Raw genomic sequence first — 57671 nt, forward strand, 5'->3', positions numbered from 1 at the left:
CACAAATCCAAAATACTCTCCAGTTCTACCAGCAGGTATCAAATTACTGAACAAAGAACGCGCTGTTGATTGACTTACGCCCTGCACTACGCCAACCAGCCCAGCGAGCAGATAAAAATGAATGGCTGACGTCATGAAATACCCTAAGATAACGATGCATATGTAAATGGACAAGCTTACCATCAACACCTGCTTCGCGCCCCAACGCTGTGCCCATGCCCCCAGCAACAATGTGCAAGGAAACCCGATAAACTGGGTCAGTAACAAAGCCAGCATCAGATCTGCTGTTCCGATCCCAATGCTTGTTCCATAGATCGTTGCCATCAAGATAATCGTGTTAATGCCGTCATTGAAAAACCAGAAAGCAACCAGCATGCGCATCAACTGGGGAAAGCGCCGTATCTGGCGAAAAGTTCGGCCAAGTCTGCGTACACCCACTCCTGCATACCCTTTCCATGACTTGGGCATATCCGGTGCAGCAGGTCGACGCGGGGCATGGCGGAATAAAGGAATGGAAAATACCAACCACCACAACGCTACGGAAATAAAAGCAAGTCTTGTTCCCGCAAGTGTACTCGCCATCCCAAACCACTCAGGCTGCTGAATCATTAGCATATTGATCGCAAGAAGCAATCCTCCACCAATATAACCATAAGCATAGCCTTTGGAGGAGATCATATCTCTTCGATCGGCTGACACCAGATCAGGCAGCATTGCATCATAGAATGTATTTCCACCTGCAAACCCGATTGTCGAAATGACCAGCAGTGCAGAAGCGAGCAGCCAGTCTCCCTCCCCAATGAAACTGAATCCGAGTGTTGCAACGATGCCAATGATAGAGAATACTCGCAGAAAATCACCTTTGCGCCCCGCTAAATCCGCTAATGTCCCCAGCAAAGGAGTTAGCAGCGCTACACATAACATACCGATGGAATGGGTGTATGCCAGATAAGATGCTGCGGTATCTGCATCGAGTGTAGCTGCAGCCACGGAAGCGTAGAAGACGGGGAGAACGGCAGCAAGTACCGTCGTCGCATAGGCCGAGTTGGCCCAATCATACATAATCCATGCCTTAACTGCCCTTTTATCCAAATGATATCCTTCCTTTGCACACATCCCTCTGAGGGATGTCAAGTAAACACCTGTCCCTATTGTAAAGGAAGTTCGTCACACTTGTTCATCGTTTCTGTAAAAAAGTTCCGGACGATCTGTACAATTTTAGATGATCCCGGAAGGCAAACTCGCGTAATTGTATCATTTTATCTACTCACGCATCACATATCGTCCCCGCCCGTGAATATACTTAATTACCGACAGGCCAAACTGTGCCGCGTAATCTCAATGGGGGGTGCCTACATGTCAAATTCAAACCAGCCTTACTCGTTCGTCGTATCCCGGGAAGATTGGTCGCTTCACCGCAAAGGGTACCAGGACCAGCAACGCCATCAGCAAAAGGTTAAAGATGTCATCAAGCAGAATCTGCCTGATTTGATTACTGAAGAAAACATCATTATGTCCGATGGACAACAAATCATCAAGGTACCAATCCGCAGCCTGGATGAGTACCGTTTTGTGTATAACTACCAAAAGCAAAAACATGTGGGGCAGGGAGACGGTGACAGTCAGGTCGGGGATGTCATCGGTCGTGATCCCGCTTCGAAGAAACCAGGCAAAGGTGAAAAGGCCGGAGATCAACCCGGGCATGACATTGTTGAAGCCGAGGTGAGCATCGAGGAATTGGAAGATATGCTTTTTGCGGAACTGGAGCTTCCGGATCTGAAGCAAAAAGACAAGGATCAGATTGAGACACATACAGTGGTATTCAACGATATTCGCAAAAAAGGCATGCAGTCCAATATTGACAAGAAACGCACTATATTGGAGAACTTGCGTCGCAACGCCACTACCGGCAATCCGGGTATTCACCATATCAGTCCGGATGATCTGCGTTACAAGACGTGGGAAGACAAAATTATTCCACAGTCCAATGCAGTCATTATCGCCATGATGGACACTTCCGGGTCCATGGGCTCCTTTGAGAAATATTGCGCTCGGAGCTTTTTTTTCTGGATGACCCGCTTCCTCCGCCGTCAGTATGAGAAGGTCGAGATTGTTTTTCTCGCCCATCATACCGAAGCCAAGGAAGTTACCGAGGAAGAATTCTTCACACGCGGCGAAAGTGGAGGTACCATCTGCTCCTCTGTATATATGAAGGCACTGGAAATTATTGATAGCCGTTATCCACCTTCCAGCTACAATATCTACCCTTTCCACTTCTCGGACGGAGATAACCTGACCTCGGATAATGAGCGGTGTGTCAAACTGATTGGTGAGCTGATGAAGCGCAGCAACATGTTTGGATATGGCGAGGTGAACCAGTACAACCGCAGCAGCACACTCATGTCCGCCTATCGTCATATCAAGATCGACCAGTTCATGTATTATGTGATCAAAGAAAAAGGCGAAGTGTACAAAGCTTTGCGCAGCTTTTTCCAGAAACGGGAAGGAGGCAGCGTAAGATGACAGATGAAATTCGCGACCTTGAATACGCCATTGCCGAGATTATGGAGATTGCCGATGGATTCGGCCTGGATTATTATCCGATGCGTTATGAAATATGCCCTGCCGATATCATCTATACCTTTGGAGCGTATGGTATGCCGACCCGGTTCAGTCACTGGAGCTTCGGGAAAACTTTTCATAAAATGAAGATGCAATATGATTTTGGACTCAGTAAAATTTATGAGCTCGTAATCAATTCCAACCCTTGTTACGCCTTCCTGCTGGATGGCAACTCGCTGATCCAGAACAAGCTGATCGTCGCACACGTGCTGGCTCACTGCGATTTCTTCAAAAACAACGCCCGCTTCTCCAAGTCGAATCGTAATATGGTGGAGAGCATGGCAGCGACGGCTGATCGGATCAGCAACTATGAGATGGAATATGGTACAGAGGCCGTTGAAGCGTTCATTGACGCCGTTATAGCGATTCAGGAACATGTCGATCCACAGTTGATCAAACCCCGCCATTTGGACAAACAACGTTATATGGAGATGAAAATGCGGGAGCAGCGTGGGGAGAAAACGCCAAGGCCGGAAGGTCGCTATGATGACTTGTGGTCCCTTGATGATACCCAGATCGAGGAAACACCTGCGGAAGGAATACAAGTGCATCACTTCCCGCCAGAACCGGAAAAGGATGTCATGTGGTTTATCCAGGAATTTTCTGAAGTGTTGACGGATTGGCAGCGGGATATTATGAGTATGATGCGTGAGGAAATGCTCTATTTCTGGCCGCAGATGGAAACGAAAATTATGAATGAAGGCTGGGCCTCCTACTGGCATCAACGTATTATACGGGAGCTCGACCTGAACAGTGAGGATACGATTGAATTTGCCAAACTAAACTCTTCCGTCGTGCAGCCATCCAAGCAAAGTCTGAATCCCTACTATTTAGGGCTGAAAATATTCGAGGATATTGAACGTCGCTGGGATAACCCGTCCAGGGAAGAACGAGAACGTTTTGGACGCCAACCTGGGCAAGGTCGTACCAAAATGTTTGAGGTACGTGAATTCGATTCCGATACTTCATTTATCCGCAATTACATGACCAAGCAATTAACCGAAGACCTCGACCTCTATGTATTCGAGAAAAAAGGCCCGGACTGGAAAATTACCGACAAGTCCTGGCAAAACATACGGGATCAGCTTGTATTTTCACGCATCAACGGTGGTTCTCCGTACCTCGTCGTTCAGGATGCCGATTACCTGCGCACAGGAGAACTCGTGCTCAAGCATCAATATGAAGGCATTGAGCTGGATCTGAAATATATGGAACGGACCCTTCCTTATCTGTACCGTCTCTGGGGGCGTACCGTCCATGTAGAAACGCGCGTAGAAGATAAACCGATCTGGTTCACATATGACGGCAAGAAGCATCACCGCAAGTTTTTATCATAAGAATACAAAAAGCGGCAAGTCCCTGGCATATGGCGGGGACTTGCCGCTTGGCAATTAAGTGAACTTAGAGAATCGTTGGAGCTCCATGCAGCCGCAGCGGCACAAAAAAGTCATGCTCCACTTCGCTTGCCGGCAATGGACGGCTGAAATAATATCCCTGAATTTCGCGGCAATCATTTTGCATCAGAATATCCAGCTGTCCTTTCGTCTCGATCCCTTCCGCGATCACTTCCATCTTCAGATTCTGAGCCATCGATATGATCGTGGCTACAATCGCCTGATCACTTCGGCTCTCCGTAATATCCGTCACGAAGGAACGGTCAATCTTCAGTTTATGAATTGGAAAATGCTTCAAATAACTCAGCGAGCTATATCCTGTTCCGAAATCATCCAGGCTGATTTTGACTCCAAGCGCTGTAAGTTCATTCAGAATACCTGTGGATACGGATGCATCCATCATCATACTCTCTGTAATTTCCAATTCAAGATAACGGGCATCAAGGCCAGTCTCCGTGAGTGCATTTTTGACCTGCTCCACCAGGTTGGATTGATGAAACTGCTGACTAGACAAGTTAACAGATACCGGAATGAGCGGCCCGCCACTCGTATGCCAAAGTTTCATCTGTCTGCACGCTTCGCGCAGTGTCCAGTTCCCGATCTCATAGATCAAGCCTGTCTCTTCTGCCAGTGGAATGAACACATTCGGAGACAGAATACCCTTGTCTGGATGATTCCAGCGAATCAAAGCCTCTACGCCAATCATACGGCTGTCTTCTGTACGTATCTGAGGTTGATAATACAGGACCAGCTCGTCCCGTTCCAGTGCTTTGCGCAAATACCCTTCCAGTTCAATTCGTTCATATAGCTCCGAATCCAGCTGGGCCGTGTAAAATTGAAAACCGTTCTTGCCGTTTTTCTTGACCTCATACATGGCAGAGTCTGCATGCTTCAACAACGCATCCGCTCCTTTTCCATGATACGGATACATTGCGATTCCAATGCTGGCTGTAACATAAAAGTCGTTTTCCTTTAACCGATAAGGAAGCTGAATCGCTCGAACAATCCGTTCTGCCAGTTCAGCCACCCGTTCCTCATTCCCCTGCTCATTCGTAACAACCAGTGTGAATTCATCGCCCCCCATACGAGCAAGCATGACATTATCCGTCGCGTTCGGGTCTGAATCCTGGATTGCACTCATAATTCTGCCGCTCACTTCCCGAAGAAACACATCTCCAATGGAATGTCCCAGAGAGTCATTAATCATTTTGAAACGATCGATATCCATCACCATAACCGCAAATGAACTTCCTGTTGCCCCAGAAGTCGTGATCGTGCTCTCCAGCACATCATCCAGCTTGCGACGATTGGGAAGTCCGGTCAGCGGATCATGCAGAGCCTGATGGCGGATGCTTTCCTGAGCCTGTTTCTCCTCAGTGATATCTTTGATCAGAATGTGGCTTCCCTGGTGTTTACCATCAATCAGTACAGGCACTACAGCGATACTTAGATCAATCAGGTTTCCATGAACGTTTTTCATATTTCCCATGAAATGCTGCTGCTCACGGCTATCATCATCCCACACCACATGCTGCATCTCACTTGTCCAATGAATGTCAACATGCTTTGAAATCTCATCAATAGAATGATGTATGATCTCTCTTTCCTGGTATCCTGTAATACGTGTGACTGCAGCATTAATCCCCTTGATAGCCCCTTGTTTATCCACCGAAATAATGGCATCTGAATGGTTTTCGTACAGGGCTTGATACCACTGTTCATTTTCATGAATCCGTCGATCCTTCTGAGATAGACGCTGATTAATAAAGATACCGAACAAGGTCAACCCCAAGGCAATAAAAGTACCCGCAGCGATCAGATATGCGAGAAGCGAAGGTTCAATCTGCATCCCTGAACCAGCCATTGCATCATGTATATGATGAAACTGTGCAGCTGACATCCCTGTATAATGCATGCCCGAGATGCCCAGCCCCATAATGAGTCCGCTACCCATCTTGTACACCCATGTATAACGTGACTGATGCTGCCGGAAGAAAAACATGAGCCACAAGGCAGCAAATGAAGCTAAAGCTGCAATAAGAATGGATAATAACACTATGCCTGGTTCATATGTGATGGTAACCGACATGGCAGCCATTCCAACATAATGCATGCTGCTAATGCCTGCGGTCATGAGCACTCCTGCGATCAGGAGCTTGCTTATTTCACCTGACTGCTGACCTGCAATATTTAAAGCTACACCAGATGCAATAATTGCAAGCAGAACGGATAGAAAGACCTCACCTGTGGAATACGACACATGCATAGGAAGAACAAAAGCTAGCATGCCCACAAAATGCATGGACCAGATTCCCAAACCCATTGAGACTGCGCCGCAGGTAAGCCAGATATTTCGGGACATGCCTTTAGCCAGACTTACCCGGCCCGCAAGGTCAAGCGCTGCATAAGAAGCCAACGCTGCAATAATGTAAGATAAAATAACCAGTTCTAAGTTGTACGTTCCATGTAGGTGATCCACTCACTTTGTCCTTTCAACCGGGAAATGCCTTGTATGTATGCAAAATGTAAAAAAAAGCGAGTGCGCTGTCTGGATGACAGGCACTCCCTCCACATCATTTGTCTGGAGACCACCGACTTGTTTATAAAGCCAAAGTCATACATCTCTAACCCGTTAATATTGATGTATATAGTCTAAACGTCCCAGACGTGAAAATCAACACTTTTTTCCAGATAAAACGAATGTTTAAATCCCCCAAATTCCCATTCACCACGCGCCTTGCAGGCGTTTATCCCTCCGTGCCATCCTTTCCTCGCCACCTTATTCACCTTGGACCAGTTTTGCCTTCTTGCGAACTTCTTCGGTCATCGTCTGTTCATAGTCCTTCACATCAAGCTTGTTGAATTCCTTCACATATGCATCCCAGACTTTGTTAAAGTCAGACGGACTGGAGAAGACTAGTTTGGGTACATATTTCTTTTGCAGATCTGTACGTTTCTGTCCATAGATATGGGCTGGGGAACCTTGATCAAAAGCAATGCTCCAAGCTGGGTACCATGGACGTTCATCTGGCGCAGCGAACAATTGGGAGAACGTCTCCACGCCATACTTCTCCAGAATGAGCTTATCTCCATCCGTATAGGAGAATTGGGCAACTTCGGGTTGTCGTTCTACACCGACAGAATTACCGTCAGGCAGAGTCGATCCATTACCGTAACGCGGCCAGCTGTACTCAAAATATTTGAATCCGAACGATTCACGGAACTCATCTGAATCTGTTTTCTGGATCATTTCCGCAGAGCGCGTAAACCGCCCCTTTTCATCCACTTCGTAGGTCTCTCCTTCGATCCCCCAGTTGGACAGAATTTGATTCTCATCCGTTAATAGGTTATCGAAGAATTGGATGATACGGACCGGATCTTCTGCGCTTACGGTAATGCCAATCCCCCGGTTATTAACAAAGCTCGGCGGATCAGTATACTGATCCTTAGTGTTTGCGTCGAACACAATCGGCAGTGCCATATAACGCAAATCGTCATTACCGGCTTCCTTCAGATTGTTCATTTCCTGCCCTACCTGCCAGGCATAATCAAAGAATCCAAGCACTTTCCCACTGGTCACTTTCGCAAGATACTGGTCATAGTTATCGACAAAGGAGGACTTATCAAACAGCCCTAATGAATTCATTTCATTCAGCTTCTGCATCCAGCGTTTGGTCTCTTCGGTAAGCCCATAGTCCTTGGCTTCCTGTGTCTGCATATCCACCATAATGGCTCCATCATTCGGATAACCTGCAAGATGCATGGCTGGGTTAGTGATCGTAAAAAATTTATCATCATACGTCAATGACAGGAATCCAGTCAATCCTTCATCTTTGTGTTTGACAGCGTATTGTTTAATTAGATCCATGTATTCATCCAGTGTGGTGATCTTAGGATATCCAGCCTCCTTCAATACACGCCGCTGTATCCAGAAGGCACCTTGATCCACATTCGGATTAGGCAGATAGTCTCCAACCACTGCGCTCATGGGCAGAAAATAAATGTTGCCATCTTCCTCTTTCATCAGGTTGTAGTACGACTCATACACCCGTTTAATGTTTGGTCCATACTGATCAATCAGATCGTTGAGAGGAATAAATGCACCCGCATCCACGATTTTGTCAATAGCCCCATCCGGGACCATCACATCGGGGTACTTGTTACTTGCAATCATTGTTCCGATTTTGGTATTAATATCACCAACCAAGTATTCAATTTTGAAATTAACCCCAGTTTGTTCCTCCAGCTTTTTGCCAATTTTAGTTTCGTTTGTATTGATGTCCTTGCCGGAACCCGCTTTAAAATAGGTGAATGTCACCTTCTCTGTGCTTTCTTTACCGTCTCGCACTACTCCGGCTTCCGGTTCAATCTCGCTTCTTCCCCAGGAACAAGCCGTCATCATGGTTAAAGCTAATATTGCCGGCAGCCAGCGCTTCAGCATATGGTTAACCAATATGAACGCCCCCTCTTTCTCCCCCCACTGATGTAAGCACTCTCATTATAAGGTTGATGACAAACTTTGTTTACCCGATAAACTATATATTATTGCCTTAGAATCTTTAATACTTTAACGTATTTGGTTAATCTTCGAGGGGTAAACCAATTTCGACACGTGTGCCAGTCCTAGGAGCGCTATCGATCTGAATATGGAACCGACTATCGTAGATCAGCTTCAGACGATAGATGACATTCTGTACACCTACGCGATCACCCATTGAATCTTCCGTTTCCACGTAAGAAAGTAACTGTTTTCTTTTGTCCTCTGTCATACCTGCCCCGGAATCCTCCACCACACAGATTAGTTCTGTACCTGTTCGCCGAATACAAAGCCGAATCTCCCCACCTTCCTTCAGTGGTTCGATCCCATGAATGCTGGCATTTTCAACAAAAGGCAACAATGTCATCTTGGGAATGGAACAATCCGCAGCCTCTGGGTCCAGATCAATCATATAATTCAACTTGTGACCGAAACGATATTTCTGGATTTCAAGAAAGCAGGTCACATATTCCAATTCTTCCTGTATGCTAACTTTATCCCGATTCCAGGTTAGGGCATTCCGAAAAATTTTAGCCATATGATAAATAATTCGTGCCGTCTCATCCTCATCTTTCATGAGGCTGCGCATGCGGATGGTCTCCAGCGCGTTGAATAAAAAGTGTGGATTAATCTGGCTCTGCAATGCGTTTAATTGGGCATGCCGCCGCTGTAACTCCAAATTTTTATGTTGAATGTCTGCCACGTAGACGTCGTTAATTAGACGATGGATCGTCATCGTCATGCGATTGAATTCGGCTGTTAGCTGCCCAATCTCGTCCGACGATTCCGGCTGTCTGATCGGTTCAAATCGCTGATGCTTCACTTTTTCCATGTGTTTCAATATTCGTGCCAGCCTCACGTGGATTGTGCGTGTCATCCAGATAATGATCCAGGTCGGCAGAATCAGATTGATACAGGCCAGCACAACGACGAGGTGACTGGGTTTGCCCAGTTCCTTGTAAATCTCGGATTCATCGAACACTCCGTTGATTTTCCATCCCTCCATTTCACCGGACAATGGGAAGGCCATTTCGAACTCTTTCTTACTTTGATGATCCATAACATCGCCATAATTCACGAGTTGACTAGTCCATGGGATACCAGAATCCGTAGAGTAGTCAATTTGTCCAGCCGGATTAATCAGATACAGGTTGCCCTGTACGTTAAGGTTGGTGAAAATCTGGCGAATCGTCGACGGCTTCAGATCCAATCGTACGAACTTTTCCTTCCATCCAGGAAGAGCTTGATAATAATTGAGTTTGCGTAAAATGCTGAACGTCTGCCGATTCCCTTCAGGACCGGATCTCATCAGAATGGGTGCGGAGTGTTCACTGTTTGCCAGCAGCCTGTATGGCTCGGACTGTCGAACCTCTTCAGTCAGAAACTCAACTCCCCCGGAAGGCAGTACACTTTCGTTATCCACATATATCGTCAAGCCTTGGAGGGAGCGGTAACCGGAGTAATAGGTATTCAGGATTTTGCGAAGATAGGAATCGTAGGCTTCGATATACTGAACCGGATGTGTGTAATTTACATCCAGCATGTCATTTAATATACTGTCCGTATAAAAGCTTGAGGAAAAATCGGCCGCATTGCGAATCTCACCCATAAATTGACTTCGAATCTGTTCCATTCCTTTGGAGAGGTCTGCCATTCGCTGGGATTTTACGTTCGCTATGGTCACCTGATAGAAAATAACATTAGTCAGGATAACAGGTACGAGTACAAAGAAAAGATACAAAATCAGCATTTTATCCCGTAGGCGGATATTATTAAAAAAGTTGAGCTTCACGATGTCATCTCCCTACCCTTCATCCAGGATGCGATTTCGATATTCCGTAGGGGAACATGATTCCTTTTTCTCAAATTGAGTCGCGAAATAGTCACTGCTTCCGAACCCAACCCTCTCGGCAATTTCATATACTCGCATATCCGTCTGACGCAGCAGCTTCTTGGCTTCCTCCATCCGAAGCTGAAGCAGGAAGTCGTTGAAATACACACCATACACCTTGCGGAAGCGTTGACCCAAATAGACCGGGTTCATGTAAAATTCGGAGGCAATACTTCTCAAACTAATATTGCTGCTGTAGTTGGCCTCAATATATTGTTTGATTTTCGTCATGGCTCCCCTGTGATTGTATTGACGCTGTTCCGCCAGTTTACGTGCTGAATCCAGCATAAAAACCGTCAACAACTGTCTGGCTTCAGCCAACGTTCCCCGATCTGCTTGCCATGCCAAAATTGGCTTGAACGAAGGTATCTCTTTCACATTCGCTTCAGCCGATTTTAGAATCGATAGAACCGCTGAGATCAATTGGTGAACTGCTGACGTCACGGCAACAGGAGCGTAATTGACCGTTCTCATACCGTTGAACCATTCACCCACTGCATTCTCCAACGCCTCAACCCGTTGTTCCTCCATAAGTGTCAGGAGTTCCTGCTCCTTTTCATGAATCGGTATGCACCCACTGTACAGGTTCATGCTGCATGTCATCATACAGGACGATCCCGCTCTTCTCTGAAATAAATTTATAGGAAATAGCCTTCAGTGCGGTCTGATAGGCATGTCCAATGAGTAAAGGTTCATAACAAACCTTCCCGATATATATGCTTACAGAGTCATGACCCATTTCGGCGAAGCAGGATTGCATTTGCCTAGCAACCTCATGAAGATTCTTTAAATAGGGGCGTAGATGTTCCGCAGTTAACAGAACTCCGATACGTTCGCCATGCTCTTTTACATGAAGATACGAGCGATTTGCATACATCTTTCCAAGAACAGACTGCACAATCCGGCCAAAATTCTCTCCGTTCCTGGCTCCCGGCTCCTCTTCTTGAGCATTATCCGAAACTCGGAAATGTGGCGTATTATTCTCAAACAGCAGATATGCCAGTGGGTCGCCAGCACGCGTACCCGTCAGTTCAGTCCATTGTTCAAGCGTTCCCGATTCCGATTCGCCATAGATAAACTGATCAAGTAATCTGACGTATTCCTGCTCACGTCTGTTTTGTTCAGCATGTTTGTGACGATTCAACTCCTCCGCCAGCTTGCGTAAAGTCCCTTCCAGTTCAATTTCATCAATTGGCTTCAAAATATAATCCTGTACCCCGTACCTTACGGCCTGCTGGGCATAAGCAAAATCATTATATCCACTCACGATGATAAAATAGGGCTGTTTGCGCATGGTTAGAACCTGCTCATCTCTCTCAACCGTACGCCGAATCAATTCCAGTCCATCCGTCTCCGGCATACGTATATCCGTAATGACAACGTCCGGCTGCAGCTCTTCAATCCGGGTACAAGCCTCATCCCCATCATTCGCCTCTCCAGCCACCTCGAACCCGCATGCTTCCCAGCGGATCAGTTTTCGAAGTCCTTTGCGAGCATATACTTCATCATCAACCAGCAGTACCCGATGCATGACCATCACCCTTCCCATTGAATGACAATTGCGGTTTCCCTATATCCATCAGTAAAAGTAAGCGATTACATGAAATTTTGTATTATTCTGCCTTTTATTGTTAGGGTCTGTGTGGCAAAAAGTCAACAGCTTTTCCTGCCAGCTTTGCTCAGCAACTTCTGCTCCCCGTATTTCTTAAAATGAAATGACATACCAAAAAAGCACAGCCCATAGGCTGTGCTGGCTTGAAGACCTTTACGCTTGCGCAGGTGCAGTCGTTTGACGTATCACCAGATTGGATGGCTCCGTAATGACTGGTGGAGTATAGGCAGGATTTTCAATCATGGCGATCAGATATTCAATCGATTTGATCCCAATGGAATGAATATTTTGATTAATCGTGGTCAACCCCGGTTTGAACACTTCCGCATAGTATGTGTTATCAAATCCGACAACAGATACATCCTCCGGCACCCGTAAACCATGCTTCTCAATTTCGTGGATCGCACCAAAAGCAGACATATCTGAAGCACAGACAATCCCTGTAGGCTGGTCCTTCAATGCAAGCAATCGGCGAGCTGCCTTACTGCCGCCATCGAAAGAATAGTCACAGACCTCCAGGTACACCGTTGAATATGGAATGCCGCAGACACGTAAGCCTTCCCGATACCCATCCAGTCGAAGATTCGCTACAGCAGGCCCAAGTGTACCTGAAATATAAGCAATTTTCTGGTGACCCAGTTCATGCAAATGCTTCACACTCATGGCAATGGCATTTGCATTATCCGTAGTTATGTATCCTGCCCGCTTGCCAAACAAGTCGGTATCAATGAACATCGTCGGAATCTCCGCAGTAACCAATTCCTGAAGACTCTTGTTGTCTCTTCCTTCCCCGAATACAACGACGCCATCCACATTTCGGCTGCGGCAATGTTTAATAAACGAGTATGCTGGATCATCAAAACGTGTAGATAGTCGAACAAGATCGTATCCACTGTTTTCCAGCGCTGTTTTGATTCCTTCAAGCAGCTCCGATACAAACGGATTGGTAAAAGGAACCGTCAACAATACACCTACCGTCCAAGAACGGCGTTTTACAAGTCCACGTGCAACCACATTCGGTTGATATTTCAATAGTTCGATGGCTATATTGACTTTTTTGCGAGTTTTGTCACTTACATCGGGATAATCGTTCAGCACTTTGGAAACGGTTGCAACAGATACGCCCGCCTCTTTGGCCACATCATGGATAGAAGCCACCTGATCACCTCAACCTCTTTCAAATCCCCTGTCTCCGGCTGCATTCACTATAACATCGGCAGGTTTGTCTACCCATTATAGCTTAAAACAGCCAGAAACGGTATCACAGCTTCCAGCCAGTATTACCGCCTATTCCTGATGATCCAATTTCCTGAGATCAAGTGCCAGTTTCTCCATAGTGGTAGCAAAAACCGCAAGCTCTTCTGAACGGGATGCCTGACGCCTTGCTCCCGAAGCAGTGTGCTCCGATTCCTGTTGAACACTGCCAAGCTTCTTCATGATCTGTGCCAAGTTCGACTGAATTTTTCCTTGAGCTTCTCGGGAACTAGCCGCAAGCTTGCGAACCTCACTGGCAACCACCTCAAATCCCCGGCCAAATTCTCCTGCATGTGCAGCTTCAATGGCGGCATTCAAGCCCACGAGATGACTCTGATCCGAGATTTCACGAATGATCTCACCCATTTTGCCAATCTGATGAATTTCCTTAGTGAGCTCTTCCAACAATCCATTTGCCTGATCCTGAGAGGCAGCCGTTTCTCTGGCCACATCAGAGATCGCCTGAGCATTTTCATTCAATTCACTTATCATGCCCGTCAACTGCTGGGTAATCTGCGTGATTGCCAGCAACGTATGCTGCTGATCTTCAGCGAGTTGATTTAATTTTTCCTTTTCCTTCTTCTCGTAAGCCTCCAATACAAGCTGTGAATCGAGATTGAACATTTTACTAAGAGCCTGGATGACCAGATGCCAGTGTTCAGGGATGACTTGCTGGAATATGCTTGTTGCAATATCAAGGTAAACCATATATGTGCCCAGATAATAATCTTCGGATAAACCAATGCGGGAATGGACCAGTCCGATTGCAATGCGCTGTTCAATGTATGCATCATCAACTACACCATCGGTCATGGATAACCAGTATAGCTTTTGTGTTTCCTTCAAACGGTCAATGGACGAGAACCGGGCAATCAGATCGACCAAATTCGGATAATTGCCTACATGATTGTAGAAGTGATCCACCACTTCGTCCACGACTTTCTCAAAAGCAGGTCGATGATCCGCAAGCAATTGCAAATCTCCGGCGGTCAACCCAATATAATCAAGTTGTTGTTGTCTTGCTATAGTAATACTCATAACTAGTTCTGTCAGCTCCTTAATAACCACAAAAAATATTAAATTGTAAATATCTGTTTACCGATTATAGACTAAATGACCTAATTTTACATATACCATTAGAACTAATTTGTCATGGAATTGACCTTCTCTGTCATTTTACTAGTCATAATTGTACAAATACCTATATAAAAAGACCCCTGACCCTGCTGTGAAGGAGCCTCACAGCAGGCGTCAGGAGCCTGATCCGGAATGGTTCGTTGCAGATTAGCGATTCAACAGACTACCCACATAACGGAGTAGTTCATTCGCACTGGCTGCGGTATATCCATGTTCTTCAATCAACCGTTTAATCACTTCATTCATTCGTTTCAGTTGAGTGGCATCTGGTGTCTTGGTTGAAGTTGTGATCTTCACAATATCCTTCAAGTCAGTGAACAGTTTCTTTTCAATCGCTTCACGCAAACGATCATGGCTGCTGTATTCGAATTTCCGTTCCTTGCGGGAATAAGCCGAGATGCGAATCAATATCTCTTCCCTGAAAGCTTTTTTGGCATTTTCGGAAATACCGATCTGCTCCTCAATTGAACGCATCAAGCGCTCATCCGGGTCCATCTCCTCATCCGTAAGTGGATCACGAATTTTGGACCAGTTGCAGAATGCCTCGATATTATCGAGGTAATTTTCGAACAGCGTTCTGGCCGACTCTTCGAACGAGTAGACAAATGCTTTCTGCACTTCCTTCTTCGCCAGCTCATCATACTCTTTCCGAGCCAGGGCAATAAAGTTCAGATAACGCTCGCGTTCCTCTTTTGAAATCGAAGCATGCTGATCCAGACCATCCTTGATCGCCCGGAGAATATCCAACGCGTTAATGCACTGAAGGTTTTGCTTAATCAAAGCACTGGATATCCGGTTGATGACATAACGTGGATCAATGCCCGACATGCCCTCATCCAAATATTCATTTTGCATCTCACGTAGATCGGCTTCTTTGTACCCTTCGACTTCTTCACCGTCATACATCCGCATTTTTTTGACCAGATCCATGCCTTGTTTCTTCGTTTCTTTCAAGCGGGTAAGTATGGAGAAAATGGCTGCGGTCCGCAGGGCATGCGGTGCAATATGGACATGCTTCATATCACTTTGCTGAATGAGCTTGCCGTAAATCTTCTCTTCCTCGGAGACCTTCAGGTTGTAAGGAATTGGCATGACGATCATCCGGGATTGCAAGGCTTCATTCTTTTTGTTGGAGATAAATGATTTGTACTCGGATTCATTCGTATGCGCCACAATCATTTCATCCGCACTGATCAAGGCAAATCGGCCTGCTTTAAAATTACCTTCCTGCGTCAGCGATAACAGGTTCCACAGAAACTTCTCATCACATTTCAGCATCTCCTGAAATTCCATCAATCCACGGTTGGCCTTGTTCAATTCACCGTCAAAACGATAGGCGCGCGGATCAGACTCAGAGCCGAATTCGGTGATGGTTGAGAAGTCGATACTTCCTGTCAGATCGGCAATATCCTGGGATTTGGGATCGGATGGACTGAATGTTCCGATTCCCACCCGGCTATCCTCGGAAATGATGACCCGTTCTACCCGCACCTTACTGATATCACCGCCATATTCCGTCCGAAGACGCATCTGGCAGGATGGGCAGAGATTGCCCTCAATGCGGACACCGATCTCCTTTTCCACTTCGGGACGAAGCTCCAGCGGAATCAGATGCAGAGGCTCCTCATGCATTGGGCATCCTTCAATGGCGTATACAGCACCCTTCTCTGTGCGGGAGAATTGTTCAAGGCCACGTTTCAGCAGCGTTACCAGTGTTGACTTACCTCCGCTGACTGGGCCCATCAGCAGCAGAATACGTTTACGAACATCCAGACGACGTGCTGCCGAGTGGAAATATTCTTCCACCAGCTTTTCAATGGAACGATCCAGCCCAAAAATCTCCTGTTCAAAAAACTTGTACCGTTTGTGCCCCCCAACTTCTTCCACGCCAAACGATTCAATCATCTGGTACACTCGTGCGTGAGCCGTCATTGCCGGAGTCGGGTCCTCTCTCAGCAGTGCAATATAATCTTCAAATGTCCCGTTCCATGATAAACGGTCACTCTCTGCCCGATGTTCCGCAACGCGTTCAAAAATATTCATGCTTGGTACCTCCCATGGCTCCTTTAGTGTGATTGTCAACCATTCCGAATGGTATGAAGAAATCAATAGAATTACGGCTTGTGCTTGAATACCAATCTTGCGGTCCGGATTAGTCCCGCCACCCTCTGTCCAAACATCATGTATTGTTGTGAAAAGTGTATTACATACCTATGCGGCAAATCGGATAAGTTGACCTCTTTTTTTCAATCCGCGGGTCTTAATTTGAGGCTTTCACTGTTCTATCAGACATCTTGTGCACTCAGAAAAAAAAGAACGGATATGATATAATGAAGGTTCTAAATTCAGAAAACGGGACAATAGATGGCCAGAGACGAGCCACTTCAGGGAAGGAGCAGAAACGATGGCAGTAAAGTACGAAACCGAGTTATATTCACCTGTAAAGGCTTTTTTCGAACGACGCGGCTACGACGTGAAGGCTGAAGTCAAACATTGTGACCTGGTTGGGGTCAAATCGGATCAGAATGAACCACTCATTGTGGAGATGAAAAAAACATTTAATCTGTCTCTGCTGCTACAGGGAATGCAGCGCCTGAAGCTCAGCCCCTTCGTGTATCTGGCTGTTGAGCAGAATCGTAGCAAGCGTGGTGCCGTGAACCAGCGTTGGGGCGAATTGACAGCACTATGCAGACAACTTGGGCTGGGGCTTATCACCGTTACGTTCTACAAAACCAAATCACCTCTGATTGATGTGCTGTGCGAACCTGCTGTCCAATCTCTTATGCCTGATAGCGGCACCGTTGTCCGTAAAGGCGGTATCCGGCGGCAGCGACTGCTGAAGGAATTCGACGAGCGCAGTGGTGACTACAACACGGGAGGAAGCACACGCAGGCAGCTGGTCACCGCTTACAGGGAAAAAGCATTACGTGTAGCTTCCGCCCTTCGCGCTCAGGGAGAGGCCTCCCCCGCCTCGATCAGCAAACAGACAAGTGTGGGTTCCGCTGCGGCCATTTTGCAAAAAAACTATTATGGCTGGTTCGAGCGGCTATCCCGTGGACGATATGTGCTGACGGTTAAGGGTGTGCAGGCACTGACCGAGCATGCTCACATGCTTGAGGATAATGATATGATTGAACGGAGTATAAATGAACTAGAAATGGATTTTTCCTTGAATCAACATGAAGACAGTGAGCTGGAACATATTGCGGAAGTAGCGGAGCCCTACCTGATCCATGGAAGGGATGACTGAGGCAACAGGCAGTGTAGCTCCATGCAAAATGAAGATGCAGAAAAGCCCATCATCTCCAACGGAGATAATGGGCTTTTTCGTGTTTCTATATATAAGCTATTAGAAGCTTGCTGCCACTTCGGAAGCCAATTTCAGACCTGCTGCTACAATCTCTTGGGAACGGTCAGGTGAAGCATTGTGGCCTTCAACGATAACCAGTTCAGGGTTTTGAATACCCCAGAAGTTCAGTACATTGGTTACATATTTAACGGACATTTCAGCGGATGCCATTGGCTCAACGGAGTAAACTCCGCCACGCGCGTTTAACAATGCCACTTTTTTGTCGCCTACCAGACCTACAGGGCCTTCAGCAGTGTATTTGAACATTTTGCCAGCTTGGCTCAGGTAGGAAATGTAGTTTACCAGTGGTGCTGGAACAGTGAAGTTCCACAGTGGGAATGCAAATACTACTTTGTCTGCTGCCAAGAATTGATCTTGCAATTGTGCTGCCAGTGCAGCTGCTTTTTGCTCTTGAGCAGTTGCTTCGATACCATTAGCGGCTTTGTAACCACCTGTAATTACAGTGTTGCCGTAGTAAGGAATATCTGTATTGTAGAGATCCAGTTCGGTAACTGTGTCACCTGGGTGGGATTCTTTGTATGCGCTCAAAAATGCATCGTACAATTGTACGCTGACTGCTTGATCTGCAGGACGGTCGTTTGCTTTGACAAATAAAATGTTAGACATGTTCGTTCCCCCGTTAGTTAAAATATATGAGTGCTTCTCCTGAACTTGCAATGAATGCAGCTTATATAAAGAAAACAACAACTCATTAATACATATTATATATAAAAATGTTAGTGGATGCAATAACGTAATTACTTTGGGGGTAACTTATTTGCTTCCAAATCCAATGCCTGGAACTTCTGCTGTCAGAGGTTCCAGGCATGAATTTGACCCTACATTCTTTCTTTTCTATATCCGGATTAGCTCCGGGCTGTAAACTCTGTTATGGACTCACTGATCAGATTCATGCCAAGCAGCAACTCATCCCGGCCGGGATGGCTGAAGTTCAATCGGATGTACCGATGATCCTGTTCACCCGTGGAGCAGAGAGAACCGGGAAGAAAAGATACTCCTTTTAACAACGCTGCCTTGAGCAGAGCTCCGCTGTCCAATCCATCTGGCAACTGTACCCACAGATACATCCCCCCTTCAGGAATACTGTACTGGCTCCCTTTCCATCCCGGACGCTTCAATAATTCGAGCATAAGCTTGAGCCTAGTCTTATACTCCCGGTTCAGCATGGAGAGATGATCACTCCACTTAAAAGGAGAATGGGCGAGCAGTTGATACAATAACCGCTGATTCATGGGACTGGACTGTCCGTCTGCTATCCGTTTCACGGAGGCCATAGCCTGGATCAAGGCCGGATGCCCGGCAGCCCAACCTGTACGCAGGGCAGGTGCTACAGTTTTGCTAAACGAACCAATGTAGAGAACATGTCCACCCTGATCCGCTGTATCCAGCGCAAAGAGGGAAGGATACTTCCGGTAGAAGTCTCCCGGCTCCAATCCATCGAAATGAAGTTCGCCATAGGAATCATCCTCCACGAGCAGCACACCGTAGCGTGAGCACAAATCAAGCACAGCCTCACGCCGTTCCATACTCCACAGCACGCCGGTTGGATTGGAAAAACTGGGTGCAGCAAAAAGCAGCTTCGGTCTCACCTGCTGCATGTGATGCTCCAAAAGGTCAGGCAAAATGCCATCCCCATCGCCTGTGACGGGCACGATTTTGGCACCTTGCATCTCCAAAACCTCGAGACAGCCTGGAGAAGTGGGATGCTCGACCAACACGGAATCTCCAGGCTCAAGCAGCAAACGCATCACAAGATCGATCGCCTGCTGGGTACCTGTGGTTAATAGAATCTGCTCCGGGACTGTCCGTATGCCCTTGCGAGCATTCCAATCGTTGTCCAGCCATTCTCTCAACGGTCTATACCCTGCCGGTTCACCATACTGCAATGCGGAGGGTCCGGAACTAAATACAGACACCGCTGCTTCTTCCAGCAATTTGAATGGAAACAGCTCCTCCGCAGGCAGTTCTTCTGCCAGAGAAATGAAATAATCCCGACCAGACATCTCACGTATGTCCCTCAGCGGTGATGTCAAAAGCCTGTTTGTACGGGAGGCGAAGAAATATTTCATCGGTCCGTTCCCCTTTCATCCCTAATCCGAACTGTGCTCGCAGTCCGTAGCCCCTACAACCTATTCTTGTTGGACACTGAATATGACCAGACCCGACACTTGACGAGCATTCGTACATAGGGATTCATGGAGCGATGCTCGTCAGGATACGGTTTTGGTCTGCCTCGCATATAAAGCGTAACGTTCAATCGCCTGTGCCCTGCTGCTTACATCCAGCTTGACGTATATTTTACGCAGGTAATTATCAATCGAACGTCTGCTAACGTTAATCTCACTGGCTATTTTATCATAGGTTACGCCCTGAACAATTCTTTCCATGATAAAAGTTTCGGTTTCTGTTAATTCAACAATAAGTTCTTCTGAAGGAGATTCGACGGGTTGGGCCCATTCCGAACTGGCTAACCAGGATAATGGGATGGATACACATCCCTCACGCAGCCCGGATATCAGATGAATCAGCTGGCTAGGGGAAGCCTGTTTGGACAGCATGCCACTTGCACCTAGACTGATCAGATGACGAAATAATTTTACATTGTCCTCGTCCGTTAGAATAATGATGTGACTATGAGCCGACAGATTTTTCATTTGGGATATATACTGATCCGCCTGGCCCTCAGGAAGCCGATAATCCATCAAAATCAGATCGGGCTGGTGAATGTTCACCAGTTCAAGACCTTCGGACCCAGTCGAAGTCATCCCCCGCACCAACAGATCCTGCTGTTCTTCCAAAATCAATTTCGTACCCAGCATGCTGGTGGGGTGGATATCTACGATGACCACCTGCCATACTTTTTTCATTGTTGTTCCCCCTGTTATGTATTGTACAGATTCCTTTTCCACCATCAGCCATGATGATGCCTCTATCCTTGCGACAGTCCGTGTATAGAAGAAGTAAAAGTCGGATAATGTCGAAAAATAGAAAAACACTTGATACAGCTGTAAGAACAGCTCTATTTCTACTGTATTTTGCTGTCGTCACAACAGGACTTTTGTCTTCCCAAGTGAAGAAAGATCAAAATATAGTATAAATTTCCTGCATTTCTATCTAAAAAAGTCGAAAAACTTGCCCAAAGTTCCTACTTATTGCATCTATAAGAAATTGTATCCTAGGACTTCCTTCCGATGCAATCTCTTTTTATCCTATTACTCAAAGAATTTCATTTTTGCGTAATCAATAGTGGCGTGATAGAATGAGGACTGGAAAATTTTTTGTACCTATAAATAACCAGGAGTGATGATATGAAACCTTCTGTCCAACCCTCTGACATCCATCACACCCGGAGCGCCAAAGGTAAGGCCGGATCTTCAGTCAAGCTGTTTCTGGTCATGTGGATTGTTCTCATTGCACTTGGAGTACTCGGAACCTACTATTATAGTAACCACCTCCAGCAACAGATGATTAATCAGCTTCAGACCCATAATCAACAGCAGATTGCAGCGCTCAAAGCCGACTACGAAAAGCAGCTAACAACGATATCCAAGGAAGTAGCGGACCTGCAGGGCCAGGTGCAGTCCTTTAATGAATTACTGACTTTCACCAAGGATAATGCAAACGATAAAACCGACAACAGCAACAAATTGTATACTCAGCTGAGCGAAGTCAAAAAACAACTGGAGACACTCCAGAAAAAGATGGACCTGCTCAAATGATTACACCCGTAAAAAAGGTTAATCGTTTATTTATGCTTGCACTTGCTCCTTTTGTTGGATTGATATTATGCATGCTGCTGATTCGTCCTCCGCTTGACCCCGGAGATTTCATTCATTCCGGTCTGGCTGAAGAGAATGTTACACCCCGGACCCAGGCAATTAGCCAGGAGCTTGCAGGGGCAAAAGAAGCTGCTGTTCAGACTTCTTCTTCTATTAAAAGAACTACACAGCTGTACAATCAGACAACGAGTACGATGTCGACGCTTGTACAGAAGGCTACGGTTCAAGCCGCTCGCCCGGAAACGATCTATAATCAACGGATCTCATCCAAGCTGGGCGTTCCGTTTGAACGGATAAACAGTGATCGACTTACGATTGAACTCTACAGGGTCAATCCAGGGCCCTATAAGGGCTATGCGATGAAAATCAAGCTAAAAGATCCCACGGCCATGAAGATGGCTCTGGACAGCGAGCCAGGCCGATCTGAGACAACCATGCAGGCGGTCAAGCGCAGCGGTGCCATTGCCGGAATTAATGCCGGCGGGTTTGCCGACAGTGGCGGTAAACGGTATCCGTTGAGTACAACAGTTATGGATGGCAAGTATGTGAATGGTTTTCAGGCCAGCTTTAAGGATCTGTTTTTTGTAGGTCTTGATGATGCCGGTAAGCTGGTAGGCGGTAAATTTTTCGACAAAAGTTCCCTGGATCGCCTACAACCACAATTTGGTGCCACATTTGTACCCGTGCTCTTGCAGAATGGACAAAAAACGGTCATTCCCGCCAAATGGAAAGTGTCACCCAAGCGGGCACCACGCACCGTGATCGGCAACTATAAGGACGATCAATTGTTGATTATCGTTGTTGACGGGTATAACGAAGGGGGAAGCTCAGGAGCCACCTTGGAAGAACTGCAAGGACGTTTGTACAAGCTTGGCGTTGTGGACGCCTATAATCTGGATGGCGGTGGATCGTCCTCACTCATCGTGAACAACCGGGTTGTGAATAACCCCTCGGACGGGAGCCTCCGACCGGTACCTACTCACTTTTTATTTTACAAATGATGGAGTGAAGCATTCCTTTTCTTCCTATAATGGTTATAATAGAAGTAAAGATTGTGCAGGAGGTGCTATGGTATGTCATTTTCACTGACATTTTGGATTATTGCAATTGTATTGGCTCTCTTCCTTACAGGCATTCTCACTTCATCCTACAACAATGACAAAACCAAGGGCCTTTAAGGGCCAAGCCTCTCCTGGTGAGAGGTTTTTTCATTTTATAATGGGTCAAATAAAGAAGCTAAACAAGAGACAAGGCTTAAAAGAATGCTCCAATTCTTCTAAGCCTTGTCTCTTGCTGTACAGTCGTCGTTTGACACAACATGCATGGAATGAAGAGGGGGCAGCGTCGTCAATAGCTAACCGCCTTTTCACTTTGGGCTTGTGCAAGATATTCTGACTGAACCTTGCTGTTTACCGACCCGCCCTCCACCAGTGTCACGTAGATGCGTTCATGATCGACAGGCTCTCCGGCAATAATCTTGATTAATTGTTCGGCTGCCAGTGCGCCCCATTTTCGTTTGGAATAATCAATTGTGACCAGTCTTGGCTGCACATATTTGCTAAGTTCAATATTATCGAATCCAATAATATCAATCTCCTGACCAATGTTTAACTCGCTATCAGCAAGCCGGTCACACATCCCAATCGCCATCTCGTCATTGAGACAAAACACCCCAACTGGTTGAGTATATTCCTGAATAATACGTTCCGCTGCCCGTTCTCCGCCACTCTTCTCGAAATCTCCGGTGATCTCAATCCATTCCACATTCGCTTCCCGCTCCGATACTTGACTTACAGCCTTCAACCGCTGAGCCGAGTCAAATGAACCTTCCGGACCAGTCACGACATAGATCTTCGTGTGTCCCTGTTCAATCAAATGCTCCATCGCAAGGGTTGCTCCTGCCTTGTTATCCAGCAGTACCTGATTAATATTGGGATGATCCAGTTCCCGGTCAAGAACGACAATCTTGTGTCCTCTGTCTGCATATTGCATTAGTTCCTTGCTCGCAAATGTATGATCCAGAATGACAGCACCATCAATCATTCGCTCCGGAAGCATTCGATGAGATTGTTTCCCGCTGCACACAATCAGGTCGTACCCTTGCGCGTTACATACAGATTTCATACCACTAAGCAAGTCTCCATATACATCCCCGCTAAAATCCGTCAGAAATACACCCAGAATTTTGGATTCTCTCTTCTTCAATGTTCTGGCAGCAGCATTGGGAACATAGTTCAGCTCTTTGGCGATAGCCAAAATTTTGGAACGGGTCTCATCTGTCACTTTGTTGCTACCATTCAGAGCATATGACACGGTAGAGATCGAAACTCCCGCCTGTTTGGCGATATCCTTGATACTGACCACATTCTTCGCTCCCCTGTTATGTTCATCAGGCCCTTCGAAATCGAAGGACCTGACATCTAAAATATTTATACTTGATAAAATGGACTAACGTTTACACGATTAACTGTAAATCTCAATCACGTTATTCTCGCTCAGGCTCTGTTCAAGCTCCTTACGTGAAATACGCAGTCCACCAAGACGATAAGGTTGTTGCAGCCTAGTCGCATCCAGTTCCTTGCCATTCAGCACAATACGTTGTACGCCCTCTCCGCTGAGATGATAGACGAAGGTTACTTTTTTGCCCGCAAATTGGAAATCAAAATGCAAGCCATCCAAGCTGATAGGTAACACAGGGTCCAGAACCAGATCTTCTTCCTCCTGACGAATACCCAGGGCGTTCGAAATGAGCTGATTCATGTAGATTCCCGGTCCACTGGAGTAGATTCTCCAACCGCCCTTCACCTGCACATCTCCGGTGCGAAGCTTATCGAACTGCTCCTGCGCTGCATAACGGTTGTTGAATTTCCCGTCAGAACTGCTGAAGTAGGCATTACTTTGACGCAAATCTGCGTTAGGAACAGCTTCCTGAATACCCACTGGATTGATAATGCCAAGGCCGTTCCAGACTTCATCCGGGTTACCCAGCTTCGCCATGGCTTCAATATAGCGGATGTGAGCATGAACATATTGCAAGCCCACTTCACGTCCAAAGTTGGATGCCTGCTCTGCTCGTTTGAAATGAGTGCTGACGCCGCCATCATATTGTGCTGGACGATTCATCAATCTGACACCATCCGGGCAGTACAGCTTTTCCTTGATCAGTTCATAATGGGATTGCGCTTGCTCAGGCTCCAGCAGCTCGGCAATCATGCTGCGTGTCATCGGCAGCAAACGGTACTGAATACCTGTCTCGCTGTCATCCGGATGCAGCATGCGTTTTGCTTGTGCCGGATCTTCCATATATACAAAGCCTGGAATCACATCGGTATCCAGCATATACTTGCTGAAGTCTCTTTTCACACCCGCTGCCATGTCACTTAACTCGGAAGAAAGCTCCGGTTTCACAGGCGCAAGCGCTCTGGATAGCTGCTTCAACGTTTGATAGGTGAGCGCCACAGTCCAGCTGCTGACCATATATTGCTTCAATTGAGCATTGGCAGGCTGTAATGTATCGTCCCAGTCCCCGTCACCATATGAAGAGAGGAATGTATCATGCAGGAAATGGCTGCGAATATACTCCAGCTCTTTCTGGGCATGCTCCAGCACGCTGGCTGTCTGATCAGTAAAATCAAAACCATGTTTTACGGTATAAGGTACTTCCTCATTCAGAATCGAATAATCCTTGGTAGCAATCAGATAATCACTTAGTACTTTAAGAGGCCAAACAATAATGTCACCATGGCTTTCTTCCTGCTGAACTTTGAAATAACGATCGAACATAAACCATTGCGGCCAGTTGCCGTCATCCTCATACTGATGCGAATATACAGTCTTCAGAATGTCGCGAACCTGCTCATACTTTTGTGTAGCCATAAAGTATTCGACCGGACCCTGGCAGACGTCCCGTGTTCCCCAAGCTGCACCGCCATATTGCTCCAGTCCGTGAGGAACAGAGTAATGCACCAACATATTGTGGGTGTACCACCATGCAAGAGCATTCACTTTGAACAACTCGTCTGCTCCTTGCTTCTGAGGTTGGGACAAATGGAATCCATTCATCACTTCTGCATAGAAGGTACGATAAGCTGACACTTCCTCTTCGAAGGTGCGCGTCGAGGATGCAGTCTGTCCTCCTTCCAACAGACCTTGAATGGTCAATGTCCATTCAGCACTGCTGTCCAGCCGTAAAGTCGACAGTGAGTCGTCGCCTGCGTTTACTCCACTTGCCAGCTCAGTCTCATCGCCAACCTTCACTCCTGCTCCGCTTACCCGCATGCGGTACTCCAGATTAGGATATACTTCGGCACTGAGGGAGCTGCGATCTGCCTTGAAGCTCAGTTCACCATTCTGCTCGGAAACATGAACAGGAAGTTCATATTCATTCACATTCATCGTAATCTGATTGGTGATTAGGTATCGATAAGCTATTCCTTTTTCCGACTTCACATGAAGATGTACTTCAGGAGTATCCAAAGTTGTATAATTTGTGATGATCAGCGTATCCTCAGCTGTTTTGTAATACCAGCGAACATAGTTGGAGCCCATTTCAAACAAGGAAGGCATCGTAAGTAGGTGGAAGATTCCCTCCATCTCAACGTAGATCCGCTGACCGGATGTTTTCGGTATGTTGAGTGCACTACGTGCGTTGCTCATCATTTTATTGAAGTTCGTATTTCCCACAACCACATGGGAATTGAAAATACCATACATATAGGAAGACGTAGTGATTACGTTCTGACCCAGCTTCACATTGTTGCCACTCATCAGAATGTGTCCATGTGGACGTTCCACACGCATTTCCTTTTCCTTCAGCACAATATGCTCATACGTATCTGTAAAGAACGCCAGCAATTCGCCATCCGCGCGCTCTTCCTGATGTCTCTTCGAAGCCGGGAAGCGGGAATTCACTTCTTCTTCAGTCATCGATAAAGTAGGCAAGGGTTCACCCATTACCGGATGGAGAGATACTTTTGGGAATACGTTGGTTACTGCCTGTACCGTGCTTGTATTCTCTTGACGCTTCGCTTCATACTCGTCCCAAGCCTGTTGTACAACATCCTGGTATTCAAGTTCCTTCACCGCTTCAGGATGGTTGGCCTGAAAGAGTCCATAGAACACAAAGCGAGCTTCGCCACTCAACACCACTTTTTCGGACTGCAAGGCTGTGTATGCAAATTCATACTGATACACTTCATTTGCAAGTGCTGGCTTGCTCAGACTTTCAGGGACATTCGTTTCCTTGTAACTCAAGCCAAAGAACTGGAATCCATCTGTGGAGTAACCTGCTGCACGGGTTAATGAACCCTGTTGAAGATAAGGAAAAGCCCCGCCTTGTGGCTGATTCTGCCGTGAAGCTACGATATATCCCAGCTTCGCATCCTCAAATACAGCATGGTCAATGTATTGCGACAAGTAAGCCTCATTGCTGCGTACCGCACCTGAATCCGCATTACCGACATCCTGGCCATAGACCACGTCGACCTCTTCTCCATTACCGTTTACAGTTACATCCCAGAACCATACACCTTGGGTTGTTGGAGCAAATACAACCTGATAGCCTACGCCCTCAGCGGTACCTGTCCATACCATACGACTACCGTCGGTGCTCACCTGGCTGTCGGAGTGAATGCCAAGCATTGGCACAAAACGAATGCCGGAATCACTGTGAAAACGCAAGTACAGATTGTTCATGGAGCCGTCCACTGGACTAGCCATCCACTGATTAATCATCGTTGTTCCACTTACAGCCTTGAACAAATCACCGCTTTCCCAGAACGTAAAGCACAGATCGCCGGATTGTACGCTGATTTGAGATTTATTCATGGTCTTCATATATCTATTCATATCCTCCTTCATTTATCGATATGAGGTGTATCCCATTACACCAACTTGAACGTACTCTCCAATGTATCGCGGCTATTCGGCCCTACGAAAATGTGGAATGTTCCTTTATCACTGCGATGACTCAAATCGGAATGATGATAACGAAGCTGTTCTTCGTTTAATGTAAATGTAACCGTACCACTTTCACCCGGTGCGAGTGACAGCTTAACATACCCTTTCAGCTCACGCATTGGACGCACAACTTCACCAGTGACATCACGTACGTACAACTGAACCGTCTCCACACCAGCACGCTCGCCAGCATTGGTTACACGCACTTGGATCGTCAGAGGTTGATCAGCAGTCATTTCATTGCTCGAAACTTCCAGGTCACCATACTCAAACGAGGTGTATGACAAGCCGTAGCCAAACGGAAGCAGCGGATCATTCGGACTATCAATATATTTGGAAACATAACGCTCTTCCGTTTTTTGCGGATTAAGTGGACGTCCTGTATTAAAATGATTGTAATATACCGGTATCTGACCTACAGATTGCGGGAAGGACATCGTCAGACGCGCAGATGGATTCACCACACCCGTCAATACATCGGCAATGGCCGCTCCACCCTCACTGCCCGGGAACCACGCTTCAAGCACAGCATCGGATTCTTCAAATACACCATGTAAGTCCAGAGGGCGACCGTTGAAAATAACGCTGGCGATTGGTTTACCCGTTGCTTTGAGCTGTTTAACCAATTCCAGTTGAGCTGCCGGCAAACGAATATCCGTACGTGATCCACCTTCACCACTCATTTCGGAATCTTCACCAAGTGCAAGCACGATCAGATCAGCTTTGCTTGCTACTTCAAGCGCTTCAGCAATCTGTTCAGCGGTGATCGTGTGAACGTTGCTGCCTTGAGCCATATGAACTTTTCCTGAAGTAAGACGTTCCTGCAAAGCAGTTCCGAGTTTAACGGCATCCTCTTTGACACCTTCACAGGACCACCATCCGAGAATGTCTTCACTTTGAGCAAAAGGTCCAATTAACGCTACATTGGCTTCTGGCTTCAGCGGAAGAACGTCATTATCATTTTTCAACAATACAGCGGATTTGGTTGCAAGCTCATACGATACCTGACGATGTTCTTTTGAGAAGACAATCTCGCGCTCACGCTCCGGATCAGCTGCACGCAGTGGATTATCGAACAATCCCAGCTTTTCTTTCAGTTGCAGAATACGCAGCACCGCTTCATCAATGAGCGTCTCTTCTACTTCTCCGTTCTTGATCAACTCTGGCAGATGATGGACATAACAAGGTGTCATCATCTCGATGTCAACTCCTGCACGAATGGCGCGGTACGCGGCTTCACGATCATCTTCAGCTGCGCCATGAGCAATCATCTCGCGAATGGAAGCCCAATCGGAGATCAATACACCATCAAAGCCCCACTCGTCACGCAAAATGTCACGCATGAGCTTCTCATTTCCACTCGCTGGAATACCCTCTACGGTATTGAATGAAGCCATAACCATTTCTACGCCTGCATCCAGTGCTGCCTTGTAAGCCGGTAAATAGTACTCACGCAAGTTGCGTTCAGACATGTCGACCGTGTTGTAATCACGACCACCTTCTGCTGCCCCATATGCTGCAAAGTGTTTTACACAAGCCGCCAGACGATCCGGCTCATCCTTCAAATTGTCGCCCTGATATCCACGTACAAATGCCGCAGAGAACAGACTGTTCAAATAAGGATCTTCGCCTGTTGTCTCCATTACACGACCCCAGCGCGGATCACGAACGAGATCGACCATCGGTGCAAAAGTAACATGGAGGCCAGATACGGCGGATTCACGTGCTGCAATCTCAGCACTTTTCTCTGCCAATTCAGTGTCCCATGAACAGCCAATGGCTAGTGGGATGGGGAAAATAGTTTTAAAACCATGCACAACGTCCGCCATGAACAAGAGTGGAATGCCGAGACGGCTTTTTTTCAGGTAAGCTTGCTGTACATCAATAATGGCCTGTGCACCGGACAATCCCAGAATGGAGCCACTGGCATCCACGGACTGCTCCGTGATTCCCATCTCTTCCATTGGACCTGTGATCTGACCTTCAACACTGGTTCCTTCATAAAAGTTAGCGGTCAGCTGAAGCAGCTGGGCCGTTTTTTCTTCCAAGGTCATTTGTTTTACAAGGTCTAGCAACTGCTCGTTATTCATAGACATTTTCCTCCACTACATGTTGTTGAAATAAAGAACCCGGCTGCGTTCGGGGAGAGACCGCGCACCGGGTTCGATTGGATGGGACAGACAGAACACACCTGTCATATCCCATCTTGCTAATTACTGAATGATTACTTGAATTCTTTGTTCAGTTCATCCAGGTAAGGTTGAACCAGGGACATTTTGCTGTTTACCCATTCTTTCCAGTTCGCTTCCAGATCTCCATTTTTGAGGATCAAGTTGGCATATTCATTCTGGTAGTCGAATGAAGCCTGACTTTTAGCTTTGGAATCGTACAGGTTGACATCCCAGTCGTATGTTGCGAGTGATTGACCTTCTGTACCGAGTTTTGCTTTTTCCTCGAACAGTTTCACAGCTCTATCACGATAATCCTTTTTAATTGCAGGGTTTACAACACTGAAGTCGTCACCCAAAAGATACAGACCTTCGAAACGTGCTGGGTATTTGTCTTCCAGAACAGTTCCTTCTGGCAGCAAGCTAACCAGTTCTTTGTTTTCATCATATTTCCAATCTGTTCCTTCGAAGCCCATGTTGATGAGCAGTTGTCCTTCTTTGGTAGTCGAGTAGTCGATCAGATCCATGATCCGTTCGAATTTCTCGTCACTGATGTCTGGATTGAAGATCAATGCAGACCAGAAGTTAGCTTGCTCCATGTTACGGTATTTTCCGTCGTCGCCAACTACGATTGCTGTGTGTACCAGTTCATCACTATCTACACCCAGATTCTTTCTCATATCGGAATCCAGACCTTGTCTGTACGAAGCCAGGCCGCCCAGACTTGTTACTGCAGCTGTACCTGTTACTTTGAAGTTGTTTTGACCCTCATTGTTTTTCCATGTGTAGAACTCAGGATTGAGCAAACCATCTTTGTAAGCTTTTTGCATCAATTTAAGTCCTGTCAGAGTTTCAGGATCTGCTGGTCCCCAGTGGAACTGACCATCTTCACCTTTGTAGAACGGCGTGTCGGTCATGGCATGCACACTGTTCGGCATAATGATATTCGTCATAGCATCTGCCGCATTGTAGGACAGAGGTACAAGTTTGTTGCCCACTTTGCCTGGATCTTTTTCTTTCACAAGCTCAGCGTATTCATTCAATTCAGTTGTTGTATATGCATCTTTCAGTTCGAAACCAACCGCTTCAGCCCAGTCTTTACGAAGCGCAATGACACCAATTTGGTTCGTCAATGGGTCAGCAGGTTTGTTCTCGAAATAGATTGGTCTTGGCAGGACGTATGTTCCACCCGTCAGTTCTTCCAGCTTGTCTCCAAGACCGGTCAACTTGTAGGCTGCTGCCACGTTAGGCCAGCGTTCTTTCCAGTCATCCGGGAATTTGTAGAACAGGCCTTGATCAATACTGTTCATGGCATCGCCATGCACATAGTTCCATACTGCTACATCAGGCAAATCGCCAGAGTTGATCCACAGACGAAGCTTCTCGCCCCATGAATCCCAATCGATATAGTTGTAATCCCATGTTACATTGAACTTGTCTGTCCAGAACTTGTGGAAGTCATTATCCAAGTTCCCGTTTTTAATTTCTGTCAGGTTAGCTACAGAGATGGTCAGGTTATCTTTGTAATTTCCCTCTGCATCTTTTTCGTTACCACCTGAAGCTCCTTGGCTGGAACAAGCGGTCACCATCAGCATAACTACACTAAGCGTGATGGCAAAGAGAGCTCTTACTGACAACTTTTTGTTCGTTTTCATGTTTTACCCCCATGTTTTTTAGTAGAATTTTAATGCAAAATCCTATACGTATAATCAGGTCTTGATAGCCCCTGTTAATACCCCTTTGGCAAAGTGTTTTTGCAGCATTGGGAAGAAACACATAATTGGTACCATGGTGACAAATACTGCCGCCATCTTCATACCCATTGAGAAATTGCTTGCTTGGGCAGCATCCACACTGGATGCATTGGATGCGTTCGTCTGGGATGTGACGATAATGTTTCTGAGAACATTCTGGAGCGGCAACTGATCCGCTTTTCGCAGGAATATCATCGCATCGTACCAACTGTTCCAGTATGCCACACCGTAGAACAACGTGATTGTAGCCATAATTGGTGTAGCCAGCGGAAGAACAACTGAGAACAGAATTCTCCACTCTCCTGCTCCATCCAATCTCGCCGATTCCATCAGCGACTCGGGCAAGGTATAGAAGTAGTTCATCATCAGAATCATGTTGAACGCACTGAAGCTTCCTGCCAGGATAACGGACCATAGCGTACCTGTAAGGTGAAGTGATTTCATGATCAGGTACAGCGGTACAATACCACCATTAAAGATCATGGTGAACAGTACTAGGAAAAAGAGAAATTTCTTGAACGGAAATTTGTTGCGACTAAGGCCATATGCCATGCTTGTTGTCAGGAACAAGCTGAGTGGCAAACCAATGACTAGCAAAATAATTGTATTTTTGTACCCCGACAGAATCGTTCCGTCAGCGAACAACGCCTTATAGGAATCCAATGTCCATTCTTTAGGGAACATTAAAAATGGATTGTCAGCATATTCTTTTTGTGTTGCGAACGAGATCATGATGACATTCCAGAACGGAATCAGAATCATCAGAGCAAGCACAAGTAAAATGGCGAAAATAATGTAATCGAGAAATGTCATTTTTTCTGTGCCAATTCTCGGCTTTTTGTTAGCTTTCTTACTCATTTCATTTTTCCTCCTCTCTTATCGGAACAAACCGTCTCCGCCAAGCCACTTGGCAAATCTGTCTGCGAGAAGCAGCAAGACCATATTCACGAGGGAACGGAACAAGCTGACCGCTGTCGAGAATGAGAAGTCCGTTGAGGACTGGAACGTAATCCGATAGATATATACATCCAATACTTCTGATACATTTTTAGTTGCGGCATTTGCCAAGTTGAAGATCTGGTCGAAACCGGAAGACATCAATCCACCAACCGACAGGATGAACATGACGGTGATTGTAGGAAGAATGTTTGGCAATGTGATGCGGAACATCTGTTGCATACGGGATGCTCCGTCAATCTGTGCTGATTCATACTGATCCTGATCGATACCGGAAATGGCAGCCAGGAAGATAATCGCACCCCATCCACTTGATTTCCAAATGTCCGTCAACAGCAGCATCGGTACAAAGTTGGACTCGGAACCGAGGAAGTTAATGGTTGGCAATCCAAGCAAACCAAGTGCGCTGTTTACCAGTCCGTCATAAGCCAGGACGTTGATGACTACCCCGGATACGATGATCCATGAAAGGAAGTGAGGGAACGTAAGAACCGTCTGGAACCACTTCTTCCCTCTACGCATCCGCAACTCATTCAGCAACAGGGCAAGAATAATCGGGAACGGGAACTGAATAATCAGTTTTAGAATGTTGATGTACAGCGTCCGCCATACCGCGTCAATAAAGGTTGGATCCCGGAAAACGTATTTGAAATTCTCAAATCCGCTCCATGGGCTTCCCCAGATCCCCAGGTTTGCCTTGTAGTCTTTAAACGCAAGAGACAGGCCACCCATTGGCATGTAGGCAAACAGGATCAGCCAGACGAGCCCTGGAATAAGCAGGGTGTACGTCATTCTGTGCTTCCAGATTTCACTCCAGAGCGAATTGCCTTTCAAGTTTCCCTTCAGCTTTTTGCTAGGTCCTTCGGCTGCAGGTTTCAAATTGCATCTCCTCACTCTACTTTGGTCTTGTCGTTATACAGAAAATCAAACATTGTTCTCAGGTGTTGCTCCCAGAATCTCCATTCATGGGTACCCGGTGTCTCCACATACTGAAACTCAAAATCCGTTTCCTGCATGTATTCCGCGAATTTGCGATTCATATCCACAAACGGATCAATATCACCACAACAACTCAGAATATCCGGTAAATCTCCACCTTGCTTCAACAGCTTGGCAGACAGTGCGTACAGGTCCTGATCAGGTTTTACCTGTAACCGTTCTCCAAAAACCGCTTTCATTTCCTTGATCATGCCTGATGGCATTTCTGGATCGTGAAGCCGGGTCTGAATATCAGTTACACCTGATAAGGACACCGCCTTGCGGTACCTCTCGGGATATGTCAGTGCACATTTCAATGCACCGTACCCACCCATGGATAGACCGGCGACGAAAGTCTTTGCCGGGTCTGTATTGAGATTGAGCTGACGCCTGCAGAATTCAGGCAGCTCCTGAGTGATGTAATGGAAGTAATTCAGGCCGTATTCCATATCGGTGTAATAGCTTCGGTTCGCTTCCGGCATAATGATGGTACAGCCATATTGTTGCGCGTACATTTCAATTGTAGTCAAACGTTGCCATGTACTTGCATTATCGCCTGCCCCATGCAGCAAATATAGCGTACCGCCTGAAGTGTCTCCGGAGTCACTGGACACTACATGTATGCTTGTATTCATGCATAACGTAGGCGATCCGGTTTCGATCGTTATATGCGCCATATGTAACCCCTTTCATCGCCGGCTGCTGTCTGTATACTTCTGTTTCTCTGCCTTTTTGTTGCAACTTCCAGTGATTCCCCCGTATTTCGCTCGGTTATCGAAACGATTTTCTCGAATCGTTTCAAAACATAGCCAACGTTGATTTACTTGGACTTGAATACAACACATTTTACGTGGAAGCGATTTCTTCGAATCGTTTCGAATAAATCATAATCCCGAAGTACAAACCCTGTCAATAACCTTTTTACAAATTTCGCGCTTTTTTCTTAAAAAACTGATTTTTCGTGATAAAATTTGCGTCAAAAGGCACTTTTAATATAAAACTTTTTCCTTTAAGTAACCGTTTGCACCTATTCATTGACATTGAACCTCGTTTGTAATAACATAAGTTCTAATTTTTGATCCAGATTGCGGAAACGTTTCACCAACAGCAAAATTTCTTTTATTTATCTTCTTTTTTAGAAAGGATGTTAAGATGCTGAGTATTATTAATTCTTTTGTTCAACATATTGATGAGCAGCAGTTAAACGTTCATTCTGTTCGGGTATTGCAGAAAGGGGTTACAATCGGAGCGTGGGATCGCACTAGCGATATGCGCCGCTTACAACACTCTGTCAGCAAATCGTTCACCTGTATGGCGATTGGACTGGCTTTGGATGAGGGCACACTTACACTTGAATCCAAACTTGGGGACTACTTCACATCACCAACACCCGCTTCCCATTTAACAGCCTTCCCTCCTGCGGAACTCACCCTGTACGATTTGCTGCGAATGTCATCGGGGCATGACGTACCTGTGTTATGGGCAGAAGAGCGAGCCACCCTGCCTGAGAAAGATTGGGCGAAATATTACATGTCCCTTCCTTTGGATAGAATTCCTGGTGAAACGTTTACATACAGCAGTGCAGATACGTTTATGATCTCCGCCATGTTTCAGGCTGCCAGCGGTCAAACCGTTAAGGACTATCTGATTCCCCGGCTATTCGAGCCATTGGGCATTACGAATGTAGAGTGGGAGACTTCTCCCTTGGGCATTACATTGGGCTGTGCGGGCCTGCAGCTCACCAACGAGGAATTAGGTAGATTCGGTCAACTGTTGCTTCAGGGGGGCCACTGGAATGGCAAGCAGCTCATTCCTGCGGAATGGATCCGATTAGCGACAACACAACAGATTCCCACACCAGGAGACGGCGACTGGGGACAAGGTTATGGATATCAATTCTGGAGATGTTCCCATAACGCTTACCGTGCCGATGGCGCCAATGGGCAACTATGCGTTATCCTACCGGAGCTGGAGTCCGTCGTTGCCATCAATAGTGATGAACAAAATATGCAAGCCATTCTTGACAATGTATGGTCGGATATACTGCCTATTCTGGAGGGGAACATTTGATTATACGGCCAGCCACTCATGCAGATTATGCGGAGTTGAGAAACATTTATCTGGAGTCGCGACGTGCCCGATTCCACTGGGCTAAGCCGGAAGAACTGTCTCTGCAGGATTTTGATACAGATACCGTGGGTGAGCATATCCTCGTGGCTGAAAATGAAGATGGACAGCTTCTCGGCTTCGCTTCGCTGTACCTTCCCGAGAACTTTATCCACCTTCTGTTTATTCATCCCGGTTTTAACGGCGGGGGTACAGGTTCACGCTTACTTGATGCGTCAATTTCACTCATGCAGCAGCCTGTTCGATTGAAATGTGTATCTGATAATCATAAAGCAATTGGCTTTTACGAACGACAGGGTTGGAAAAAAGTCATTGAAGAAGGTACACCCGGGGAGAAATATTGGGTGATGGAGTACAACACTAATAGCTGACTCCATTCGTTTAATCCCGGTAAACTAGAAGTGGACATGGTTTTTCCACACAAAAAAAGTATCATGACCTTTAGAGGTCATGATACTTTTTATTTTACCCGTGCTGTGGAAGCTGGGTCATTTCATCTAAACATTGTGCGCATATGTAACGCTCTTTGAACTCATTGACTTCTTCCATCGATCCACAAAAAATACATTTTGGACGGTATCTCTCTAGAATGATATGGTCCCCTTGTACTAAGATCTCTACAGGATCTCCCTCATTCATTTGATACCTTTTACGCAAAGATTTAGGCAATACGATCCTACCCAATTGGTCAACTTTGCGAACGACTCCAGCTGGCTTCATAGCTACGGCACACCTCTCCTATCTTACTCTAAATTTCTAGGTACATTTGTACTATGTTTATTAATTCGCCAAGATTTTGTCGAATCCTGCTGGAAATAAACATTTTTTGTCCTTTTTTTTGAAAAATGTTTTTTTAGCGAATTCTAACCGTCACTTATAAGCGAATTAGACTAATCAAGACCCGGGAAATTAAGTTGACGCAATGCCTCATACACAATGATGGCTGCTGAGTTTGACAAGTTTAATGATCTGACATCACCTGACATTGGCATTTTCATACAAGTATCTGGATTAGCAGCAATTAATTCTGGAGGAAGACCTTTTGTCTCCTTACCGAATACCAGAAAATCTCCATCTTGAAACTTAAAATCGCTATAACGGTTTTTCGCCTTCGTGGTTGCGTAGAAAAAACGCCCTTCTGGATACTGTTCCCGAACCTCAGCAAACGAATCATGATATTCAATATGAACGGCATGCCAGTAATCCAGACCTGCGCGTTTCAGCGTGGCATCATCCGTACGGAATCCGAGTGGACGCACGAGATGCAAATGTGTGCCGGTAGCCGCACATGTACGAGAAATATTGCCTGTATTTGCCGGAATCTCCGGTTCAACCAGAACGATATGTAAAGCCATATGTGTTCAATCTCCTTTTCATTTCATGTAAACGACAATTCTCTAATCTTAAAGAAAAGCCCTCCACACGTCAATGTGGAAGGCTCTGGTAAAGCACAAGTGTGAATACTTGAATTCACAACTCGCTGCCAGATTATTTATCCATTTGTCTTCTGGAAGTGGCTCATGAAGTCCGTAAGTGCTTTAACACTTTCATATGGAGCCGCATTGTAAATGGAAGCACGCAGGCCACCGACACTCCGATGCCCTTTCAGACCAACAAAACCTTCTTGCTCTGAAGCCTTGATAAACTGTTTCTCCAACTCCTCGTTAGCCAGGCGGAAGGTCACATTCATCAGGGAACGATCTGCCGGATCTACGCAACCGCGGTAGAAGTCTCCGGAGGAATCAATCGCATTATAGAGCAAATCTGCTTTCTTCATGTTCTTCTGTTCAATTCCAGCCAATCCACCTTGTTCCTCGATCCATTTCAGAACCTCATTCACCATGTATACGGAGAAGGACGGTGGTGTATTATAGAGAGAATTGTTATCCACATGTGTACTATAACGAAGCATTGTCGGAATCGTTTTAGGAGATTCACTAACCAGTTCTTCGCGAGCAATAACAACCGTAATCCCTGATGGACCCAAGTTCTTCTGTGCACCTGCATAGATCATGCCGAATTGATTAAGATCAAACGGTTTGCAGAAGATGTCACTCGACATGTCGGCAATAAGTGGAACTGAACCGGTATTCGGGAATGACTTGAATTGTGTTCCCTCAATTGTTTCGTTAGACGTCAAATGAACATAAGCTGTGCGATCCGGCAAGCTAAGATTCGACACATCCGGCAAATTCATATATTTATCCGCTTCGGAAGATGCAGCGATCTGCGTCTCCCCAATCAGTTTCGCCTCAGACAGTGCCTTCTTGGCCCAGCTTCCTGTCATGACGTAACTGGCTGTCTGCCCTTCCCCGAGCAGGTTCATCGGCAGCATGGCGAACTGAGTGCTGGCTCCGCCCTGCAGGAAAAGGACTTTGTATCCTTTAGGATTGCCTAGCAGAGACAACAAACGCTCCTGAGCTTCATTATGTACAGATTCATACACCGCTCCACGGTGAGACATCTCCATAATCGACATTCCTGTATTCCGAAAATCAACAAATTCTGCCTGAGCACGCTCCAGAACCTCAAGTGGCAACGCCGCAGGTCCTGCATTAAAATTATACGCTCTCTTTGTCACAAAATCCCCCGCCCTTTCCATCCGTAGCTGACATATGAAGTAAATATTATCGCTATGATATCAGTATTCCCTATCAGCTTCAAGGGCAATAAGCACCGAAGCTGCGAATCAGGGTTATCAAATTCCTTTATCACCCTGCAAAGTTAATGCACTACATTGTTTAATTCAAGGAAAAGCCTCCGAGAGCGAGTCCCGGAGGCTTTACATTGGGAACAGTTTCTGTTCCGACTGGATTAGCAGTCGAAGTAGAGGCTGTACTCATGCGGATGAATGCGAATTGCTACTGCTTTCGCTTCGTCACGTTTGAGGTTGATATAGTTTTCGATGAATTCTTTCGTGAAGACGCCGCCTTCAGTCAAGAATTCGTTGTCCGCTGCCAGAGCGTCAAGCGCTTCTTCCAGGGAAGCCGGCACACTGCGGATATTTTCTTTGTCTGCATCAGACAAATCATAGATGTTTTTGTCGAGTGGACCATATCCAAGCTCAGTTGGGTTGATTTTACGTTTGATACCATCCAGACCCGCCATCAGCATTGCAGCGAATGCCAGGTAAGGGTTAGCTGTGGAGTCCGGTGTACGGAACTCGATACGGCAACCTTTTGGTGTCACAGCTGCAACCGGAATACGTACTGCTGCCGAACGGTTACCTTTGGAGTAAACCAGGTTAACCGGTGCTTCATAACCAGGTACGAGACGTTTGAATGAGTTCGTACTAGGGTTAGTCAAAGCAATCAAAGCTGGAGCGTGGTACAAAATTCCTCCGATGTAGTGCAGAGCCATTTCGCTCAGGTTTGCATATCCCGCTTTGTCATAGAACAATGGGGAATCACCATCGAAGATGGATTGGTGAACGTGCATTCCGCTACCATTGTCACCAAACAGTGGTTTTGGCATGAATGTTGCTACTTTACCATATTGACGTGCAGTGTTATGCACGATGTATTTGTATACAAGCAGGTTATCTGCTGTTTTCTTCAACGTATCAAAACGGAAGTTGATTTCGGCTTGACCAGCTGTCGCCACTTCGTGGTGGTGACGTTCGATCGACAGGCCTGCTTCTTCCAAAATGCGACACATTTCACTACGAATATCTTGTTGTGTATCCACTGGAGCTACAGGAACATATCCGCCTTTAGTGCGAACTTTGAAGCCCAGGTTACCGCCATCTTCCTTACGGTTGGTGTTCCAAGAAGCTTCTTCGGAATCTACGAAATAGGAAGAGCTGTTCGTGCCGCTCTCATAACGTACATCGTCGAAGATGAAGAACTCGGATTCAGGTGCGAAGAATGCTGCTGTACCTACTCCGCTTTCTTTCAGGAATTCTTCCGCTTTGACTGCGATACCGCGTGGGTCACGCTCATAACGCTCGCCATCCGGAGTGAAGATATCACACATAACATTCAATGTAGGGTGTGCTGTGAACGGATCGACAAAAGTCGCTTCAGGATCTGGAATCATAACCATATCGGACTCTTCAATTCCGCGGAAACCTTGAATAGAAGAACCATCAAAGGCTACCCCATTTACAAAAGTGTCTGCGTCAACTGCCGAAGCTGGTAACGAGATGTGGTGCGCACGACCGGATAAATCTACAAAACGAAAATCTACCCACTCGATGTTGTTCTCTTGAATTGATTTCAATACGTTTTCAACCGACATGTATTCGTCCTCCCAAATATTCCGAACATTAAACAACCCCGCTAAGAAAATGTCCATATTCGAATTTTTTTCTGTCGTCATTATAAAATCTCAAATGTGACATCGTCAATACTTATGTAAGGTATTTTTTGCGACTATGTAAGCTATGCTCACATTTTATAAACCTATTTATTTCACTTAACAACGTATATACACTATATTTAACTGGTTTAATGCGGTAAAGCAGGGCTATATTTAGCCTAAATTATGGAAATAACATTACATCATAAATGTTTCTTATCACCTATGATTAATAAATGCGTTCAAAGCTCAAATAACACAAAAACCGGACATTTTGTCCTAGCCCCATTCTCATTGAACGGAGCCAGGGCAGATGCCCGGGTGAACTATATTACCTATACTATTAAGATCAGTTATACGCCAACTCGTGCCGGAAAGAACTCCGCCGGTTGTTTGGCTGTGTTGAATGTTTTACCGACGATTGGTGCCAATTTCTCCAGATCCTGAAGCAGGTTGGCAAATTGGTCAGGGAACAGAGACTGCACGCCGTCACCCGTCATGGAGTTATCGGGGTCTGTATGCATTTCGATAATTAGGCCGTTAGCACCAGCAGCAACAGAAGCCTTTGTCATTGGTTCAACCAGCTCACGGCGACCCGTACCATGACTTGGGTCCGAAATGACTGGTAGATGACTGAGAGACTGCAAGACAGGGATGGCCGAGAGGTCGAGCGTATTACGTGTGTAGGATTCGAATGTACGAATACCACGTTCACACAGCATTACATTCGGGTTGCCACCCGCAAGAATGTATTCAGCGGCATTCAACAGCTCATCATAAGTTGCACTGAAGCCACGTTTCAGCAATACCGGTTTGCCACACTCACCCAATTTACGTAACAAATCGAAGTTCTGCATATTACGTGTACCTACTTGCAGAATGTCTGCGTACTCGGCACAGATATCCACATATTCAGGCGTCATGACTTCTGTAATCGTCAACAGGTCATGTTTCTTACCTGCTTCTGCCATCATGATCAGGCCTTCAACACCCGTTCCTTGGAAGCTGTACGGACCTGTACGTGGCTTAAATGCACCACCGCGAAGCACCTGTCCACCGGCAGCCTTAACCAGTCCGGCAATCTCATCAATCTGTGCAGCTGATTCAACCGCACACGGTCCGCCCATAACGACGAGTTCTTTCCCGCCAATATCTACACCTTTGATGGAGATAACAGTATCTTGAGGATGGAAATCACGGCTTGCCAATTTGTAGGACTTCGAAATCTTGACGACATTCTCTACACCTTTCATTTGACGGAGATGCTCAGCCATTTTCGGTTCTACTTTACCAATAAGGCCAATGATAGTGCGGTCCTCTCCACGCGAGATATGGACCTGAAGTCCTTCCTTTTCAATTGTAGCGACGATATCCTGAATATGTTCCTCCGGAGTAGCTTTACCTGCGATAACGATCATTATAATTCCCATCCTTCCTTGTATGAGAGCGCCTAAGCGCGTCTGATTTAATCCTCAAAACTCTTCTCCACTTAAACGCTTGTTCGCTTTTAAGCTTTTATCCACTAAAGTAAATATAACATATTCACCCTTTTCAGTCAAGCCGACTCTTATCCCCTTCAAAAAAAAGAATCCTACAGTCAGTCACCGGAATTCGGCTCTGTGCTGCAAGATTCTTATATTAATGTTTTGTTTACGTCGTACGAGTCTTTTCCCTTACAGGAGGCAGTAGCTTGCTCATATTCACCGTACGTTTGATTTCCCATGTTTCCGGCTTGTCATGTTCATACTGCTCCAGATACAGGATGACTTCCTTCGTGATCGGAGTTGGCGTAGAAGCGCCTGAAGTAACCGCCACCTTATTCACACCTTTTAGCCATTCCTGCTGTATCTCAGCCACATCTGATACACGATATGCCGTTACACCCGCAATTTCCTCCGATACTTGTGCAAGGCGGTTGGAGTTATTACTGCGAGGATCACCTACAACAATGACCAGATCTGCCTGCCCTGCCTGTTCCGCTACAGCTTCCTGACGGACTTGGGTAGCCAAGCATATCTCATTATGAATCTCTGCGCCTGGATACTTCTCCAGAAGACGGCTCATAATGTGTTTGATGTCCCATTGACTCATCGTTGTCTGATTTGTGATAAGGATTTTGCCAGGAGGTACGTTCAGTCCGTCAATCTCCTCTTCCTTCTCGATCAGATGAACATGATCGGGTGCAACACCAACCGCACCTTCCGGCTCTGGATGGTTCCTTTTCCCGATATAGATAATGTCATACCCTTCAGCCGTCTTCTCCCGAATAAGGTCATGGGTTTTGGTTACATCCGGACATGTTGCATCCACTGTAGTCAAACCTTTATCACGTGCCATCTTGCGCACTTCCGGAGATACACCATGGGCTGTAAAGATCACTGTTCCGCTCTCTACCTGGCTCAAAATATCAATCCGGTTCGGTCCGTCCAGTGTAATAATGCCCTCATCTTCAAAAGAGTCCGTCACATGTTGGTTATGCACAATCATACCCAATATATAAATAGGCCGTGGTAGGTCCAGATTGCGTGCCGCCTGGCGCGCGAGCACCATCGCATCCACAACTCCGTAACAATATCCCCGCGGCGAAATTCGCAGTACTTCCACTTGGTTGCCACCCGCTTTCTTTCTCGGCAAAGATAGCCGATGTAATTGCAGTCCTGTCTATTATAACCTTATTCGATAGGCGGAGCAAAGACAACCGGCAACCAAATGATAAAGGTCGTTCCTTCTCCACGTCTGGTTACAACCTCAACAGACCCTTGGTGTTCCTCTATAATCCACTTGGCAATCGACAGCCCCAGACCTATACCTGGTGTGGCACCGCGCGACTCATCCGCCCGATAGAACCGGTCAAAGATAAATGGCACTTCATCCCGATCCATTCCGATTCCCGTATCACTGATGCGTAGTCCTACCTGACCTTTATAAAGTATTGCATCAAGCGTAACCGAACCATCTGGAGTGTACTTAAAGGCATTCTCGATAAAAATAAACAACATCTGCTGCAAATAGTCCTTGCTGCCGTTCACATATATGCCATTCAGAATTGATAGATCTCCTGGACGCCAGTCTGCCTGATGATCAAGGAATTGCGACCTGCGAGCCACTTCCTGTACCAGAATCTGCAACGGGATCGGATTCAGTTCGATTTTCTGTCCTGTATCGGCTCTGGCCAAAGACAGCATATCACTGATCAGTCTACTCATCCGTTTTCCTTCATCCGCCATGTCCTCTATCGCTTCGAGCGACATTTGTTTAACCGTTTCTTCGTCCAGATTCGGTCGGTCCGTGCTCTCCTGATCCCACAGCTTCTTAAGGAAGTCCACATTTCCACGGATCGTGGTCAGCGGTGTACGCAGCTCATGCGAGGCATCAGATACAAATCTGCGCTGAGCTTTATTCGTCTCCTCGAGCCCTCTGAATGACAGCTCTGTTCGTTCAAGCATATTATTGACTGTTTCAATCAGACGTCCAATCTCATCCATGGGACCCGTATATTGAATACGCACACTAAGGTCATCCCCAGACTGAATCTGATTGGCTGCATCAATCACATTGACGAGCGGACGCATGGATTTGCGAGCCAGAATCAGCCCCGAAGTAATGGCAAGCGCCATTGCGACAAGCCAGCCAAAAACCAGAATATTTCGTAAAGCTTCCAACAGTCGTTCCTGGGAACTAACATTGGCGCCGACTTGAAGGAGCCCCCTTATTTCATTGGTTCCCTGAAGAGACAGGGGCTGTTGATTCACCAAGAAAGGGGTCCCATTCACATAGATCTTGGATATTCCACGCTTTTTCTGGATCTCATTGGATTTCACAACGGGAAATTGAATCTGAAGTTTCTCCATATTGCCTGAGATTTTACCAGATCTGCTCTGGTAGTCCCACAACTGGATATATATCTGAGCTTCCTGAAGCTGGCTTTCCGTAAAAGGGTCCAGGTCCAGCGATTGTGAAAGTGGATTGACACCAATCTGATTCGTAATTCGTTCACTTTTATCTTTCAGTTGCTGTTCCACTTCTTGATACGTATTAAAATAAACAAAAGCGTAGATCACAACTCCCCAAAAAATGAGCACGGCTGCCAAGATGCCAGAATACCACGCGGTTAATCTTAACCGAATGGACATGTCAGGAGTCACCTCTCAAAATATAGCCGGCTCCCCGGATGGTCTGGATCAAACGTTTGCCGCCGTATTCTTCGGTTTTTTGTCTGAGCATGGCAATATACACTTCGAGCACATTGGACTCACCACTGTAATCATAACCCCAGATTTTATCCATAATCAGATCACGGGACAGCACACGTTTCGGATTTTGCATGAACAGATTCAGCAATTCGAACTCCTTGGCAGTCAGTTCCAGACGCTGACCGTCACGCAACACCTCACGAGAATCATTATCCAGAATAATATCCTCATACATTAGTCGATTATCAGGCGTGTCTGCTATATCCGCTTTACGACGCAATAAGGCACGAACACGAGCCAACAGTTCTTCAAGCGCAAACGGCTTCACGAGATAATCATCTGCACCTGTATCCAGCCCGATTACCCGGCTCTGTACTTCATCTTTGGCAGTGAGCATTAGCACGGGCACTTTGCTCCCCGCTTCTCTGAGTCTACGGCATACTTCAAACCCGTCAATTTGCGGCATCATGACATCAAGAACCACGATATCCGGCTCTTTATCCATCAGCTTACTGAGGCCCTCCGCCCCATTCGAAGCTGTCTGTACATCATATCCTTCAAAAGCAAGTCCCCGCCGAAGCATGGACACAATTTTTTCATCATCATCAACAATCAGAATAGTTGAGCGCATGGTCTTTCTCCTTTATCCCTTAACGTTTTTAATCTTATTGTAACAGCCAAAAGCGCAATCTGCATCTTTCCAAACACCTTGTTGCTTTGCGAGTCAGACCTTAATGGAGTAGAAACGTATATAGTGCAAAAAAAGCGAAAGGGCCCTCGAACCCTTCCGCTCTTCTAAACCTTATTCTATAACCCATGTTTCGGCTTTATGGTTGTTGTTGCTGTTGTTGTTGATCCGTCGTTTGTGTAGTATCGTAATCATTTTTGTTGCCGATTTTGATTTTTACATCCATTTTTTTGCCGTCCCGAACAACATTCAGTGTCACTTCACTGCCGATTTCCTGTTTCTTAATGAAATCAATCAAATCCTGACTGGTGTTGTACGCTGTACCATTGGCACCTGTGATGATGTCATAAGCACGCAGGTCTGCTTGGTAAGCAGGGGATTGATAAATCGTGCTGGCTACAACTGAACCTTCAGTGATGTCCGTTCCCATCTGTTTAGCCACTTCAGGTGTGAGGGCCATCAGAGATGCACCAATGAACGGTACGGGCTCTTTGGGAACTTCTTTGTTTTCTTTCAGATATTTAACCGCATCCGAGATTACACTCGAAGGAATGGCAAACCCAATACCCTGTGCATCCGCGCTAACCGCAACGTTCATACCAATGACTTCACCATTCAGGTTAAGCAATGGTCCACCGGAGTTACCAGGATTGATGGAAGCATCCGTTTGTAACAAGTGGCTGTACTCACGGGTTTTGCCTGTTTCTTCGTCCGGAATGCTGATCGTACGTTCTTTTGCACTCAATACACCTGCAGTGACTGTGTGTTCAAATCCTTCCGGGTTACCAATAGCTACAAGCCATTCACCCACTTGTGTGCTGTTGGAATCACCCAGTGGAGCGACAGGGAAAGCATCATCGCCGCTGTTTTTCTCGATTTTCAATACAGCAAGGTCAAGGTCAAAGCTGCTTCCCAGCAATTTCGCTTCATACGGTTTGCTGTTGTTCTCCAGCGTTACCTGAATCACATCTGCACCTTGAACCACGTGTTGGTTCGTCAGGATGTAACCTTCTTTGTCAAAAATAAATCCGGAACCAATGCCGAGTGGAACCAATTGATTGCTGCTTTGTTGCTGTTGCTGCTGATTTTGGCCTTGGTAGCTATCTGTTCCGCCATTGCTTCCATTACCAAAGAAGTATTGGTACAATGGATCACTCATCGTCGAACCACCCTGGCTGTTGCTGCGTGTAGACTGCTTGGCAAGTGTTTCGATTTTGACGACAGCCGGACTTGTACTCGTTACTACTGAGGATACATCCTCTTTGCCCGTTGGCAGTAGTGACGCTGTTACGTTATTGCTGCTACCTGTATTGGTAGGAGAAGATGACTGACTGGAGCTTTCATTTTCTGCACTTGTCAGCGCTTCCTGTGGTGTAAACATGTTTGTTCTGTCCGCTGTGTACATCAGCACTGTAATGACCAGCATCCCGGCGATGAAAGAGAACAGGAGCGATCTTACGGAAGAACGCGGCCGACGGTTATTATAATTCCAATTGCCATTGTTCTTGCCGCCGTTCCCCTGATCTCCTCCGTTGCCACCTGAACCATTGCCGCCGCCTCTGGAGGACGTATTGGCTTGATCAGATGATTCGTTACTGTAATTACTGTAGTAAGTAGGTACGGGCTTCACGGGGTCAGGTCTTGTAATCTCTACATTTCCTTCTTCACGTTGATTAAGTTCCCCATTATGACTTGCTGTATCTTCCTGATTCACGGACTGAAAAGGTCCATAAGAATAATAATAGGAGGAATCGTCCGTCCCGGATGAATTGCGATTCTCCGCTTGTTTAGTTTCATTTTCCTCGTCTTGACGGTTCGCTCTGTAATTACGTTCGTCCATGCCTCTCTACCTCCCAATCTCTTCTTCACAAGAGATATTCTTTAACTGTCCTTATTTTGTACTTTAAACCTTAACCGTACCTTAAAAACAATTAAAAAGGAGATAAAAGCACGCTGTTATAGAACATTTTTCCCGCCAAATCTGCATTCTAACCCTTATTCTTCACCCAACCCTGACGATGAGCGTAGATTGCCAGCTGTGTCCGATCGTCCATTTCACATTTCATCAGCAGATTGCTCACATGGGTTTTGACGGTTTTGATACTAATATGTAGTTCTTCCCCGATGTCCTTATTGGTCTTGCCCTCTGCAATCAGCAAAAGCACTTCTTTTTCCCGTTCCGTCAAGCCGGATTCGTTCTCTCTTGCTGTGCGCTGCCTGATACCACGGGTCAATGCCTGTGATACGTCGCCTGTCATTACAGGCATACCTCGGTATGCTCCTTGCAGAGCATAGATTAACTCTTCAGCAGATACCGTCTTCAGCACATAACTGACTGCTCCGGCTTCAATCGCTTGTACCACAAGGTCATCCTCCAGAAAACTGGTCAGCATTACAATTTTCGTCCCCGGAAATTCAGTCATGATTGCTTGAGTCGCTTCCGCACCATTCATCACCGGCATCATCAAGTCCATAAGAATCAGGTCAGGCAGTTCGTTTTCTCCCAGCTTGCGAAGTTTATTCAATGCATCCTGTCCGTTACTTGCTTCCCCCATCACATGAAATGTGGGTTCCAACATAAGATACGTTTTCAACCCCATTCGCACCATATCATGATCATCTACAATCATTACATTCACTTTCACGCTCATTCCGTTTCCCCCTCTGATTCTTTCGGGAATTTCGGGATAAATACCCGCACCGTCGTCCCCGCTCCCGGCTTCGATATAATCTGAACCTGACCCCCAAGCTTCTCTGCCCGTTCACGCATCGTTGATAATCCGTATGAACCAGGCCGTTCTGCTTGCTGTAAAAACCCTTGACCATCATCGCTAATGCTCATGCTGATCTGATGTTCACTCTCTCGTATGGATAGACTGACCAGACCCGCTTCCGCATGTTTGACCACATTAGCGACCGCTTCCTGAATAACAAGAAACAGCTGGTGCTCGATGGCATCGGAAATTCCGCCATCCAGTTCCAGCTCTTTCACTCCTTTTAAACCATTCTGCCTGCAATAATCCGGGAACCAGCTATCCAGCGCTTCTCCAAGATTTCTTCCCTCCAACTCCACTGGGCGAAGCTGAGCGATAAGCCCACGCATCTGCCGCTGGGCAATATGCGACATCTGAATAAGTTGATCCAGCACTTTGCTGCCATGCTCGGGATTCATCTCCAGCAGACGTGGTAAGGAGGAAGCCGACATATGCATGGCGAAAAGCTGCTGGCTGACCGTATCATGCAAATCTCTTGCCATCCGTTTACGCTCTTCAATTACAGCACGTTCAGATGCCTGTTCCTTTTCAATGACTTCCTGCTCACCAAGCCGCTGAAGCAACCTCATTTTTTTCTCAATCGAATCCATCATGACATTGAATTCCTGATATACCCGCCCAAAGGAGGCATCATCTGCCTCAGGCATACGAACAGCGAGATTGCCCTTGGACACTTTCAGCATGTTGAGATCCAGAAGATCAATCTTGCGTTGAAGCCGTAAGGCGGCAATGTAGCCCGTGATTACGGTAGCCAGGAGCACAACAGCAACATAGGTCCACGCACGCTGACGCCCTGTTCCCATCAGCACTTCCCCGTACAGCAAGTAAAACCCGCCCAAAGTAATGAGTCCGGTCAGCGCAAAATACATCATCAGTTCCCACTTATTTGCTTTGAGAATCGTTCGAATCATGCGTTAACCCACCTTGTTCACTTTGACATCTCCAATAAACACACTAACGACAATCCGTACTTTTTTTCCTGCTTCGCGATAATGCGCCGTTTCAGCCTGAGCACTGCTTAGGAATCCGCCCCGTTTTTGATTTAACAGCGACATGTCTCCAATAAAGGAGTTCGTCGTCACAGTCACACCGAGATCCATATCTTCCGGAACAAATACTTTCACATCCCCGATAAAAGAGGAAATGTTAATCTTCGTCTCACCATAAGGTATTTGTGCCTTCGTCAAATCAATCACCGTATCGCCAATAAATGCCGAAATGTTCATCGGTTTCAGGGAGAACACTTCCTGTCCCATATACATATCACCGATAAATGCCGATTTGTTAATCGTATTCCCATGGCCACCATAATAATTCGGATCATCATCATAGTGGTCATCGTCATCAAATGTTTCATATGCCTTTTTATTTGAACCGTAACCTTTATGCTTGTGATGATGATGTTGATGTTTATGATGGTGTTGATGTCCGTGTGTTTTAGGGTCTTCTTTATCTGTATAAAATGAGCCATGTGAATCATTCTTTTGTTCCTGTTCCGGTTTGCCAAATGTTTTCTCGAACTGTTCGTCAAACGAAGACGGCATTTCCAGGTCCTCAGGGGACAATGGCTTATAAGGTGGCTCCGGTGGAGGAGGCGGTGTCACTTGGTCATGGTGTTTCCGGTCACGACGACGGGGTCCGATCAGAACAAACAATCCCCCACCAATCAGCATTACCGGAATTAGGTAGCGAATGAACTCACCCATGGAGTAATCAATCCACCCCAGATTGCGTGCCAAGAAGTATCCACCAATCGCCAGTACAATGGCGGGTCCAATCAATGCATGACTCCCATTGCGCCGAATTTCGGTTATACCTTTTACACCCCACCAAATCAAAAATAACGGCCAATATGTTCTGAACATGTACCCTATATCTATGTCATAGCCCAATTGCCTGAACAAAATTATTGCGCCAATCGCAATAAGAGGAATGCCAACCCACCAACGGTCACGCGTAGATCGTTTCATCGCTCATGTCTCCTTTGTCTGTATTCTGTATCCAGTTTACATCAGACAAGGTTTGGTTAACAGCGGCGGCAGATGGAATTGATCTCGGTCTCCAGACGGAGACGGAAGGATATTTATGTAAAATATTAAAAACACCCTGGAGCTAATGTCCAGGGTGCTGAAACTTTATTTATTTTTGAAATTTTCCTGCTTTGCCGACTTGGCTTGTTTGCCCTGTTTGACCTGTGTTTTCCACACCAAATTCAGCATTGAATTTTTCATCAGGTGTTTTGAAATTTTCCTGTACTTTGTTTTGCTCGGATTGTTTTACTTTGCTTGCTACATTTTCTTGTCCAAACTCCTCATTGTACTTCTCGTTTGGTGTTTGGAATCCTTGGGATTTCTTAGCCACAACGATCACCTCTCTCTTCATATTTACATTGCATGTCTGCAACGCGGGGTTTGTCCCCAGAGAGTATTATGTGAAGAGTGAGCGTACGTTATTCATGTATTAAAATTCATCATTAAACAGCCTTGTCCAGCCATGCATCCGGTACGGATTTGTACACATCGATGGCTTCGGATAACTCTTCCAGCATTTTTTCAGTACATTTTCCGGCACCTTGTTTGATCACCTGTACTTCGACGTCCTTTTTGCCCCATTCTTTATACACTTGCTTTGTTGTAGGGAAATAAAGATCAATTTTATTGCCCTTGATTGCCGAGCCCGTATCAGCAACGATGCCGTAACCGTAACCGGGAATATATAAAATGGAGCCCAGCGGAAACAGCTTTGGATCAGCTGCAATCGTTGATACCGTTTCTTTATCACGGCGCACCTTTACACCGGAATACGTGATTCCGTATTGAGGATGTTTTGGACCTTTTCCGGTTGATTCCACCCCTGCAGTGTATCCCGTAGCCGTCACCTTATGCGTATCCAACACCTGTTCTGTTCGCGGAGCGAGCACCGGCATGGACGGGTCAACTGCGATGTGCTTCTCTGGAATTTCCGGTCGCGGAATGACAATAGGCTGCGGTGACCATAAAAAGCCCATATATACCAAGGTTGTAAGTTGAGCCTGATCACTGTATTCATACACTGCCGTTTCTGGCTGTATGCCCTTAAGCTCATCTGAAGTTTCGCTGTGCCGATTCTCCACATACATGACTTCATTTTCCTCTTCAAAGGTATATGCTTCTGCCTGATTCCAGCCCAAGACTATTCCAGAGAGCACAACACAGCAAGAGATGATGAACCTTATGTTTTTCTTTTGAATTAAGAATTGCTTTTTCATTATAGAACCTCCCCCTTACTGCAAAGGTTTTCCAAAATGAAAAAATTCTATACTTTTCACCTATTAAGGCTTTTAAACTTGATGTCCAGAAAACCTTAAAACAACAAAAAACCGTCCGAACCATTGGATTTTACTCCAATATGATTCAAACGGTTTTCTATTATAGAAGCCACAATTCAGGATTACACCAGTCTTGTTGCAATCTCTTCTTTAAGTTGGGCTACAATTTCGTCCACAGGTTTCATGCCGAGATCGCCTTCTCCACGTTTCCGCACAGATACACCCTCTGCATTACGTTCATTTTCACCAACGACGAACATGTAAGGCATTTTCTCAAGCTGTGCTTCACGGATTTTATAACCAAGCTTCTCGTTACGCAGATCCGCTTCAGCAGAAATACCTGCACGTTTCAACTTCGCTTCCACTTCACGTGCATAGTCATCGAAGTTGCCGGATACCGGAATAACCTTCGCCTGTACAGGAGACAACCACAGCGGCAGAGCCCCTGCAAAGTTCTCCAGCAAGAATGCAGTGAAACGCTCCATCGTACTGATTACACCGCGGTGGATAACGACCGGACGATGTTTCTGCCCATCATCTCCCACATATTCAAGCTCAAACCGCTCTGGCAAGAGGAAGTCCAATTGAACGGTAGACAAGGTCTCTTCTTTGCCCAGTGCTGTCTTGATCTGAACGTCCAGTTTTGGGCCATAGAATGCCGCTTCGCCTTCTGCTTCATAGAATGGAAGGTTAAGTTCTTCCACAACTTCACGCAGCATGCGTTGGGACATCTCCCACATCTCGTCGTTCTGGAAATATTTCTCGGTATCCTGAGGATCGCGGTAGGACAAACGGAAACGATATTCGTGAATGCCGAAATCTTTATAAACCGTTTGAATTAGCTCAATAACACGAGCAAATTCTTCCTTGATCTGATCCGGGCGTGCGAATATGTGAGAATCGTTCAGTGTCATCGCACGTACACGGTGCAGACCTGTCAACGCGCCCGACATTTCGTAACGATGCATCATGCCAAGCTCAGCAATCCGGATCGGCAGATCACGGTAGCTGTGCATGCTGGACTTGTACACCATCATGTGGTGAGGACAGTTCATTGGACGAAGAACGAGTTCCTCATTGTCCATAACCATTTTAGGGAACATGTCTTCCTGATAGTGCTCCCAGTGTCCGGATGTTTTGTACAACTCAACGTTACCAAGCACCGGTGTGTATACATGCTGATATCCGAGGCTCTCTTCCAGATCCACGATATAACGCTCCAACGTCCGGCGTAGCTTCGCACCGTTAGGCAACCAGATTGGCAGGCCTTGTCCAACCAGTTGGGAGAATGTGAAGATTTCGAGTTCCTTACCCAATTTACGGTGATCCCGTTTACGTGCTTCTTCCAGGAAGTGCAAATGCTCATCAAGCTGTGCTTTTTTCACAAAAGCTGTACCGTAAATACGTTGCAGCATTTTGTTTTTGCTATCTCCACGCCAGTAAGCACCGGCAACATTCATCAGTTTGAATACTTTGATTTTGCTGGTGGATGGTACGTGTGGTCCACGACACAAGTCGAAGAATTCACCTTGCTCATAAATAGTGATAACACTGTCTTCTGGTAAGTCACGAATCAATTCGAGCTTGTAAGGATCGCCCACTTCTTCGAAGATTTTGATCGCTTCCTCGCGGCTAACTTCCTTACGTACAATTGGCAAGTTCTCATTAACAATACGTTCCATTTCCTTCTCGATCTTTTGTAGATCTTCGGGATTGAGCGGTTGCTCCAGATCCATATCATAGTAGAAACCATCTTCAATGACAGGACCAACGCCAAGATGTACCTCTTTGTTTCCATATAAACGCTTCACAGCTTGAGCGAGCAAGTGAGCTGTACTGTGACGCATCACTTCCAGACCTTCTGATGAATCCAGTGTTACGATCTCCACCAATGCTCCCTCATGAAGTGTTGTGGACAAGTCCACTACGATTCCATCCAGTTTGCCGGCTACGGCATTTTTGCGAAGTCCGCTGCTGATCGAAGCTGCCACATCTTCAATGCTGCTTCCGTCGGCATACTCACGAACTGAACCATCGGGTAGTTTAATGTTAACTGCCATTTGTCTCATTCCTCCTGTAAATTCAACCTCTGTCCATGTATTTCATGGATGGATAATCTATTGCTGTTCCTGCGATTTTTGCAAAGGAACGCAAAAAACACCCGTCCCGGCAAAGGGACGAGTGTTGTATACTCTCGTGGTTCCACCCTAATTCAGCTGCTTCATCCATATTGGAAGTACAGCCCTCATTGGCATGACGGTAACGGGCATGACCCGGCATATCCTTACTCATGGATGACTACCTGTATTATAGAGGCAATATTTATATCCACTTTCAAAACTGCAGCTCCAAAGGGGTAAACCAAACGTGGCATCCGGAGGAAATTTCAGCCTGGTTCCCTCTCTCTGCACCGACCGTGCGTATGGCTCTTGTCTTTGTCAACGCTTTTGTTTATTGTTCCATAACAACTCAAATAAATCATGGATCAACAGTTATTATAATTGCCGATATCACTTGCGTCAAGACCTGTCAACAATCCGGAGCGCAGTACTTCACACTCAGGACAATGATGGCATAATTGCACCTTGTCTTCAAAAATCTGACGGATCGTAGAGATAATAGGCAGATCTGGAGTGCGTGTATGCAGCATAACCTTTTCAGGTGAGATGGAGATCAGCGTACTCACGATCATATCTTCGATATCCATTTCCAATTCAAGTCCTGGCATCTCCACGACGACCTGTTCATCCTTTTGTACGGGCAGCACATTAAGCGCAGCATCCAATACTTGAAATTCATGTAATCCTTTGTGTATCAAATGCACAAGAGGTACTTTCGCCTCCTGAAAGAACACAAAATATTTGAGCAGCCCCATAAACTCTTCATATTGACGATCCATCCAGAATTCATCCAGCGCATATTCTACCAGCTCATGAAGTTCCTGCTTATATGGCCGAATCCGGAAATTAAGAATGCCCTCAAGATGAAAAAAATGCACCTCTTCCAAATCCTGCTTCAATCCATTGGCCAAAGTGTTACGGCGACGCTCGCGCAGGCCTGGCTGATCCAAGTCACCATTGAATAATAAAGGCATGCATATCCGGTTTACCTTCTCCACCTCATGTTCATCCATGACTGAGCAGGCCTTTGAGATCATCTCTTCCACCATAATACGTTCACGCGTATCCATAATGAAATCTGCAAGTCCATTGGCAAGCAAATCACTGATCTGAGGCAGCCACTGCTGGAAGTCAGCGTGATTCTCATTTCCTTTACACACCCAGGCCGCTCTTCCGTCAATATGTTTGAAGGTGAGCCGAAATCCTCTTTTACTTATATGTAAACCTTTGGTTTTTTCCTTCACACAACGATAAAATTGATCTGCTTCCTCCTGCCCTGATACATCGGTCCATACGGCGAACAGTTCCATAAGAATCACTCCTTTCCTTCCTGTTCAAAGTATATGGCAAGGCCCATAGGGATATACGAAGCGGATTGATGGAAAGCGTGTCATGATTTCTCAGTATATTATCAATCTGTTTGGAGTTAAGACAAAAATGTGTTATTATTTTTATAACAGTATGTTTCACGGAAAAGGGGGGAAGCCAAAATGAGACAACAACCAAGAATACTCCGTTACGCTTTTATTATCATTTTGTGTGTATTCCAAGCGTTGTCCTTCCCTATTCCGATGCAGTCGGAATCCGCTGTCGAGGTAACCGTTGAGACGACTTCCAACAAGGAAGTGCTTGTCCACACATTGGAGTCTCAGCAGAAACCTGCCATTCGCAAGTACCCACAAGTCATGTCGAAGTTGATTGCGGTCACGCATAACAAACCTGTCTTTCTTGTGCTCGCTTTGTTGCTAATGCTGCGAATTCCTACACCGCGTCTGCCCTTTAAACCGTTGATTTGTCTGTTTAAACGCAGATTATTTCTGCTACCCATCAAATTCACCAGTATGTATGTATCTCCCACCCCTATAGCACCAATTTACGTGAACGCTCTTAGCTAGCCGTTACACCGTAATTTAGGTTGCTTTGCATGGAGACACCTCTGTCTGTGAGACGGTGTGCTTGTGCATAACTTTTAGCCCTTTTAGCAAATGTTAGATATCGATCAGTTTTATTTGGCAACACCTATTTGTTAACGTCTATTTTGTTATCCCCATTTTCATTAAAAATTCACAACACAAGGCTGTGTGTCAGGAGTCCCTGGCTCTGTTTACCCGCATCATTTAATGTTCCTAAGCGCAACAGTTCATTCTATTTTCGGGAAATAAGCCTGTCTTCTGTGGCCAGCCTTCAATATAAGGAGGCATACTATCCATGGATGTACGCGAAACAGATTTGCCGGGAATCGGCAAGAAATTCCAGATTGAAACGAGCAGTGGAGATAAAATTATTGTCATTATTCACGATGACGGTCGCCGGGAAATGTACCATTTTGAGTACGATGATCCAGACCAAAGCATCTCCATGATTACGCTGGATGACTATGAAGCAAGACAGATTGCTGCCATCGTTGGTGGATTGACCTATAAACCAAAGCAGCTTGAAAATATTGAAGTAACGTTTGACGATCTGATTATTGAATGGTACAAAATTGAGCCATCCTACGGATGTATCGGTAAATCTATTGGTGAACTGGACGTACGTCAAAACTCAGGGGCAACGGTTATTGCCGTTGTAGAGAAGAATCACAAAAAACATATCAGCCCCGGTCCGGAGGTCGTGATTAGTGCAGAGTCTACGGTAGTAGCCGTTGGCGAACGCAATCAGCAGAAACTGTTTAAATCCCTCCTCCTGACTGGAAGGGGGTAAATAGATGGATCATTTGATATTCGAAGTAGGTCTGGCCCTTGTGCTCATTGCGGCAGCCGGCCTTTTATCGGCAAAACTAAGATTTTCGGTCGTTCCGTTTTATATTCTGATCGGGATGGCTGTTGGGCCACATGCTATGAAAATCTGGCATCTGGACTTCCGCTTTATTGAGAGTCAGCCTTTTATTGAATTTATGGGCCGGATCGGTATCCTGTTCCTTCTCTTCTACCTTGGACTTGAATTCTCGGTAGGTCGTTTAATTAAATCGGGTCGCTCTATTGCAGTTGGCGGCTCGATCTACATCGGCATTAACTTTACGCTGGGATTAATATTCGGTTTTATGTCCGGTTTCCCAGTTGCAGAAGCACTTATTATCGCAGGTATAACTACCATCTCTTCCAGTGCCATCGTGGCCAAGGTACTCGTGGATTTGAAACGAACGGCCAATCCGGAAACAGAGATGATATTGGGTATTATTATGTTCGAAGATGTATTCCTCGCTGTATATATCTCGATCTTGTCCGGACTTGTGCTTAGTGATTCATCCTCCATCGGAGGCGTCATCATGTCCGCACTTATTGCTCTCGGATTCATGCTTATCGTGATTATCCTTGGACGCAAAGCAACACCGCTACTAAACAAATTGCTTAAAATTCGATCGAATGAGCTATTCTCTCTCGTTGTATTCGGAGCCTTGTTCCTGGTAGCCGGCTTCTCTGAAACCATTCATGTTGCCGAAGCGATTGGTGCATTACTGGTTGGTCTGGTGCTTGCTGAAACAGAACACGCAAAACGGATTGAGCACTTGATTCTACCGTTCCGTGACTTCTTCGGAGCAATCTTCTTCTTCAGCTTTGGATTGTCCATTGATCCGTTGTCCTTGGGTGGCGAAGCCGTATGGTTAGCTCTGATTGCAGTTGTTATTACATTGTTCGGTAACTTCCTGGCAGGTATGATGGCCGGACGCAGTGCAGGACTATCGCCCAAAGCATCGGCGAATATTGGATTAACCATTGTGTCACGGGGTGAATTTTCCATCATATTGGCCAACATGGGTAAAGCCGGGGGACTGTTGCCAATGATTCAACCGTTTGCCGCGCTCTATGTCCTAATTCTGGCCATTCTGGGTCCTTTATTAACCAAAGAATCCAAACATGTATTCCGTTTATTGGACAAAATATTCAAGTTCAAGGATCCTCGGAAAAAGAAAGAAGAACCGAAGGTTTTACAGAAAGAAGGGTAACCCCCTTGTCTGTTCAGACAGACAACGTATCGTAATCGCGGCTCTACCGCCGATCTTTCTGTGATTAACCCAGGGAGAATTGCACGAAAGCCGCACAAAGGAGGATGACCTATGAAAGCACCTCTGATATCGGCTAATCCGGTGCCACAAACCGCCAAGACCAGATTATCATCTGCCCGTCGCATGTTGAATTTATTGTTTGTAATAGCGGGTGGAATTCTGGCCTCCGTGGGACTTGAATTGTTTCTACATCCCAATAAGATCATTATTGGAGGCATTACAGGCATCTCTTCGTTGTTCGCCCACTGGACCGAAATGAGGATTGGTTTGTTCCTGTTTTTGTTCAACGTTCCATTTATTTTTCTGTCCTATAGACTCGTGCAAAAGAAATTCGTACTGGTCACTGTTCTGGGTTTGGTTGTCTTTTCGATTGGTGCCATTGTGCTTCATCCCATGCCGCCGCTTGTCGAGCACCCGCTGGCTGCCGCCATGTTTGGCGGATTATGTCTCGGTCTAGGAATCGGTCTAGTCGTGCGGTATGGTGGGACACTGGATACGCTGGAAATCGGTGATCCGTCCTCCCGTCCACCTGAACGTGTATTTAGCGGGAAACGGATGCTTATCGAAAAAATAATCATGCTGCTCAACTTGTTGATTCTAACCGCCGCTGGTGTTGTCTTCGGTTGGGATCAAGCGATGTACTCGGTAATTGCTTATCTCATTGCATATGAAATGGTGTATATTGCATTCCGCGGATTCACAGCTAAGCGCAAAATATGTATTTTAACCACACAAAGCGCTCAAGT

Annotated in this window: 47 protein-coding genes (2 of these 47 cut by a window edge); 11 read left to right on the plus strand and 36 right to left on the minus strand. The window is 46.1% G+C overall.

Annotation, left to right across the window (positions count from 1 at the left end; genetic code table 11):
• Positions 1 to 1092 carry the 5' portion of an MFS transporter gene (locus G3352_RS20765; RefSeq protein WP_163759385.1) on the minus strand. The gene continues 249 nt to the left of window position 1, outside the view, so 1092 of the gene's 1341 nt are visible here — the first part of the coding sequence; it begins with the start codon at positions 1090 to 1092; its stop codon lies beyond the left edge, outside the window.
• A gap of 264 nt (positions 1093 to 1356) precedes the next feature.
• Here G3352_RS20765 and yhbH point away from each other — a divergent pair, with 264 nt between their 5' ends.
• Both yhbH and G3352_RS20775 read left to right on the plus strand, forming a co-directional pair.
• Complete coding sequence (gene yhbH / locus G3352_RS20770; protein ID WP_163759387.1) at positions 1357 to 2523, plus strand: sporulation protein YhbH; 1167 nt, start codon at positions 1357 to 1359, stop codon at positions 2521 to 2523.
• A complete protein-coding gene (locus G3352_RS20775; protein ID WP_163759388.1) occupies positions 2520 to 3959 on the plus strand; it encodes a SpoVR family protein in 1440 nt (479 codons plus the stop codon). Before yhbH ends, G3352_RS20775 begins: the two co-directional genes overlap by 4 nt.
• Positions 3960 to 4023: 64 nt before the next feature.
• On the opposite strand, the gene G3352_RS20780 is transcribed toward G3352_RS20775, so the two are convergent.
• From G3352_RS20780 to G3352_RS20815, 8 genes are all read right to left on the minus strand, one after another.
• Positions 4024 to 6495: an EAL domain-containing protein gene (locus G3352_RS20780; RefSeq protein WP_163759390.1), complete on the minus strand. Its 2472-nt coding sequence runs from the start codon at positions 6493 to 6495 to the stop codon at positions 4024 to 4026.
• Between the two features lie 300 nt (positions 6496 to 6795).
• Positions 6796 to 8457, minus strand: a complete 1662-nt coding sequence (locus tag G3352_RS20785) for an ABC transporter substrate-binding protein (protein WP_163759635.1) — start codon at positions 8455 to 8457, stop codon at positions 6796 to 6798.
• Between the two features lie 139 nt (positions 8458 to 8596).
• Positions 8597 to 10345: a sensor histidine kinase gene (locus G3352_RS20790; RefSeq protein WP_345940787.1), complete on the minus strand. Its 1749-nt coding sequence runs from the start codon at positions 10343 to 10345 to the stop codon at positions 8597 to 8599.
• 12 nt (positions 10346 to 10357) lie between these two features.
• Positions 10358 to 11035, minus strand: a complete 678-nt coding sequence (locus tag G3352_RS20795) for a helix-turn-helix transcriptional regulator (RefSeq protein WP_163759392.1) — start codon at positions 11033 to 11035, stop codon at positions 10358 to 10360.
• Positions 11001 to 11975: a response regulator gene (locus tag G3352_RS20800; RefSeq protein ID WP_205524974.1), complete on the minus strand. Its 975-nt coding sequence runs from the start codon at positions 11973 to 11975 to the stop codon at positions 11001 to 11003. The genes G3352_RS20795 and G3352_RS20800 overlap by 35 nt, the downstream gene beginning before the upstream one ends.
• Before the next feature lie 234 nt (positions 11976 to 12209).
• Positions 12210 to 13214, minus strand: a complete 1005-nt coding sequence (locus G3352_RS20805) for a LacI family DNA-binding transcriptional regulator (protein ID WP_099854816.1) — start codon at positions 13212 to 13214, stop codon at positions 12210 to 12212.
• A gap of 129 nt (positions 13215 to 13343) precedes the next feature.
• Positions 13344 to 14348 carry a globin-coupled sensor protein gene (locus G3352_RS20810; RefSeq protein WP_163759396.1) on the minus strand — a complete coding sequence of 335 codons (1005 nt, stop codon included), beginning with the start codon at positions 14346 to 14348 and terminating at the stop codon, positions 13344 to 13346.
• Positions 14349 to 14594: 246 nt separating this feature from the next.
• The gene (locus G3352_RS20815; RefSeq protein WP_163759398.1) at positions 14595 to 16490 is read right to left on the minus strand and encodes a PrkA family serine protein kinase; all 1896 of its coding nucleotides are present in this window, start codon (positions 16488 to 16490) and stop codon (positions 14595 to 14597) included.
• A gap of 361 nt (positions 16491 to 16851) precedes the next feature.
• On the opposite strand from G3352_RS20815, the gene G3352_RS20820 reads away from it, so the two are divergent.
• Positions 16852 to 17697 (plus strand): DUF2161 domain-containing phosphodiesterase, encoded by an 846-nt coding sequence (locus G3352_RS20820; RefSeq protein ID WP_163759400.1) that lies wholly within the window; start codon positions 16852 to 16854, stop codon positions 17695 to 17697.
• A 99-nt stretch (positions 17698 to 17796) separates the two neighbouring features.
• On the opposite strand, the gene G3352_RS20825 is transcribed toward G3352_RS20820, so the two are convergent.
• The 3 genes from G3352_RS20825 to G3352_RS20835 form a co-directional block, all read right to left on the minus strand.
• Positions 17797 to 18423 (minus strand): FMN-dependent NADH-azoreductase, encoded by a 627-nt coding sequence (locus G3352_RS20825; RefSeq protein WP_163759402.1) that lies wholly within the window; start codon positions 18421 to 18423, stop codon positions 17797 to 17799.
• 239 nt (positions 18424 to 18662) lie between these two features.
• Complete coding sequence (locus G3352_RS20830; protein WP_113051660.1) at positions 18663 to 19886, minus strand: aminotransferase-like domain-containing protein; 1224 nt, start codon at positions 19884 to 19886, stop codon at positions 18663 to 18665.
• A gap of 141 nt (positions 19887 to 20027) precedes the next feature.
• A complete protein-coding gene (locus tag G3352_RS20835) occupies positions 20028 to 20684 on the minus strand; it encodes a response regulator transcription factor (protein ID WP_163759404.1) in 657 nt (218 codons plus the stop codon).
• Between the two features lie 441 nt (positions 20685 to 21125).
• On the opposite strand from G3352_RS20835, the gene G3352_RS20840 reads away from it, so the two are divergent.
• Positions 21126 to 21536: a hypothetical protein gene (locus G3352_RS20840; RefSeq protein ID WP_063564256.1), complete on the plus strand. Its 411-nt coding sequence runs from the start codon at positions 21126 to 21128 to the stop codon at positions 21534 to 21536.
• Positions 21533 to 22597, plus strand: coding sequence for a phosphodiester glycosidase family protein (locus G3352_RS20845; RefSeq protein ID WP_163759406.1), 1065 nt, complete (start codon positions 21533 to 21535; stop codon positions 22595 to 22597). The genes G3352_RS20840 and G3352_RS20845 overlap by 4 nt, the downstream gene beginning before the upstream one ends.
• A gap of 346 nt (positions 22598 to 22943) precedes the next feature.
• On the opposite strand, the gene G3352_RS20850 is transcribed toward G3352_RS20845, so the two are convergent.
• The 7 genes from G3352_RS20850 to G3352_RS20880 all read right to left on the minus strand — a co-directional run bounded on the left by G3352_RS20850 (position 22944) and on the right by G3352_RS20880 (position 34088).
• Positions 22944 to 23960, minus strand: a complete 1017-nt coding sequence (locus tag G3352_RS20850; protein ID WP_163759408.1) for a substrate-binding domain-containing protein — start codon at positions 23958 to 23960, stop codon at positions 22944 to 22946.
• 99 nt (positions 23961 to 24059) lie between these two features.
• A complete protein-coding gene (locus G3352_RS20855; RefSeq protein WP_163759410.1) occupies positions 24060 to 27431 on the minus strand; it encodes a GH36-type glycosyl hydrolase domain-containing protein in 3372 nt (1123 codons plus the stop codon).
• A 47-nt stretch (positions 27432 to 27478) separates the two neighbouring features.
• Complete coding sequence (locus G3352_RS20860) at positions 27479 to 29644, minus strand: glycoside hydrolase family 3 N-terminal domain-containing protein (RefSeq protein WP_163759412.1); 2166 nt, start codon at positions 29642 to 29644, stop codon at positions 27479 to 27481.
• A gap of 134 nt (positions 29645 to 29778) precedes the next feature.
• The gene (locus tag G3352_RS20865; RefSeq protein WP_076289885.1) at positions 29779 to 31377 is read right to left on the minus strand and encodes a type 2 periplasmic-binding domain-containing protein; all 1599 of its coding nucleotides are present in this window, start codon (positions 31375 to 31377) and stop codon (positions 29779 to 29781) included.
• Between the two features lie 54 nt (positions 31378 to 31431).
• The gene (locus tag G3352_RS20870) at positions 31432 to 32334 is read right to left on the minus strand and encodes a carbohydrate ABC transporter permease (RefSeq protein WP_076289886.1); all 903 of its coding nucleotides are present in this window, start codon (positions 32332 to 32334) and stop codon (positions 31432 to 31434) included.
• An 18-nt stretch (positions 32335 to 32352) separates the two neighbouring features.
• The gene (locus G3352_RS20875; protein WP_062320079.1) at positions 32353 to 33312 is read right to left on the minus strand and encodes an ABC transporter permease; all 960 of its coding nucleotides are present in this window, start codon (positions 33310 to 33312) and stop codon (positions 32353 to 32355) included.
• Positions 33313 to 33323: 11 nt separating this feature from the next.
• Positions 33324 to 34088, minus strand: a complete 765-nt coding sequence (locus G3352_RS20880) for an alpha/beta hydrolase (RefSeq protein WP_163759414.1) — start codon at positions 34086 to 34088, stop codon at positions 33324 to 33326.
• A gap of 475 nt (positions 34089 to 34563) precedes the next feature.
• Between G3352_RS20880 and G3352_RS20885 the strand changes: the two genes are divergently transcribed.
• Entirely contained in the window at positions 34564 to 35481 is a 918-nt protein-coding gene (locus tag G3352_RS20885) for a serine hydrolase domain-containing protein (protein ID WP_163759416.1), read from the plus strand.
• Positions 35478 to 35909: a GNAT family N-acetyltransferase gene (locus G3352_RS20890; RefSeq protein ID WP_163759418.1), complete on the plus strand. Its 432-nt coding sequence runs from the start codon at positions 35478 to 35480 to the stop codon at positions 35907 to 35909. Before G3352_RS20885 ends, G3352_RS20890 begins: the two co-directional genes overlap by 4 nt.
• Positions 35910 to 36003: 94 nt before the next feature.
• Here the strand turns inward: G3352_RS20890 and G3352_RS20895 are convergent, their stop codons facing one another.
• The 17 genes from G3352_RS20895 to G3352_RS20975 form a co-directional block, all read right to left on the minus strand.
• Positions 36004 to 36258 carry an AbrB/MazE/SpoVT family DNA-binding domain-containing protein gene (locus tag G3352_RS20895; RefSeq protein ID WP_024629045.1) on the minus strand — a complete coding sequence of 85 codons (255 nt, stop codon included), beginning with the start codon at positions 36256 to 36258 and terminating at the stop codon, positions 36004 to 36006.
• Between the two features lie 170 nt (positions 36259 to 36428).
• Positions 36429 to 36893, minus strand: coding sequence for a tRNA (uridine(34)/cytosine(34)/5-carboxymethylaminomethyluridine(34)-2'-O)-methyltransferase TrmL (gene trmL / locus G3352_RS20900; RefSeq protein ID WP_163759420.1), 465 nt, complete (start codon positions 36891 to 36893; stop codon positions 36429 to 36431).
• Between the two features lie 137 nt (positions 36894 to 37030).
• Positions 37031 to 38119, minus strand: a complete 1089-nt coding sequence (gene serC / locus G3352_RS20905) for a 3-phosphoserine/phosphohydroxythreonine transaminase (protein WP_163759423.1) — start codon at positions 38117 to 38119, stop codon at positions 37031 to 37033.
• 233 nt (positions 38120 to 38352) lie between these two features.
• Entirely contained in the window at positions 38353 to 39777 is a 1425-nt protein-coding gene (gene glnA / locus G3352_RS20910) for a type I glutamate--ammonia ligase (RefSeq protein ID WP_063564243.1), read from the minus strand.
• Positions 39778 to 40190: 413 nt separating this feature from the next.
• Positions 40191 to 41255, minus strand: a complete 1065-nt coding sequence (aroF, locus tag G3352_RS20915) for a 3-deoxy-7-phosphoheptulonate synthase (RefSeq protein WP_063564242.1) — start codon at positions 41253 to 41255, stop codon at positions 40191 to 40193.
• Between the two features lie 232 nt (positions 41256 to 41487).
• Complete coding sequence (locus G3352_RS20920) at positions 41488 to 42441, minus strand: 4-hydroxy-3-methylbut-2-enyl diphosphate reductase (RefSeq protein WP_163759640.1); 954 nt, start codon at positions 42439 to 42441, stop codon at positions 41488 to 41490.
• A gap of 68 nt (positions 42442 to 42509) precedes the next feature.
• Complete coding sequence (locus tag G3352_RS20925) at positions 42510 to 43970, minus strand: sensor histidine kinase (RefSeq protein ID WP_076289893.1); 1461 nt, start codon at positions 43968 to 43970, stop codon at positions 42510 to 42512.
• 1 nt (position 43971) lies between these two features.
• Positions 43972 to 44661 carry a response regulator transcription factor gene (locus tag G3352_RS20930; protein WP_076289894.1) on the minus strand — a complete coding sequence of 230 codons (690 nt, stop codon included), beginning with the start codon at positions 44659 to 44661 and terminating at the stop codon, positions 43972 to 43974.
• 196 nt (positions 44662 to 44857) lie between these two features.
• Positions 44858 to 46558, minus strand: coding sequence for a S1C family serine protease (locus G3352_RS20935; RefSeq protein ID WP_163759425.1), 1701 nt, complete (start codon positions 46556 to 46558; stop codon positions 44858 to 44860).
• Between the two features lie 148 nt (positions 46559 to 46706).
• Positions 46707 to 47369, minus strand: coding sequence for a response regulator (locus tag G3352_RS20940; protein ID WP_163759426.1), 663 nt, complete (start codon positions 47367 to 47369; stop codon positions 46707 to 46709).
• Entirely contained in the window at positions 47366 to 48403 is a 1038-nt protein-coding gene (locus G3352_RS20945) for a HAMP domain-containing sensor histidine kinase (RefSeq protein ID WP_205524977.1), read from the minus strand. The genes G3352_RS20940 and G3352_RS20945 overlap by 4 nt, the downstream gene beginning before the upstream one ends.
• Before the next feature lie 3 nt (positions 48404 to 48406).
• A complete protein-coding gene (gene liaF, locus G3352_RS20950) occupies positions 48407 to 49462 on the minus strand; it encodes a cell wall-active antibiotics response protein LiaF (RefSeq protein ID WP_163759428.1) in 1056 nt (351 codons plus the stop codon).
• A gap of 169 nt (positions 49463 to 49631) precedes the next feature.
• Positions 49632 to 49853 (minus strand): hypothetical protein, encoded by a 222-nt coding sequence (locus G3352_RS20955; protein WP_163759431.1) that lies wholly within the window; start codon positions 49851 to 49853, stop codon positions 49632 to 49634.
• 112 nt (positions 49854 to 49965) lie between these two features.
• Positions 49966 to 50499: a 3D domain-containing protein gene (locus G3352_RS31465; RefSeq protein ID WP_413028025.1), complete on the minus strand. Its 534-nt coding sequence runs from the start codon at positions 50497 to 50499 to the stop codon at positions 49966 to 49968.
• 422 nt (positions 50500 to 50921) lie between these two features.
• Positions 50922 to 52859 (minus strand): threonine--tRNA ligase, encoded by a 1938-nt coding sequence (gene thrS, locus G3352_RS20965; RefSeq protein ID WP_163759432.1) that lies wholly within the window; start codon positions 52857 to 52859, stop codon positions 50922 to 50924.
• A 22-nt stretch (positions 52860 to 52881) separates the two neighbouring features.
• A complete protein-coding gene (locus tag G3352_RS20970) occupies positions 52882 to 53091 on the minus strand; it encodes a hypothetical protein (protein WP_163759434.1) in 210 nt (69 codons plus the stop codon).
• Between the two features lie 193 nt (positions 53092 to 53284).
• On the minus strand, positions 53285 to 54229 hold the full coding sequence (locus G3352_RS20975) for a putative sporulation protein YtxC (RefSeq protein WP_163759437.1): 945 nt from the start codon (positions 54227 to 54229) through the stop codon (positions 53285 to 53287).
• A 180-nt stretch (positions 54230 to 54409) separates the two neighbouring features.
• Between G3352_RS20975 and G3352_RS20980 the strand changes: the two genes are divergently transcribed.
• From G3352_RS20980 to G3352_RS20995, 4 genes are all read left to right on the plus strand, one after another.
• Positions 54410 to 54814 carry a hypothetical protein gene (locus G3352_RS20980; RefSeq protein ID WP_076289900.1) on the plus strand — a complete coding sequence of 135 codons (405 nt, stop codon included), beginning with the start codon at positions 54410 to 54412 and terminating at the stop codon, positions 54812 to 54814.
• Between the two features lie 313 nt (positions 54815 to 55127).
• Positions 55128 to 55622: a cation:proton antiporter regulatory subunit gene (locus G3352_RS20985; protein ID WP_053780467.1), complete on the plus strand. Its 495-nt coding sequence runs from the start codon at positions 55128 to 55130 to the stop codon at positions 55620 to 55622.
• A gap of 4 nt (positions 55623 to 55626) precedes the next feature.
• On the plus strand, positions 55627 to 56865 hold the full coding sequence (locus G3352_RS20990; RefSeq protein ID WP_076289901.1) for a cation:proton antiporter: 1239 nt from the start codon (positions 55627 to 55629) through the stop codon (positions 56863 to 56865).
• Between the two features lie 111 nt (positions 56866 to 56976).
• Positions 56977 to 57671 carry the 5' portion of a YitT family protein gene (locus tag G3352_RS20995; protein ID WP_076289902.1) on the plus strand. It continues 211 nt past the right edge of the window, so only the first 695 of its 906 coding nucleotides appear in the window; it begins with the start codon at positions 56977 to 56979; its stop codon lies off the right edge, out of view.

Source organism: Paenibacillus sp. ALJ109b (assembly GCF_010747435.1).
Taxonomy (GTDB): domain Bacteria; phylum Bacillota; class Bacilli; order Paenibacillales; family Paenibacillaceae; genus Paenibacillus; species Paenibacillus taichungensis.

Coding starts and splice junctions, on each gene's coding strand:
- G3352_RS20860 (WP_163759412.1), bottom strand. CDS start 29,644: ATGAATAACGAGCAGTTGCTAGACCTTGTAAAACAAATGACCTTGGAA.
- G3352_RS20835 (WP_163759404.1), bottom strand. CDS start 20,684: ATGAAAAAAGTATGGCAGGTGGTCATCGTAGATATCCACCCCACCAGC.
- liaF (WP_163759428.1), bottom strand. CDS start 49,462: ATGAAACGATCTACGCGTGACCGTTGGTGGGTTGGCATTCCTCTTATT.
- thrS (WP_163759432.1), bottom strand. CDS start 52,859: ATGGCAGTTAACATTAAACTACCCGATGGTTCAGTTCGTGAGTATGCC.
- G3352_RS20940 (WP_163759426.1), bottom strand. CDS start 47,369: ATGAGCGTGAAAGTGAATGTAATGATTGTAGATGATCATGATATGGTG.
- G3352_RS20820 (WP_163759400.1), top strand. CDS start 16,852: ATGGCAGTAAAGTACGAAACCGAGTTATATTCACCTGTAAAGGCTTTT.
- G3352_RS20845 (WP_163759406.1), top strand. CDS start 21,533: ATGATTACACCCGTAAAAAAGGTTAATCGTTTATTTATGCTTGCACTT.
- G3352_RS20880 (WP_163759414.1), bottom strand. CDS start 34,088: ATGGCGCATATAACGATCGAAACCGGATCGCCTACGTTATGCATGAAT.
- G3352_RS31465 (WP_413028025.1), bottom strand. CDS start 50,499: ATGGGCTTTTTATGGTCACCGCAGCCTATTGTCATTCCGCGACCGGAA.
- G3352_RS20935 (WP_163759425.1), bottom strand. CDS start 46,558: ATGGACGAACGTAATTACAGAGCGAACCGTCAAGACGAGGAAAATGAA.
- G3352_RS20945 (WP_205524977.1), bottom strand. CDS start 48,403: ATGATTCGAACGATTCTCAAAGCAAATAAGTGGGAACTGATGATGTAT.
- G3352_RS20985 (WP_053780467.1), top strand. CDS start 55,128: ATGGATGTACGCGAAACAGATTTGCCGGGAATCGGCAAGAAATTCCAG.
- G3352_RS20840 (WP_063564256.1), top strand. CDS start 21,126: ATGAAACCTTCTGTCCAACCCTCTGACATCCATCACACCCGGAGCGCC.
- G3352_RS20930 (WP_076289894.1), bottom strand. CDS start 44,661: ATGCGCTCAACTATTCTGATTGTTGATGATGATGAAAAAATTGTGTCC.
- G3352_RS20865 (WP_076289885.1), bottom strand. CDS start 31,377: ATGAAAACGAACAAAAAGTTGTCAGTAAGAGCTCTCTTTGCCATCACG.
- G3352_RS20925 (WP_076289893.1), bottom strand. CDS start 43,970: ATGTCCATTCGGTTAAGATTAACCGCGTGGTATTCTGGCATCTTGGCA.
- G3352_RS20800 (WP_205524974.1), bottom strand. CDS start 11,975: ATGCATCGGGTACTGCTGGTTGATGATGAAGTATATGCTCGCAAAGGA.
- yhbH (WP_163759387.1), top strand. CDS start 1,357: ATGTCAAATTCAAACCAGCCTTACTCGTTCGTCGTATCCCGGGAAGAT.
- G3352_RS20810 (WP_163759396.1), bottom strand. CDS start 14,348: ATGAGTATTACTATAGCAAGACAACAACAACTTGATTATATTGGGTTG.
- glnA (WP_063564243.1), bottom strand. CDS start 39,777: ATGTCGGTTGAAAACGTATTGAAATCAATTCAAGAGAACAACATCGAG.
- G3352_RS20830 (WP_113051660.1), bottom strand. CDS start 19,886: ATGAAATATTTCTTCGCCTCCCGTACAAACAGGCTTTTGACATCACCG.
- G3352_RS20970 (WP_163759434.1), bottom strand. CDS start 53,091: ATGAGTAAGGATATGCCGGGTCATGCCCGTTACCGTCATGCCAATGAG.
- aroF (WP_063564242.1), bottom strand. CDS start 41,255: ATGATCGTTATCGCAGGTAAAGCTACTCCGGAGGAACATATTCAGGAT.
- G3352_RS20775 (WP_163759388.1), top strand. CDS start 2,520: ATGACAGATGAAATTCGCGACCTTGAATACGCCATTGCCGAGATTATG.
- G3352_RS20855 (WP_163759410.1), bottom strand. CDS start 27,431: ATGAAGACCATGAATAAATCTCAAATCAGCGTACAATCCGGCGATCTG.
- G3352_RS20815 (WP_163759398.1), bottom strand. CDS start 16,490: ATGAATATTTTTGAACGCGTTGCGGAACATCGGGCAGAGAGTGACCGT.
- G3352_RS20895 (WP_024629045.1), bottom strand. CDS start 36,258: ATGAAGCCAGCTGGAGTCGTTCGCAAAGTTGACCAATTGGGTAGGATC.
- G3352_RS20870 (WP_076289886.1), bottom strand. CDS start 32,334: ATGAGTAAGAAAGCTAACAAAAAGCCGAGAATTGGCACAGAAAAAATG.
- G3352_RS20975 (WP_163759437.1), bottom strand. CDS start 54,229: ATGGAACTGTTCGCCGTATGGACCGATGTATCAGGGCAGGAGGAAGCA.
- G3352_RS20785 (WP_163759635.1), bottom strand. CDS start 8,457: ATGCTGAAGCGCTGGCTGCCGGCAATATTAGCTTTAACCATGATGACG.
- G3352_RS20980 (WP_076289900.1), top strand. CDS start 54,410: ATGAGACAACAACCAAGAATACTCCGTTACGCTTTTATTATCATTTTG.
- G3352_RS20885 (WP_163759416.1), top strand. CDS start 34,564: ATGCTGAGTATTATTAATTCTTTTGTTCAACATATTGATGAGCAGCAG.
- trmL (WP_163759420.1), bottom strand. CDS start 36,893: ATGGCTTTACATATCGTTCTGGTTGAACCGGAGATTCCGGCAAATACA.
- G3352_RS20825 (WP_163759402.1), bottom strand. CDS start 18,423: ATGTCTAACATTTTATTTGTCAAAGCAAACGACCGTCCTGCAGATCAA.
- G3352_RS20990 (WP_076289901.1), top strand. CDS start 55,627: ATGGATCATTTGATATTCGAAGTAGGTCTGGCCCTTGTGCTCATTGCG.
- G3352_RS20795 (WP_163759392.1), bottom strand. CDS start 11,035: ATGAACCTGTACAGTGGGTGCATACCGATTCATGAAAAGGAGCAGGAA.